53 protein-coding genes, 1 pseudogene and 1 riboswitch (1 of these 55 only partly in view) are annotated in these 55194 nt (G+C 66.7%); of the genes and pseudogenes, 39 read left to right on the top strand and 15 right to left on the bottom strand.

Features of this window, described 5'->3' with window-relative positions; genetic code table 11:
• From ccoP to AC07PT_RS25940, 4 genes are all read left to right on the top strand, one after another.
• Positions 1-311, top strand: partial view of a cytochrome-c oxidase, cbb3-type subunit III gene (gene ccoP, locus AC07PT_RS25955; protein ID WP_492346185.1) — the 3' portion only. It extends 610 nt beyond the left edge of the window; only the last 311 of its 921 coding nucleotides appear in the window; its start codon lies off the left edge, out of view; the stop codon is at positions 309-311.
• A gap of 76 nt (positions 312-387) precedes the next feature.
• A complete protein-coding gene (gene ccoG / locus AC07PT_RS25950; RefSeq protein WP_492346186.1) occupies positions 388-1851 on the top strand; it encodes a cytochrome c oxidase accessory protein CcoG in 1464 nt (487 codons plus the stop codon).
• A 12-nt stretch (positions 1852-1863) separates the two neighbouring features.
• Positions 1864-2163, top strand: coding sequence for a FixH family protein (locus tag AC07PT_RS25945; protein WP_492346187.1), 300 nt, complete (start codon positions 1864-1866; stop codon positions 2161-2163).
• 57 nt (positions 2164-2220) lie between these two features.
• Positions 2221-2517 carry a hypothetical protein gene (locus AC07PT_RS25940; protein ID WP_492346188.1) on the top strand — a complete coding sequence of 99 codons (297 nt, stop codon included), beginning with the start codon at positions 2221-2223 and terminating at the stop codon, positions 2515-2517.
• A gap of 233 nt (positions 2518-2750) precedes the next feature.
• Here the strand turns inward: AC07PT_RS25940 and fnr are convergent, their stop codons facing one another.
• Positions 2751-3542, bottom strand: coding sequence for a fumarate/nitrate reduction transcriptional regulator Fnr (gene fnr, locus AC07PT_RS25935; RefSeq protein ID WP_492346189.1), 792 nt, complete (start codon positions 3540-3542; stop codon positions 2751-2753).
• Between the two features lie 117 nt (positions 3543-3659).
• On the opposite strand from fnr, the gene hemN reads away from it, so the two are divergent.
• The 4 genes from hemN (at position 3660) to AC07PT_RS25915 (ending at position 9734) form a co-directional block, all read left to right on the top strand.
• On the top strand, positions 3660-5045 hold the full coding sequence (gene hemN / locus AC07PT_RS25930) for an oxygen-independent coproporphyrinogen III oxidase (RefSeq protein ID WP_492346190.1): 1386 nt from the start codon (positions 3660-3662) through the stop codon (positions 5043-5045).
• A 57-nt stretch (positions 5046-5102) separates the two neighbouring features.
• The gene (locus AC07PT_RS25925; protein ID WP_494658632.1) at positions 5103-5849 is read left to right on the top strand and encodes a sulfite exporter TauE/SafE family protein; all 747 of its coding nucleotides are present in this window, start codon (positions 5103-5105) and stop codon (positions 5847-5849) included.
• 136 nt (positions 5850-5985) lie between these two features.
• Positions 5986-7305: a cyclic di-GMP phosphodiesterase gene (locus tag AC07PT_RS25920; protein WP_494658631.1), complete on the top strand. Its 1320-nt coding sequence runs from the start codon at positions 5986-5988 to the stop codon at positions 7303-7305.
• Entirely contained in the window at positions 7302-9734 is a 2433-nt protein-coding gene (locus AC07PT_RS25915) for a putative bifunctional diguanylate cyclase/phosphodiesterase (RefSeq protein ID WP_494658630.1), read from the top strand. The genes AC07PT_RS25920 and AC07PT_RS25915 overlap by 4 nt, the downstream gene beginning before the upstream one ends.
• Before the next feature lie 38 nt (positions 9735-9772).
• On the opposite strand, the gene AC07PT_RS25910 is transcribed toward AC07PT_RS25915, so the two are convergent.
• The 3 genes from AC07PT_RS25910 to AC07PT_RS25900 form a co-directional block, all read right to left on the bottom strand.
• Complete coding sequence (locus tag AC07PT_RS25910; protein WP_492346194.1) at positions 9773-10588, bottom strand: sulfite exporter TauE/SafE family protein; 816 nt, start codon at positions 10586-10588, stop codon at positions 9773-9775.
• Between the two features lie 362 nt (positions 10589-10950).
• Positions 10951-11319, bottom strand: a complete 369-nt coding sequence (locus AC07PT_RS25905; protein WP_492346195.1) for a cell division protein ZapA — start codon at positions 11317-11319, stop codon at positions 10951-10953.
• Complete coding sequence (locus tag AC07PT_RS25900; RefSeq protein WP_019573080.1) at positions 11316-11552, bottom strand: cell division protein ZapB; 237 nt, start codon at positions 11550-11552, stop codon at positions 11316-11318. Before AC07PT_RS25900 ends, AC07PT_RS25905 begins: the two co-directional genes overlap by 4 nt.
• 37 nt (positions 11553-11589) lie before the next feature.
• Positions 11590-11835, top strand: a riboswitch (cobalamin riboswitch).
• Between the two features lie 90 nt (positions 11836-11925).
• Here AC07PT_RS25900 and AC07PT_RS25895 point away from each other — a divergent pair.
• From AC07PT_RS25895 to AC07PT_RS25830, 14 genes are all read left to right on the top strand, one after another.
• Positions 11926-13803: a TonB-dependent receptor domain-containing protein gene (locus AC07PT_RS25895; RefSeq protein ID WP_494658629.1), complete on the top strand. Its 1878-nt coding sequence runs from the start codon at positions 11926-11928 to the stop codon at positions 13801-13803.
• Positions 13803-15140: a cobyrinic acid a,c-diamide synthase CobB gene (locus AC07PT_RS25890; protein WP_494658628.1), complete on the top strand. Its 1338-nt coding sequence runs from the start codon at positions 13803-13805 to the stop codon at positions 15138-15140. Before AC07PT_RS25895 ends, AC07PT_RS25890 begins: the two co-directional genes overlap by 1 nt.
• Positions 15137-15706: a bifunctional adenosylcobinamide kinase/adenosylcobinamide-phosphate guanylyltransferase gene (locus AC07PT_RS25885; RefSeq protein WP_494658627.1), complete on the top strand. Its 570-nt coding sequence runs from the start codon at positions 15137-15139 to the stop codon at positions 15704-15706. The genes AC07PT_RS25890 and AC07PT_RS25885 overlap by 4 nt, the downstream gene beginning before the upstream one ends.
• Positions 15707-15753: 47 nt before the next feature.
• The gene (locus tag AC07PT_RS25880) at positions 15754-16593 is read left to right on the top strand and encodes an ABC transporter substrate-binding protein (protein WP_494658641.1); all 840 of its coding nucleotides are present in this window, start codon (positions 15754-15756) and stop codon (positions 16591-16593) included.
• Positions 16590-17609: a FecCD family ABC transporter permease gene (locus tag AC07PT_RS25875; protein WP_492346199.1), complete on the top strand. Its 1020-nt coding sequence runs from the start codon at positions 16590-16592 to the stop codon at positions 17607-17609. The genes AC07PT_RS25880 and AC07PT_RS25875 overlap by 4 nt, the downstream gene beginning before the upstream one ends.
• Positions 17606-18436: an ABC transporter ATP-binding protein gene (locus AC07PT_RS25870; protein WP_494658626.1), complete on the top strand. Its 831-nt coding sequence runs from the start codon at positions 17606-17608 to the stop codon at positions 18434-18436. The genes AC07PT_RS25875 and AC07PT_RS25870 overlap by 4 nt, the downstream gene beginning before the upstream one ends.
• A 9-nt stretch (positions 18437-18445) precedes the next feature.
• Complete coding sequence (cobO, locus tag AC07PT_RS25865) at positions 18446-19015, top strand: cob(I)yrinic acid a,c-diamide adenosyltransferase (RefSeq protein ID WP_492346201.1); 570 nt, start codon at positions 18446-18448, stop codon at positions 19013-19015.
• Positions 19016-19017: 2 nt separating this feature from the next.
• Entirely contained in the window at positions 19018-19770 is a 753-nt protein-coding gene (gene bluB / locus AC07PT_RS25860; RefSeq protein WP_494658625.1) for a 5,6-dimethylbenzimidazole synthase, read from the top strand.
• On the top strand, positions 19766-20779 hold the full coding sequence (cbiB, locus tag AC07PT_RS25855; protein ID WP_494658640.1) for an adenosylcobinamide-phosphate synthase CbiB: 1014 nt from the start codon (positions 19766-19768) through the stop codon (positions 20777-20779). The genes bluB and cbiB overlap by 5 nt, the downstream gene beginning before the upstream one ends.
• On the top strand, positions 20776-21774 hold the full coding sequence (locus tag AC07PT_RS25850; RefSeq protein WP_494658624.1) for an aminotransferase class I/II-fold pyridoxal phosphate-dependent enzyme: 999 nt from the start codon (positions 20776-20778) through the stop codon (positions 21772-21774). The genes cbiB and AC07PT_RS25850 overlap by 4 nt, the downstream gene beginning before the upstream one ends.
• 55 nt (positions 21775-21829) lie before the next feature.
• The gene (locus AC07PT_RS25845; RefSeq protein ID WP_494658639.1) at positions 21830-23293 is read left to right on the top strand and encodes a cobyric acid synthase; all 1464 of its coding nucleotides are present in this window, start codon (positions 21830-21832) and stop codon (positions 23291-23293) included.
• Positions 23294-23544: 251 nt separating this feature from the next.
• A complete protein-coding gene (locus AC07PT_RS25840) occupies positions 23545-24924 on the top strand; it encodes a homoserine dehydrogenase (protein WP_494658623.1) in 1380 nt (459 codons plus the stop codon).
• A 94-nt stretch (positions 24925-25018) separates the two neighbouring features.
• Positions 25019-25624 carry a hypothetical protein gene (locus AC07PT_RS25835; protein WP_492346205.1) on the top strand — a complete coding sequence of 202 codons (606 nt, stop codon included), beginning with the start codon at positions 25019-25021 and terminating at the stop codon, positions 25622-25624.
• Between the two features lie 66 nt (positions 25625-25690).
• Entirely contained in the window at positions 25691-26395 is a 705-nt protein-coding gene (locus AC07PT_RS25830; protein WP_494658622.1) for a phosphatase PAP2 family protein, read from the top strand.
• A gap of 135 nt (positions 26396-26530) precedes the next feature.
• Here AC07PT_RS25830 and AC07PT_RS25825 read toward each other — a convergent pair whose 3' ends face one another.
• Positions 26531-26824, bottom strand: coding sequence for a hypothetical protein (locus AC07PT_RS25825; RefSeq protein WP_492346207.1), 294 nt, complete (start codon positions 26822-26824; stop codon positions 26531-26533).
• Between the two features lie 251 nt (positions 26825-27075).
• On the opposite strand from AC07PT_RS25825, the gene AC07PT_RS25820 reads away from it, so the two are divergent.
• Positions 27076-28272 (top strand): MFS transporter, encoded by a 1197-nt coding sequence (locus AC07PT_RS25820; protein WP_492346208.1) that lies wholly within the window; start codon positions 27076-27078, stop codon positions 28270-28272.
• Between the two features lie 90 nt (positions 28273-28362).
• Here AC07PT_RS25820 and AC07PT_RS25815 read toward each other — a convergent pair whose 3' ends face one another.
• Together AC07PT_RS25815 and AC07PT_RS25810 are read right to left on the bottom strand one after the other, a co-directional pair.
• Positions 28363-28659, bottom strand: coding sequence for a hypothetical protein (locus AC07PT_RS25815; RefSeq protein ID WP_492346209.1), 297 nt, complete (start codon positions 28657-28659; stop codon positions 28363-28365).
• Positions 28660-28730: 71 nt separating this feature from the next.
• A complete protein-coding gene (locus tag AC07PT_RS25810; protein ID WP_492346210.1) occupies positions 28731-29033 on the bottom strand; it encodes a hypothetical protein in 303 nt (100 codons plus the stop codon).
• Between the two features lie 307 nt (positions 29034-29340).
• Here AC07PT_RS25810 and AC07PT_RS25805 point away from each other — a divergent pair, with 307 nt between their 5' ends.
• The gene (locus AC07PT_RS25805) at positions 29341-30906 is read left to right on the top strand and encodes a class I adenylate-forming enzyme family protein (RefSeq protein WP_494658621.1); all 1566 of its coding nucleotides are present in this window, start codon (positions 29341-29343) and stop codon (positions 30904-30906) included.
• A 24-nt stretch (positions 30907-30930) separates the two neighbouring features.
• Here AC07PT_RS25805 and AC07PT_RS25800 read toward each other — a convergent pair whose 3' ends face one another.
• The 6 genes from AC07PT_RS25800 to AC07PT_RS25775 all read right to left on the bottom strand — a co-directional run bounded on the left by AC07PT_RS25800 (position 30931) and on the right by AC07PT_RS25775 (position 37167).
• The gene (locus tag AC07PT_RS25800; protein ID WP_494658620.1) at positions 30931-31494 is read right to left on the bottom strand and encodes a lipid-binding SYLF domain-containing protein; all 564 of its coding nucleotides are present in this window, start codon (positions 31492-31494) and stop codon (positions 30931-30933) included.
• 207 nt (positions 31495-31701) lie between these two features.
• On the bottom strand, positions 31702-32826 hold the full coding sequence (locus AC07PT_RS25795; protein WP_494658619.1) for a CaiB/BaiF CoA transferase family protein: 1125 nt from the start codon (positions 32824-32826) through the stop codon (positions 31702-31704).
• On the bottom strand, positions 32823-33308 hold the full coding sequence (locus AC07PT_RS25790; RefSeq protein WP_494658618.1) for a PaaI family thioesterase: 486 nt from the start codon (positions 33306-33308) through the stop codon (positions 32823-32825). The genes AC07PT_RS25795 and AC07PT_RS25790 overlap by 4 nt, the downstream gene beginning before the upstream one ends.
• A gap of 6 nt (positions 33309-33314) precedes the next feature.
• Entirely contained in the window at positions 33315-34325 is a 1011-nt protein-coding gene (locus AC07PT_RS25785) for a tripartite tricarboxylate transporter substrate binding protein (protein ID WP_494658617.1), read from the bottom strand.
• Between the two features lie 38 nt (positions 34326-34363).
• Entirely contained in the window at positions 34364-35371 is a 1008-nt protein-coding gene (locus AC07PT_RS25780; RefSeq protein ID WP_494658616.1) for a Bug family tripartite tricarboxylate transporter substrate binding protein, read from the bottom strand.
• 32 nt (positions 35372-35403) lie between these two features.
• Entirely contained in the window at positions 35404-37167 is a 1764-nt protein-coding gene (locus AC07PT_RS25775; RefSeq protein WP_494658638.1) for an acyl-CoA dehydrogenase family protein, read from the bottom strand.
• A gap of 125 nt (positions 37168-37292) precedes the next feature.
• On the opposite strand from AC07PT_RS25775, the gene AC07PT_RS25770 reads away from it, so the two are divergent.
• The 3 genes from AC07PT_RS25770 to AC07PT_RS25760 are packed head-to-tail and all read left to right on the top strand — an operon-like array spanning position 37293 to position 39077.
• Positions 37293-38192 carry a LysR family transcriptional regulator gene (locus AC07PT_RS25770; RefSeq protein ID WP_492346217.1) on the top strand — a complete coding sequence of 300 codons (900 nt, stop codon included), beginning with the start codon at positions 37293-37295 and terminating at the stop codon, positions 38190-38192.
• A gap of 58 nt (positions 38193-38250) precedes the next feature.
• Positions 38251-38655: a DUF6172 family protein gene (locus AC07PT_RS25765; RefSeq protein ID WP_494658615.1), complete on the top strand. Its 405-nt coding sequence runs from the start codon at positions 38251-38253 to the stop codon at positions 38653-38655.
• Complete coding sequence (locus AC07PT_RS25760) at positions 38652-39077, top strand: hypothetical protein (RefSeq protein WP_492346219.1); 426 nt, start codon at positions 38652-38654, stop codon at positions 39075-39077. The genes AC07PT_RS25765 and AC07PT_RS25760 overlap by 4 nt, the downstream gene beginning before the upstream one ends.
• Before the next feature lie 30 nt (positions 39078-39107).
• Here the strand turns inward: AC07PT_RS25760 and AC07PT_RS25755 are convergent, their stop codons facing one another.
• Positions 39108-40325 carry a patatin-like phospholipase family protein gene (locus tag AC07PT_RS25755; RefSeq protein WP_494658614.1) on the bottom strand — a complete coding sequence of 406 codons (1218 nt, stop codon included), beginning with the start codon at positions 40323-40325 and terminating at the stop codon, positions 39108-39110.
• Positions 40326-40530: 205 nt separating this feature from the next.
• Between AC07PT_RS25755 and AC07PT_RS25750 the strand changes: the two genes are divergently transcribed.
• A complete protein-coding gene (locus tag AC07PT_RS25750) occupies positions 40531-40905 on the top strand; it encodes a response regulator (RefSeq protein WP_492346221.1) in 375 nt (124 codons plus the stop codon).
• 3 nt (positions 40906-40908) lie between these two features.
• On the opposite strand, the gene AC07PT_RS25745 is transcribed toward AC07PT_RS25750, so the two are convergent.
• Positions 40909-41829: a LysR family transcriptional regulator gene (locus AC07PT_RS25745; RefSeq protein ID WP_492346657.1), complete on the bottom strand. Its 921-nt coding sequence runs from the start codon at positions 41827-41829 to the stop codon at positions 40909-40911.
• 168 nt (positions 41830-41997) lie between these two features.
• On the opposite strand from AC07PT_RS25745, the gene AC07PT_RS25740 reads away from it, so the two are divergent.
• From AC07PT_RS25740 to AC07PT_RS25690, 11 genes and pseudogenes are all read left to right on the top strand, one after another.
• Complete coding sequence (locus tag AC07PT_RS25740; RefSeq protein ID WP_492346222.1) at positions 41998-44103, top strand: 3-hydroxyacyl-CoA dehydrogenase NAD-binding domain-containing protein; 2106 nt, start codon at positions 41998-42000, stop codon at positions 44101-44103.
• A gap of 22 nt (positions 44104-44125) precedes the next feature.
• Positions 44126-45307, top strand: a complete 1182-nt coding sequence (locus AC07PT_RS25735) for an acetyl-CoA C-acyltransferase (RefSeq protein WP_492346223.1) — start codon at positions 44126-44128, stop codon at positions 45305-45307.
• A gap of 13 nt (positions 45308-45320) precedes the next feature.
• Positions 45321-46529, top strand: coding sequence for an acyl-CoA dehydrogenase family protein (locus AC07PT_RS25730; protein WP_492346224.1), 1209 nt, complete (start codon positions 45321-45323; stop codon positions 46527-46529).
• A gap of 16 nt (positions 46530-46545) precedes the next feature.
• A complete protein-coding gene (locus tag AC07PT_RS25725) occupies positions 46546-47682 on the top strand; it encodes an acyl-CoA dehydrogenase family protein (protein WP_494658613.1) in 1137 nt (378 codons plus the stop codon).
• A complete protein-coding gene (locus AC07PT_RS25720; RefSeq protein ID WP_494658612.1) occupies positions 47679-48488 on the top strand; it encodes an oxepin-CoA hydrolase, alternative type in 810 nt (269 codons plus the stop codon). The genes AC07PT_RS25725 and AC07PT_RS25720 overlap by 4 nt, the downstream gene beginning before the upstream one ends.
• 28 nt (positions 48489-48516) lie before the next feature.
• A complete protein-coding gene (locus AC07PT_RS25715) occupies positions 48517-49725 on the top strand; it encodes a CaiB/BaiF CoA transferase family protein (RefSeq protein WP_492346227.1) in 1209 nt (402 codons plus the stop codon).
• 80 nt (positions 49726-49805) lie between these two features.
• The gene (locus AC07PT_RS25710; RefSeq protein WP_494658611.1) at positions 49806-50828 is read left to right on the top strand and encodes a Bug family tripartite tricarboxylate transporter substrate binding protein; all 1023 of its coding nucleotides are present in this window, start codon (positions 49806-49808) and stop codon (positions 50826-50828) included.
• Between the two features lie 120 nt (positions 50829-50948).
• A complete protein-coding gene (locus tag AC07PT_RS25705; RefSeq protein WP_494658610.1) occupies positions 50949-52868 on the top strand; it encodes an acyl-CoA synthetase in 1920 nt (639 codons plus the stop codon).
• A gap of 35 nt (positions 52869-52903) precedes the next feature.
• Positions 52904-53908, top strand: coding sequence for a Bug family tripartite tricarboxylate transporter substrate binding protein (locus AC07PT_RS25700; RefSeq protein ID WP_494658609.1), 1005 nt, complete (start codon positions 52904-52906; stop codon positions 53906-53908).
• Positions 53909-53936: 28 nt separating this feature from the next.
• The gene (locus AC07PT_RS25695) at positions 53937-54686 is read left to right on the top strand and encodes an electron transfer flavoprotein subunit beta/FixA family protein (RefSeq protein WP_492346231.1); all 750 of its coding nucleotides are present in this window, start codon (positions 53937-53939) and stop codon (positions 54684-54686) included.
• A 2-nt stretch (positions 54687-54688) separates the two neighbouring features.
• Positions 54689-55194: pseudogene (locus tag AC07PT_RS25690) on the top strand (electron transfer flavoprotein subunit alpha/FixB family protein); the annotation flags it as partial.

Below are 55194 nucleotides of genomic sequence, written 5' to 3'. Positions count from 1 at the left end.
ACTACGTTCTGAGCCTCTCGGGCAGCCCCCATGACTCGCTGCGTGCATCGCTGGGCAAGGCCAAGTTTGGTGCCTGCGCTGCCTGCCACGGCGCTGACGGCAAGGGTAACCAGGCGCTGGGTTCAGCCAACCTGACCGACGACATCTGGCTGCATGGCTACGGTGAAGCCGCGATCATCAGCATGATCAACAACGGCAAGACCAACCAGATGCCGGCCCAGGCCGAGAAGCTCACAGCGGCTCAGATCCATGTGTTGGCGTCCTATGTGTGGGGCATGTCCAACCTGGCTCCCGCCAAGGCTGCCAAGTAAGGCTTGACCCTTGCGCCCGCCCGGACGCTGATTGACGTCCGGGCGGGTTTTCCTTTTCAATCGTGATGAGGCCCTGATGGGCCTGATCGGGGACTGTAGTTTGGAACCCACCTCAGGCGATCGTCGCAAAATCATTCCCATCGTTGCTGCCCCCGACGACAGCGCCGAGTTGGTGTCTCTGTACGCTGCCCAGCAGAAGATCCATCCCCGCTCTGTCAGCGGCTTTTTCAGTCAGTGGCGTTGGGCGCTGGTGATCTTCACGCAACTGGTTTTCTATGGGCTGCCCTGGCTGGAGTGGGGGCAACGCCAAGCCGTGCTCTTTGACTTGGGTGCGCGCCGCTTTTTCATTTTTGGCCTGGTTCTTTACCCCCAGGACTTCATCTATCTGACAGGCTTGCTGGTCATCTCGGCCTTGGCACTGTTCCTGTTCACGGCCGTCGCCGGCCGACTCTGGTGTGGCTATGCCTGCCCGCAAACTGTCTACACCGAGATCTTTCTGTGGATCGAGCACCACATTGAAGGGGATCGCCAGGCCCGCATCCGCCTCGATGACGCGCCGCTGAGCCTCGAAAAGATCGTCAAGCGCAGCTTCAAGCACATCGTCTGGCTGACCTTGTCGGTCTGGACGGGTTACACCTTTGTAGGCTATTTTTCGCCGATCCGGGATCTGGGCATGGCCTTTCTGACCACTCAGATGGGGGGCTGGGAGATCTTCTGGGTGCTGTTCTATGGCTTTGCCACCTATGGCAATGCCGGCTTCATGCGCGAGCAGGTGTGCAAATACATGTGCCCCTATGCCCGCTTCCAGAGCGCCATGTTCGACAAGGACACCCTGATCGTCACTTACGACGAGGCCCGCGGTGACCCTCGTGGCTCGCGTTCACGCAAGGCCGATCCTGCGGCGCTGGGCCTGGGGTCCTGTGTGGATTGCAGTCTGTGTGTGCAGGTCTGTCCGACGGGCATCGATATCCGCAAGGGGCTGCAATACGAATGCATTGGTTGCGGTGCCTGCGTGGACGTGTGCGACACCGTGATGGACAAGATGAACTACCCGCGTGGGCTCATCCGTTACTCCACTCAGAACGCGGTCTCCAACCAATGGGGGCGGCCCGAGATCATGCAGCGGGTGTTCCGGCCGCGGACCATTCTGTATGGCGTGGTGTTGCTGGCCCTTACCGTGGGGTTGCTGGCCAGTCTGGTGCTCAGAACCCCGCTCAAGGTCGACATCGTGCGTGACCGGGCAGCGCTTTCGCGCATTGTGTCCGGTGGGAAGCTTGAGAACGTCTACCGCCTGCAGATCATGAATGCGACCGAGAAAGAGCAGACCTATGTGATCAAGGCAACGGGCCTGGATGGCCTGGAGGTGGCCTCCGAGCAACAGGTGGTCATCGAGCCGGCCCAGTCGCGTTGGGTGCCGGTGCGCCTGCAGATACCTTATGGTGCGGTTCCTCCAGGGTCTCACACGGTCTACTTCGCTGTCGGCGAAGCAGCCGGTGGTGCCCATGTGTCTGAAAAATCTGTTTTCCTGGTGCCTCGCTGAGGTCAATGCCCTATGAACTCTTCCATCCCCTCCAAGTCTTCTGCCGCTGAGCCGACACCGCGTCCCTGGTGGACCCATGGCCATGTCTGGATGATCATTTCCGGTCCTGCCATTGTGGTGGTGGCGGGCTTTGTCACTTTGTGGCTCGCCATTCGCACGCCCGACCCGGTCATTGAGGCCGATTACTACAAGCGCGGTATCGAGATCAACCGGACCTTGCCCGATGTGGATCCCAAAGCCATGATGCCGGCCCTGCAGGGCCGCAACCACGCGGTCACGCCGACTCAGGATATTCCCGAGCCCAAGCGTTAAGCCTCTTACCGATTGGGCAGATGAGGGCTAGGATGGTTCAAACAACCGGAGAGCCTCATGCTGAATCAGCGCTTGATGTGGATCGCCTGGCCGGCCTTTTTGGTGGCAGGCGTGCTTGAAATACTGGTTTTTGCCGTCGTCGACCCCAATGATCTGTCATGGTTCGGCCAACCTGTGGAGTTGTCTCGCCAGGGGGTTTACACCATCGCCTTCTTTGCGTTCTGGGTGTGTGCGATCGTATCCAGCGGCTTGACCACGTTGCTGGCTCAGTCGCCGTTCGAGGTCAATCGCTGTCCGCTGCCGGGTTCCGACCGACCCGATGGCTGTCCCAAGCAAGAGGCTTCCTGCGTCTGACGCCTTGTGGGTCTGTTGCTTGGTGCGGCCAGACACGAGCCTATTTGTGCCTGCTTTCGTGCCTGCTTTCGTGCCCGCTTCCGCGGCCTGCTTCCAACAGGGTTGGCTCTCAACTTCAGATGTGAAAACACCCGGGTGACCGGGTGCTTTTGTTTGTTTTTCTGTTTGTATGCCCAGCAGCAAAGCCTGTCGGTGATGTATCACCGGCCAGTGGGGCAGCAGGCCCCCGAATCTTATTGGCAGGTCTGGGAATTCACGATGCGCTTGAGGGCATCGGTATCCAGAATGCGCACATGGCGCTGCTTGACCTCGACGATGTTCTCTTCCACAAATTTGGAGAACGTGCGGCTCACGGTTTCAAGCTTCAGGCCCAGATAGCTGCCGATTTCTTCACGCGTCATGCGCAGCACCAGCTCAGACTGGGAGAAGCCCCGCGCGTGCAGGCGCTGGACCAGGTTCAGCAAGAAGGCGGCCAGGCGTTCTTCGGCACGCATGCTGCCCAACAACAGCATCACGCCATGCTCGCGAACGATCTCGCGGCTCATGATCTTGTGCACATGGTGCTGCAGTGCCGTCACTTCGCGCGACAGCTCTTCGATGCGGTCAAACGGCATCACGCACACCTCAGCATCTTCGAGTGCCACGGCGTCGCAGGTATGGTGGTCTTGAACAATGCCATCCAGACCAATGATTTCACCTGCCATCTGGAAGCCTGTGACCTGATCGCGCCCATCTTCGGTCGCCACGCAGGTTTTGAAGAAACCCGTGCGGATCGCATACAGCGAAGTGAATTTTTCGCCATTGCGAAACAGTGTCGTGCCGCGCTTGACCTTGCGCCGGATCGCCACCACCTCATCAATGCGTTCAAGTTCTTCGGGCTTCAGGCCCATGGGCATGCACAACTCGCGCAGATTGCAGTTGGAGCAGGCAACTTTGATGGTTTGTGGGTTCATTCGCCTAGTAGAAGAGTCAGCGCTTGAGCTTAACGGTTTTGTAAGCTCGTTGGTTACAGGTGTGTCAAACATGGCTCCTCCTGATATGCCTCAAATTGTGACTTTGGGTGCGCGTTGCTCGCTTGATCCACATCAAGGCCTCATTCCTTGGCTGATGCACATTATGGTGTCCAGAAGGAAAAATGCCAGATGAATGTCGTTTCGCCAGAGCTGTTGCGTCGGTTTGATGTGCCGGGGCCCAGGTACACCTCCTATCCTACGGCCGACCGCTTTGTTGAGGCTTACACCGAAGCAGATTACCGGCAAGCTCTGGATCAGCGTCGCGGTGGAGGGGCTGCAACGTTGGCTCTGCCTCTTTCCCTGTACATCCACATTCCCTTTTGCGAGTCGCTTTGCTACTACTGCGCCTGCAACAAGATCATCACCAAGCACCCTGAGCGGGCCGATGAGTACTTGCGCTACCTGGGGCGCGAGGTCGATCTGCATGTGCAGCAGATCGGTACGGGTCAGGCGGTCAGTCAGCTGCATCTGGGCGGGGGCAGCCCCACCTTTCTCAGCGATGAGCGCTTGAGCGAACTCATGGCCATGTTGCGGCGCAATTTTTCGCTGGCACCCGGTGGCGAGTATTCCATCGAGGTCGATCCACGCACCGTTACCCGGGATCGCCTGGCTCACCTGGCTCGCCTGGGCTTCAACCGGCTGAGCTTCGGGGTGCAGGATTTCGATCCCGCCGTTCAAAAGGCGGTGCACCGCATTCAACCCGCAGAACAGGTGTTCGATCTGGTGGCGGAAGCCCGTCGCCTTGGTTTCGAGTCGATCAACGTCGATCTGATCTATGGCCTGCCGCGGCAGACCCCCGAATCGTTTGATCGCACCCTGGCCCAGGTGACCGAATTGCGGCCTGACCGCATTGCCCTGTATGCCTATGCGCACCTGCCTGAGCGTTTCAAGCCGCAGCGCCGCATTGTTTCAGCTGAGTTGCCGGGGGGGCCGGCCAAGGTGTCGATGTTGTCACGTTCGCTGTCGGCCTTCATCGAGGCCGGTTATGTCTATGTGGGCATGGATCACTTTGCCTTGCCCAATGACGCACTGGCCGTGGCCAAGCGCCAAGGGCGTCTGCATCGCAACTTCCAGGGTTACAGCACCCAACCCGATTGCGATCTGATCGGTCTGGGGGTATCGGCCATCGGGCGAGTCGGGGCGACTTACAGCCAGAACGCCAAGACCCTGGAAGACTATTACGACTACCTCAACCAGGGGCGCCTGCCCGTCGTTCGGGGTTTGGCCTTGTCGCGCGACGATCTGGTCCGGCGCGCCGTCATCATGGCGTTGATGTGCCAAGGGCGACTGGTGTACGAGTCGATCGATCTGGCTTGGTTGATCGACTGCCGCAGCTATTTCGCGACCGAAATGGGTCTGTTGCAGGATCTGGCCAAGGATGGCCTGCTCACCATGGATGACTCTGGCATCGAGGTCACGCCGAACGGTTGGTTCTTCATCCGTGCCATCGCCATGGTCTTTGACCGCTATTTGCAGGCCGACCGCAACCGTGCCCGTTTCTCACGCATCATCTGAGCCTCGCTGTCACTCGGTCCGGTGGATCCGGGTTGGCGCTTGTCTGCAAGGAGGCGGATGGTGTTGAGCTCTCTGGCATGGACGGCCTTGTTGATGGGGTTGGCAGGTGGTCCCCATTGCGTTGCCATGTGCGGTGCCGCCTGCACGGCCCTGGGGCGTTCCTCGGGTGGGACTGAGCAGCCGATTCAATGGTTGCCTGCGGATCCGGCGGGCGCCGTTGCCCGTTCGCGCTTGAACAGTTTGCCCACCGGGCGCGAATGCCTGTTTCAGGTTGGGCGGCTGATCGGTTATGCCGGCGCCGGCGCCCTGGCCGCGGTGGCCGTGGGGGCGTTGGCGTGGCTCAGTGGCAAGACGGCTGTCTTGCGACCTGTGTGGAGCCTGTTTCATGTCGCAGTTCTTGCCTGGGGGCTTTGGCTGGTGATCCAGGCCGAGCAGCCGGCCTGGGTGCAGGGCGCCGCCCGCTCGGTCTGGCAGCGGGTACAACCCTTGACGGCGCGTGGGAGTGGCGTTTTTGCGACAGGTGTGGCCTGGGCCTTCATGCCTTGTGGCCTGCTTTATTCGGCCCTGCTGGTGGCCGGTTTGGCGGGCGGGCCGGCCGAAGGTGCTCTGGTCATGGCCTTGTTCGCCCTTGGCGGCAGTGTGTCTTTGTTGGCGGGACCTTGGCTCTGGCGCTCGCTCCAGCAGCGGGTCAACGGTTGGCGGCAGGATTGGGGCACGCGGATGGCGGGCTTGTTTCTTTGCGCTTTGGCCGGTTGGTCCCTGTGGTTGGACGTCGCCCATCGCGTGGCTGAGTGGTGCCAGTAACAGGTCTGGGACGCGTTCACTGAGTCTCATAGGAATCAGGTTTGTCGCGCGTCACTTGCTAGAGGTAAAAGTTGTCTCAAAATCCCGCCATAATGGTTTCGTAAGACTGACTCTCTGGTCAGCTATTTTCGAATCCATGGAAGACAGCAAGAGCAAGCTCATCGACATTCAGCGGTTGCGCAAAGGCATGTTTGTGCAGCTTGAGCTCGGCTGGATGGATCATCCCTTTCCGATGGGCAGTTTCAAGATCTCCTCCGACGAGCAGATCCAGACCCTGCGCTCGCTGGGGCTCAGCCAGATCCGGTACGTGCCCGCGCGAAGCGACGTGCAAGTCGATGAGTCCCCCTCTCAAGCGGTGCCGGCCGTGGGCGATGCGTCTTCGCCGGAACCCCAAGAACCTGACCAGGCACCGGCGTTGCCGCAGGGCTCGGGCGCAGACCGGGCACGCCAGGCGCGTCTGGCTGCACGCCTGGCGCAAGAGCGTTGCCTGGAGGTCTGCGAGCGTCGCTTCTTTGATGCCACCCGCCAGTACAAGAAGGTGGGTGAGCAACTGCGGCTGAGCCCTCAGGACGCCAAGCGTCAGAGCGAGGAACTGGTGGGCTCTTGTGTGTCCGAGCTGCTGGCCAATGGCGAATCGGTCATCCGCCTGCTGACCGAGGTGTCGGGCGATCGAAGCGCCACCCATCCCATCAATGTGATGGTGATCTCGCTGCTGTTGGGCAAGGCCCTGGGCCTGGAAGAGGCTGCCCTGAAGGATTTGGGCTTGGTGGCCATGTTGCACGACATCGGCAAGCTTGAGTTGCCTGACCGCGTGCGTTCATTCGATGACCAGTTCACTACCGCCGAGTACCGCATGTACCAGGAGCACGTCGAACAGGGCGTGATTCTGGCGCAGCGCATGGGGCTTGCGCCGGGTGTGATCAAGGGCATTTCGCAGCACCACGAGATGGCCGATGGCAGTGGCTTTCCGATGCGGCACAAGGTTGATCGCCTGGAGACACTGGGCAAGATCGTGGCGTTGGTCAATCGCTATGACAACCTCTGCAACCCCTCGCGTCTGGCCATCGCGCTGACCCCGCACGAAGCGCTGTCGGTGATTTTTGCGCAGATGAAAGCCCGCTTCGACACTACGGTGCTGGGTGCCTTCATCCGCATGATGGGCGTGTACCCACCGGGTTCGGTGGTCCAGTTGGTGAACGACCGGTTTGCCCTGGTGGTGTCGGTCAATTCGTCCCGCCCGTTGCGGCCCCGGGTGCTGGTGCATGATCCGATGGTGCCTCGCTCCGAGGCGCTGATCCTGGACCTGGAGCAGGTCCCTGAGCTGGGCATCAAGCGCAGCCTCAAGGCCTCGCAACTGCCCAAGGCGGCACTGGACTATCTGTCGCCACGCCAACGCATCTGCTACTTCTTTGAACGGGCCGTGGAGGCGCCTTCTCCGGCTGGAGCCGAACAGTGACCGACGCCCAGGCCGGGCCCAGCCTGGAGGGTCTGCTGGAATCGGTCTGGTTGGTGGAGACGGCGGGGCTCACTGTGTGCTGGGTCAACCGGGCGGCCTGTGCGCTCTTGGGACATGTCGCGCCTGAGGCCGTGTTGGGGCGGCCGGTGACCGATCTGGCGGTCTCGCCCGAAGACATGGTCTTCTGGGCCACGGTCCAGCCGGATGGGGATCCGGGGCTGTGGTCAGAAACCGTGCTGCGCCGCTTGGATGGTTCCGTGCTTCCCGTCGAGCGGCGCGTCACCCTCACACGACTTCCCGATGGTGCACCCGCATACCAGGTGGTGATGCTGGACCGGAGTCGGGAGCAGCACGCAACGAATGAATTCGAGCAGTTGGTGGCTGAGTTGCGCGCCACCCTGGATTCGACGGCCGATGGCATGCTGGTGTGCAGCCTGCGTGGCGAGGTGAGGGCGTTCAACCGCCGCTTCAGTCAAATCTGGTCGATCCCCGAAGCGCTGCACACCCAGCGTGATGATGGCGCGCTCCACGCCCATCTGATGGCTTCCGTGCTGGACCCTGCGCTTTACCAGCAGCGGCTTGCCGAATTGGCCGCCAGCCCCGACCTGCAGGTGAGCGACACCTTGTTGTTGAAGGATGGCCGGGTGCTTGAACGCGCCTGCGTGACGCAGATCAGCCGGGGGCGAGCGGTGGGCCGGGTCTACTCGTTTCGCGACATCACGGACCAGGTGGCTGCTCAGGCCGAGCTTCGGCGCGCCGCCAAGGTGTTTGAATGCAGCCTCGACGCCGTTTTCATCGCCACCGCCGAGGAGGTCCTGATGGCGGTCAATCCCGCGTTTTTGCGTCTGGCTCAGGCCGATGCCGACACGTTTGTCGGCACTGCGCCCTGGCTGGGGCGTGCGGCGGGGGCTTTGTTTGCCGACCCGGCTGACCCTGCGTTGATGGATCACATCCGGCAGCGGCGTGAGCAGCAGGGTTTCTGGGAGGGCGAGGTCTGGTTGTGCCGTGATGACGGCAGTCGTTGCCCGGTGCAATTGTCCTGGGTCCAACTCCATGATGAGCGGGCCGGCCTGGGTCAGAGCATCGGCTTCTTCCGAGACCTGACCGCGCAGCAGGCAGCTCAACGCCGCATTGAGCAACTCGCCTACAGCGATGCCCTCACCGGCCTGCCCAACCGCCTTCTGCTGTCGCAACGAGTGGATTTCGCGCTGAACATGGCGCGGCGCCATGCCGTCAGCTTTGCCGTGTTGTTCCTGGACCTCGATCGATTCAAGAACATCAACGACTCACTGGGCCATCAGTTCGGCGACCGGGTGCTGATCCAGGTGGCCGAACGCATCCGATTGTGTCTGCGCGACGTGGACACCCTGTGCCGCCTCGGAGGGGATGAATTTGTCCTGTACCTGCATGACGTGGAGGTGGCCGGGGCAGAGCGCGTTGCCTCGCGTGTGCTGGAGGCGCTGTCCCGTCCCTTTTTGCAGGACGACATGAACTTCAGCATCGGCTGCAGCATCGGCGTGGCCATGTACCCGGGCGACGGCGACACCCTTGACGAGCTGATCAAGCACGCCGACACCGCCATGTACGAGGTCAAGGGGGCAGGGCGGGGGCATATTCGCTTCTATCGCCCGCAGATGAATGTGGACATGCTCTCCCGCATGAAGCTGGAGACGGCGCTGCGCCAGGCCATCGAGCGGCAGGCCTTTCACTTGCACTACCAGCCTCAGCTTCATCTGGCCTCGGGCCGTCTCATCGGCGCCGAAGCCTTGATCCGATGGTCGGATCCCGAGCGGGGCGCGGTCTCACCCGGACAGTTCATCCCGCTGGCAGAAGAGTCGGGACTGATCGTGCAGATCGGTGCCTGGGTGCTGGCCGAGGCCGTCGGCCAGGCCACCGCCTGGTGGCGTGCCGGCACCCCGCTTCAGGTGTCGATCAACGTGTCGGCGCTGCAGTTCAGGCAGCCGGACTTCGTGGAGCGCGTGGCGCAAGTGCTGGGTCAGCTTGGCTTGCCGCCCGCGTTGCTGGAGCTAGAACTCACAGAATCCATCCTGGTGCAGGATGCGGATGAGGTCTTGCAGCGGCTGCGCGCACTGGCGGCCCTGGGCGTGCATCTGGCGATTGATGATTTCGGGACCGGCTACTCCAGCCTGGCCTACCTGAAGAAGTTCCCCATCAGCAAACTGAAAATCGACCAGTCCTTTGTGCGCGGCCTGCCGGGGGATGACAGTGACGTGGCCATCGTCGCTGCCATGATTGGCCTGGCACGGGCCATGGGCTTGTCCGTCATTGCCGAGGGGGTTGAAACGGAAGATCAGCGCGCAGCGCTGCTGCGGCTGGGCTGCGATGAATACCAGGGCTTTTTGTTTTCACCCGGCGTGTCTGCGGCGAAATTTGCCGGTTTTCTGCAGGGGCCTGCTCGGGTCGCCTGAGGTTCCTGATGTGCCTCGGCGTTGCAGCAGAGGCCGGTTCAGCCGCTCAGGCCCTTCCACGCCATGTAGGCAGCCAGCAGGTACAGCAGGCTGGCAAACACCCGTTTGAGCTTTTTCACCGGCAATTGGTGGGCCGCCTTGGCGCCCAGTGGGGCGGTCAACACACTGCAGGCTGCGATCACGCCCAGCGCAGGCAGCCAGATGTAGCCAAACGAGGCAGGGGGCAGTTGGGTCAGTGACTGCCCGGCAATCACATAGCCCACCACATTGGCCACCGCAATCGGAAACCCCAGGGCCGCCGAGGTGGCCACGGCATTGTGGATGGGCACATTGCACCAGGTCATGAAGGGCACGCTCACAAAGCCGCCACCCGCACCCACCAGGCCCGACAGAAAACCGATCACGCCGCCGCCGGCCAGCTGGCCGGCCATGCCGGGCATCTGGCGCGCTGGGGCGGGCTTCTTGTCGAGGAACATCTGGGTGGCCGAAAAGCCCACGAACAGCGCAAAGAAAATCGCCAGGGCACTGCCCTTGAGCAAGGCAAAAACACCCATGCTGGCCACCGCACCGCCGAGCACGATGCCGGGGGCCAGCCCACGCACCAGATCCCATCGCACGGCACCGCGTTTGTGGTGTGCTCGCACGCTGGAGATGGACGTGAACATGATGGTGGCCATGGACGTGGCAATCGCCATTTTCACGGCCAGATCGGCTGCCACACCCTGGCGGCCCAGGATGGCTGTGATGAAGGGCACCATCAGCATGCCGCCACCAATGCCCAGCAGCCCCGCCAGGAAGCCCGAGAAAATGCCCAGCAGGGCCAGTTCAAGAATCAGGATCGGCTCAAGCAGCATGGTGGTGGCACCTGGATGCGACGGCAGACAAAAACAAGCCGGCGCGAGGCCGGCTTGTTCGGGAAGAAGGTGTCTGCGAGTGCCACCGGACCGGCATCCTGAACCGGGGGTTCAGGTGGGCAAGGGCAGACTGGCGTTGGGTTCATCTGACGCGAGACGATCACGCTCACCAGCCGATGTACCAAGCCCGGGCTCAGAGAGCATTGGTTCAAGGAAATATAAAGCCCGGCATGCACTGCAGACGGTTGCCATTGTAGGCCCGCCGAAGGGGGGCTGGCGGCAATCTGGCCCAGATCTGCACCTGTGAGGGGGCTTTGCTTGACAGCGCCCGGTCGATGGGGGCTGGAGCCTGTTAACAGGCCCTAGATCAGGTGCCCGTCGCCGCCCAGAGCGTTGTCGAGTTGGCGAATCAATTGGTTCAGACGCTCGGCATCGTGTGCGCTGAGCGCACCGGCCGGCAGGCTGGCCGCGGGCGAGGGGTGTGGGGTGGGGGCCTGCCGGGCCTGGGCCTGGGCTTGCAGATCGGCGTTTTCGCGATCGGCCAGCTCAAAAGCAAAGTTCAGGGCGGCCAGCACGGCAATGCGGTCGCGTGCACGCACCTTGCCCGCGTCGCGGATCTTGCACATCGCCGTGTCCAGGCGCTCCACGGCGTCCAGCAGGCGCGACTCTCGGCCATCAGGGCAGGCCAGCAGATAGCTCTGCTGCATGATCTGGACTTCGACTTGCTTCATGCGGCCTTGTCCTCGGAGGGTTCGGTGGGCAGCGGTGGCAGGCGCTCCAGCAGGGCCTCGACACGGGAGCGCGCGGCATTCAGCCGCGACTTCAGGCTGTCACGTTCGCGCCCCAGGGCCGCCACCTGCTCGGTGAGCAAGGCGTTGGTGCGTTGCAGCTCTTCGTGGCGCACCAGAAGCCGCTCAACGCGATCGGCGATCTGGTCAATGGGGTGCAGGTCGGAGGGTGCCATACAGCCGGCTATTGTAGGACGGGCGTCAGTGAATGGTTCTAAAATCCGGATTGTTGGTGCTCGCGGTGTGGTTCACACACCGCAGTTCAACGGGAAGCAGGAACGGGCAGGCGTCACGCGCCCCGCCTCCAACCTGCGCTGCCCCCGCAACGGTCAAGCAGACGAGCCTTTTTCAGGCTCCGCCTTTCTCCAACAAGCCACTGGATGTTCTGAACACGCATCTGGGAAGGCGAGGAGGGTTGTCTCTGCCAGCCCGGATACCGGCCAACAAGGTGAATGCCAAGGCTTGCCCGTTCAGGCCCTGGTGTTCGTGACGTCCAAGTGTCGGCGGGGAAGCCGGCGCGGATCTATTTTGCTGACCTGTCCCCGTCCCATGAAGAACCCTTCCGTTCAATCCTCCGTCCGTGTGTCCGTCCGTGCGCGCGCTCGCCATGGCCTGAGCCCTCTCGCCCTGGCCGCCGGCCTGTGTGTCCTGCAGGTGGCCGCGCAGGCCGCCGAGCTGCCTGTCCTGGTCGCAGGCTTGAACCCGCTCAAGGAAACCGTGGTCACTGCCACGCGCACCGAGCAGCCCCTGGCCGACCTGGTGGCTGATGTCACCTTGATCGATCGTGAAACCATCGAAAACAGTGGTGCCACCGCGCTGGCCGACGTGCTGGCCCGTGTGCCCGGCATTGAAATTTCCCGCAATGGTGGCCCCGGCACGACCACCAGCTTGTTCATGCGTGGGGCCGAGACCCGTTTCACCGCCGTGTTCATCGACGGCATCCGGGTGGATTCACAGTCCACCGGCGGCGCCGCCTGGGAGGCCATCCCCCTGGGCCTGATCGACCGCATCGAAGTGCTGCGTGGCCCGGCGGGGGCCGTCTACGGCTCGGACGCCATCGGCGGCGTGGTGCAGATCTTCACCAAGAAGGGCGAGGGCGCGCCCAAGCCTTATGTCGGCATGGGCATCGGCAGCCTTCGCAGCACCCACCTGGAAGCCGCCCTCAGCGGTGCCGACGGGGCCATCGACTACGCGCTGGGGGTGCAGAACGAGACCAGCCTGGGCTTCAATGCCCGCCCCATCGCCACGGCCAACCCCGACCGTGACGGCTACCGCAGCAACTCGGGCTATGCCCGCCTCGGCGCCCAGCTCAACCGCGACCAGCGCCTGGAAGCCACCCTGCTCGGCAGCAACATGAACTCGGGCTACGACGCCAACCTAACCCGGGACGATCGCAACCTGCACCGTCTTTACGCCGCCGGCCTGAACTGGTCGGCGCGCTGGAACGAGGGCTACAGCACCCGCGTCAGCGTCACCGAATCGTCCGACCACTACACCACCCAGCCCAACCCCTACCAGACCAACACGCGGGTGCGCGGCTACCTGTTCCAGAACGAATGGAAGCGTGGCGCGGCCAACTGGACCGTGGCGCTCGAACGCCGGGAAGACCAGTTGCAGAACGCCCCCATCGACCGCAGCCGCTCGCAGGATGCGCTGGCCCTGGGCTATGGCCTGCGTTGGCAGGCCCACACCGTGCAGCTCAACCTGCGCCATGATCGCGACAGCGAATTCGGCAGCCACAACACGGGCAGTGCGGCCTATGGCTACGCCATCACGCCCGCCTGGCGTGCCACGGTGTCGGCCGGCACCGCCTTCCGTGCCCCCACGCTGTACCAGCGCTTCAGCGAGTACGGCCTGGCCTCGTTGCAACCCGAGACCAGCCGCAACCTCGAGGCCGGCCTGCGTTACCAGCAGGGCAGCAGCCTGTTCAGTGTGGTGGCCTACCGCAACACGGTGGACAACCTGATCAACTTCGGTGGCGCTGGTGCCTGCTCGTCGCCTTACGGCTGCTATGCCAACACCGGTCACGCCCGCTATGAAGGCCTGACCTTCACGGGCGAGCAGCGTGTCGAGACCGTGCTGCTGCGCGGCTCGCTCGATGTGCAAGACCCGAAGGATCTGGTCACCGGCAAGCAATTGGCCCGCCGCTCGCGCGAGCACGGTACCTTCAGTGCCGAGACCCGCCTGGCGCAATGGAACCTGGCTGCCGAGGCGCAATGGTCGGGTCGCCGTTTCGACAACGCCGCCAACACCGTGACACTGGGGGGCTACACCCTGTTCAACCTGCGTGCCAGCACCGACATCGCGCCGGATTGGAAGCTTCTGGCCCGCCTCAACAACCTGGCCGACAAGTCCTACCAACTGGCCAACACCTACGCCACCCCGGGCCGCAGCGTGTACTTGGGCCTGATCTGGGCCCCGCGCTGATGGCCGCGCTGGCGCCAGTGGTGCTGGTGGCCGCACCCGCTTCTGGCCAGGGCAAGACCACGGTCGCTTCGGCCCTGGCCCGCTTGCACAGCCGGGCCGGGCGGCGGGTGCAGGCCTTCAAGTGCGGGCCCGATTTTCTCGATCCCTGCTGGCTGGCCTTGGCCAGCGGCGGCCCCGTGCATTCGCTGGACCTGTGGATGAACGGCGAGGCCGACTGTGCGGCCCGCCTGCAACAGGCTGCCGCCGACAGCGATCTGGTGATCGTCGAAGGCGTGATGGGCCTGTTCGATGGCCAGCCCAGCGCAGGCGATCTGGCGCGCCGCTTCGGCTTGCCGGTGTTGGCCGTGATCGACGGCTCGGCCATGGCCGGTACCTTCGGCGCCTTGGCCTATGGCCTGCAGCATTACCAGCCGGGGCTGCCCTGGCTGGGCGTGCTGGCCAACCGGGTGGGCAGCGAGCGCCACGCCCACATGCTGCGTGACGGCCTGCGCGACCCCGCCACCTGGCTGGGGGTCTTGCCCCGCAGTGCCGATTGGGCCCTGCCCGAGCGGCACCTGGGCCTGGTGCAGGCGGGAGAATTGCCCGATGCCCTGGCCCGCCTCGATGCGGCGGCCGACGCCTTGGCCAACACCCCCATCGGCCAGCGTGCGCTGGCCGACTGGCCGGCCTGGCAGCCTCCGGTCGACCTGCCCGCGGCCCCGGCGCCGGTGTCGACTTTGCTGGCCGGCCGGCGGGTGGCCGTGGCCCGTGATGCCGCCTTCTGTTTCATCTACCCGGCCAACCTGGACTGCCTGCGCGCCCTGGGCGCCGAGGTGGTGTTTTTCTCGCCCTTGACCGATGGGGCCTTGCCCGACTGTGACGCCTTGTGGCTGCCCGGTGGCTACCCCGAGCTGCACGGCCCGGCCCTGGCCGGCAACCCCACGATGCGCCTGAGCCTGCAGGCCCATGTGGCTGCAGGCCGCCGGGTCTGGGCCGAGTGCGGCGGCATGATGGCCTTGTTCGACAGCCTGGTCACCCGCGAGGGCGAGCGGCACGCCGGCTTCGGCCTGCTGCCGGGTCAGGTGCTGATGCAAAAGCGCCTGGTGGCCCTGGGGCCGCAGCAATGGACGCCCGAGCCCGGCGGCGGCACTTTGCGTGGCCACACCTTTCACCATTCGCTTTGCGAGACCGCATTGCAGCCCGTGGGCCGCAGCGTGCGTCCGGGCGTGTCGCCCCATGGCAGCGAAGGCGAGGCCGTGTATGGCCTGGGTCCGGTGCGTGCCAGCTACTTCCATGCCTGGTTCCCCTCGGCCCCCGAGGCGGTGGCTGCCTTGTTCCTGCCGGAGGCGCGACCATGAGCCACGCCTACCGTGAACTGATCCTGGGCGGCCAGAAGAGTGGCAAATCGGCGCGGGCCGAGCACCAGGCGGCCCAATGGTTGGCCCAGCCGCAGCGACAGGGGGTGTTGATCGCCACGGCCCAACCCTGGGACCCTGAGATGGCTGCACGCATCGAGCGCCACCAGAGCGACCGTGCCCAGCGTGTGCCGGGCCTGAAGACCGTCGAGTCGCCACTGGACTGGCCTGCTGAACTGCAGCGCCTGAGCCGGCACGACACCCTGGTGGTGGTCGATTGCCTGACCCTGTGGCTGACCAATCTGATCATGCCCATCGACCCGTCAGCCGCGGTGGGCGTTGATGGACTGGCCCGGCGCATCAGCGAGGCGGCCGAGGCCCTGGCCCGGGCTTCGGGTCCGGTGCTGCTGGTCAGTAACGAGATCGGCCTGGGGGTCATCCCGATGGGGCGCGAGGTCCGGGCCTTTGTCGATGCGCTGGGCCAGCTCAACCAGCGCCTGGCCCAGGTCTGCGACCGCGTCACCTTGATGGCCGCTGGCCTGCCCCTGACTCTGAAGGCCCCCGCTTGAAATCCTGCACCTTCCTCCGATTCCCGCTGGCGTGGCTGTTGCTCGCGATGCTGAGCAGCCTGTGCCAGGCCGCGGCCCCCATCGAACTGCAGGATGACCGCGGCGTCAGCGTGCAACTGGCCCAGCCGCCGCAGCGCATCATCAGCCTGCTGCCCTCGCTGACGGAGTCCATCTGCGCCATGGGTGGCTGTGCCCGCCTCGTGGGGGTGGACCGTTACTCCACCTGGCCTGCGTCGGTGCAGGCCCTGCCGCACCTGGGGGGGCTGGACGACGCCAACATCGAGGGCATCGTGGCCTTGCGGCCCGATGTGGTCTTGCTGGCCAAGTCGGCCCGTGCCACGCCCCGGCTGGAGCAGCTCGGCCTCAAGGTGGTGGCCCTGGAGCCGCGCAGTTACGCCGATGTGCAGCGCGTGCTGGGCAAGATCGGCGTGGTCCTGCAGGTGCCCGATGCGCAGGGCGCGACGCGCATCTGGCGCCAGATCGATGCCGAGGTCTCGGCCGCCGCCCAGTCGCTGCCGCCGAAGGTGCGCAACACCCGGGTGTATTACGAAGTCAACCGAGCGCCCTATGCGGCCAGCGAATCGTCCTTCATCGGCGAGACCCTGAGCCGGCTGGGCGCGCGCAATGTGGTGCCCGCCTCGCTGGGCCCCTTTCCCAAGCTCAACCCCGAGTATGTGGTGCGCGCCAACCCTGACCTGATCATGATTGGGGACCGCAACTTCGAAGGCCTGATGCAGCGCCCGGGTTGGGATCGCATCCGCGCCGTGCGCGAGGACCGCATCTGCCGCTTCAGCGCTGCCGAATCCGATGTGATGGTGCGCCCCGGCCCCCGCATGGGCGAGGCCGCACGCCTGATGGCGCGTTGCCTGCAGGAGCGCTCGCCATGAGCCCACGCGCCTGGCGGCCGGCCGCCGTGCTCTTCGTGCTGGTGCTGCTGGTGGCCGGTCTGCTGGCGCTCAGCCTGGGCGTGGGCAGCACCGGCTTTCAGCGGGTGACCCAGTTGTTCGACGACCCCCTGGCCGCCCAGATCGTGCTCGACATCCGCCTGCCCCGCTCGCTCGGGGCCCTGGCCGCCGGGGCTTTGCTTGGGCTGGCCGGCTCCGTGGCGCAGGGCTTGTTCCGCAACCCGCTGGCCGACCCCTACCTGCTGGGCAGTGCCTCAGGGGCTTCACTGGGCGTGGCTTTTGCCCTGGTGTGGCTGGGGCAAAGGCCCTTGAACCTGCTCTTGTCATCCGACTGGCTGATGCGCCTGGGCCTCACCGGCGCCGCCTTTGTCGGTGCGGTGGGCGCCGTGTTGCTCACCCTGGCGCTGGCGCGAGGCGTGCAGCAGACCCTGCGCCTGTTGCTGGCCGGGGTCATCGTGGGCGTGGTGTTGGGCGCCATCACCTCTTTGCTGCTGCTGCGCGTGCCCGAGATCATGCAACCCATGCAAGCCTTCATGCTGGGCAACACCGGTTTTGTCGGCTGGACCTCGGCCCTGCTGATGGGCGCGGTGTGGTGCCTGTGCGCCCTGGTGGCGCTGGGGGCGGCCCGGGGCCTGGACGGGCTGTCGCTCGGTGAATCGACGGCCCTCAGCCTCGGCCTGCCACTCGGCGTTTTACGCGCGGTGCTGGTGGCCGTGCTGGCGTTGGCCACCGGCACGGCCGTGGCCCAGACCGGCTTGATTGCCTTTGTCGGCCTGGCGGCGCCGCACCTGGTACGCGGGCTGGTCAAGACGGGCCATGCCTGGCAGCAGCTGCTGGCCAGCCTGACCGGCGGCTGCCTGCTGATGCTGGCCGACGTGTTGGCGCGTGGCCTCACGGCACCACAGGAGTTGCCCGTGGGTGCCTTGACGGCGGTCCTGGGCGGCAGCTACCTGCTGTGGCTCATGCACCGACGCGACAGCCTGGGGGGCGGCGCATGAGCGCCGTGGTCGCCTCCTCCACGCTGGCCCTGCAGGCCCGGGGCGTGAGCGCCCGGCTCGGTGAGCGACCGGTGCTGCACGCCATCGACCTGGGCTTGCGCCAGGGGGCCTGGACCAGCATCGTGGGCCCCAACGGGGCCGGCAAATCGACCTTGCTGCGGGCGCTGGCGGGCCTGCTGCCCTGTGTTGGCGAGATCACCCTGCTGCAGCGCCCCTTGCGCCAATGGCCCGCTCGCGAGCGAGGGCGCACCGTGGCCTGGTTGGGGCAGGGCGAACAGGCGGCCCACGACCTGCGGGTGCTTGACGTGGTGATGCTGGGGCGCCTGCCCCACCGCGGCTGGCTGGCCGCGCCCGGCGCCGCCGACCATGCGGCCGTGGAGCAGGCCTTGCGCAGCACCCAGGCCTGGGAATGGCGCGAGCGCAGTCTGGGCCAGCTGTCGGGCGGCGAGCGCCAGCGCGTGTTGCTGGCCCGTGCCTTGGCCGTGCAGGCCCCGGTGCTGTTGATGGACGAGCCCCTGGCCAACCTGGATCCACCGCACCAGTCCGACTGGCTGGACACCGTGCGCCAACTGGTGGGGCAGGGCCGGACCGTGGTCAGCGTGCTGCATGAACTCGGCATGGCTTTGCAGGCCGATGAGCTGGTGGTGATGGCGCAAGGCCGCATCTGCCACCACGGCAGCACCGAGGCCCCGGCCACGCACCGCGCGCTGGAGCAGGTGTTTGACCAGCGCCTGAAGATCCACCCGGTCCAGGGGCAATGGGTGCCCCTGCCCGTGGCCCGGGCCGAACCCACGTCAGAACCCACATCCCACCCCCACACTTCCTGAAAACCTCCCATGCAGATCGAAACCCCCCCCACCGAAAAGCCTTATGACAAAGCCGAGGGCGAGCGCCGTGGCCTGATCATCGTCAACACCGGCGACGGCAAGGGCAAGAGCACCGCGGCCTTCGGCCTGGCCCTGCGGGCGCATGGCCGCGGCAAGGCCGTGAAGATCTACCAGTTCATGAAGGTGCCCAGTGCCCGCTTTGGCGAACACCGCATGTTCGAGCAACTGGGCATCCCGGTGGAAGGCCTGGGCGACGGCTTCAGCTGGAAGAGCAAGGACCTCGATCACTCTGCCCAACTGGCCCGCGATGGTTGGGCCCGGGCGCGGGACGTGATCCTGGCCGGCGAGCATTTTCTGGTGGTGCTCGACGAGATCACTTACCCCCTGATCTATGGCTGGCTGCCCCTGGGCGAGGTGCTGACCACCCTGCGCGACCGCCCGCGCCAGGTGCACGTGGTGCTCACCGGGCGCCGCTGCCCCGAAGAGATCGTGACGATGGCTGACACCGTGACCGAGATGAAGCTGATCAAGCACGCCTTCCAGGCCGGCATCCCGGCCCAACGGGGCATCGAGGATTGAGCATGGCCAGCGACCTTCCGCCCCGGCAGGGCGATCCCCAATCAGCCCGTCCAGGCGCCGACACCTCGCCTGCCGCCCAGGCCTTTGCGCCTGCCGAGCGCGAGGCCGTGTACCGGGCCATCCATCAGCGCCGCGACATGCGCCACTTCAGCGGCGGGCAGGTGGCCCCTGAGCTGCTGCGCCGCTTGCTCGATGCCGCCCACCACGCCCCCAGCGTGGGCTTCATGCAACCCTGGCGCTTCATCCGCATCAGCCAGCCCGACACCCGGGCCCGCCTGCACGCCCTGGTCGAGGTCGAGCGCGTGCGGACCGCCCAGGCCCTGGGGGTGAGGCAGGAGGAATTCTTGCGCCTCAAGGTGCAGGGCGTGCTTGAATGCGCCGAACTGCTGGCCGTGGCGTTGAGCGACGGGCGTGAGCGCCACGTCTTCGGGCGTCGCACGCTGCCCCAGATGGACCTGGCCTCCGCCAGTTGCGCCATCCAGAACCTGTGGCTGGCGGCCCGTGCCGAGGGCCTGGGCATGGGCTGGGTTTCGATCTTCGATCCGCTGGAGGTTGCCCGCGTGCTGGGCTTGCCCGAAGGGGCCGAGGTGATCGCGCTGCTGTGCCTGGGGCCGGTCACGGCCTTCTACGAACAGCCCATGCTGGAGCAAGAGCGTTGGGCGCGCCGCGCCGCTTTGGGTGAACTGGTGTTCGACGAGCAATGGGGACGGCCCAGTGCCTTGTTTGCGGAGGGGCCTGGCCTTGAGTCTGATTGAACCCTGGGTCGGCCTGGCGCTGGCCGCGGCGGTGCCCCTGGCCCTGGGGGTGGATCGCCTGTGGGGCGAGCCGCCCACCGCCGTGCACCCGGTGGTCTGGATGGGGCGTTACCTGGGCTGGGTCGGGCATCGGCTGGCACCCCGTGAGGGTGTGGGCCCCGACCCCGAGGGCCGGCGGGACCTGCCGCGCCTGCTCGGCGGTGCCTTGCTGTGGTGCCTGGGCGCGTGGGCGTGTGTGGCTCTGGCCGGTGGCCTGCAAGCCTGGGCCCTGCAGCAGTCGGCCTGGTTGACGGCCGGGGTGCTGGGGCTGGCACTCAAGCCGCTGCTGGCCTGGCGTCTGCTGGGTGAAGAGGTGCAGGCCGTGGAGGATGCCCTGGCCGTGTCGCTGCCCGCCGGTCGTGCCCGACTGGCCTGGCTGGTGAGCCGGGATGTCAGCCAGCTGGGGCCGCATCAGGTGCGTGAGAGCGCGATCGAGTCCCTGGCCGAGAACCTCAACGACTCGGTGGTGGCGCCCTTGTTCTGGTTTGCCGTGGCCGGTTTGCCGGGGGCCGCGCTGTACCGCTTTGCCAACACCGCGGATGCGATGTGGGGCTATCCGGGCTGGCGCGGCGGCAGCGCTGGGCGCCACTATTGGGCCTGGGCCGGCAAATGGGCCGCCCGCGCGGACGATGTTCTGTCCTGGTGCCCGGCGCGGCTCACGGCACTGTTGCTGGCCTGGCCCGGGCGCTTGCGTTGGCATGGCGTGCGCAGTGAGGCGGCCAAGACCCCTTCGCCCAACAGCGGTTGGCCCATGGCGGCCATGGCCTTGCGCCTGGGCGTGCGCCTGGGCAAGCCGGGAGCCTATGTGCTGAATCCGCTCGCGCCGACACCTTTGCCGGTCCACACGCAGCGGGCCTTGTCCTGGGCCGGTACGGCGGTGGTGTGGGCGGTGGCCTGGGCGGGGGCGCTCAGTGGGGGCAGCCTGGCCCTGGCCTCGGCCTGGTCCCGCTGCCTGGGTGGGGTTGCATGAGTGCGCTGCCGCGCGTGCATGGCGGCCCCGATGCGCAGGGGGTGCCGCAGCACGACTTTTCCACCAACAGCAATGCGTGTGGCCCGTGCCCGACTGCCTGGCAGCAGGTGAAGTCGGCTGATGCCGCCCATTACCCCGACGCGGCGTATCAAGCACTGCGCGAGCGGCTGGCCATGCACCATGGGGTGGCCATCGATCGGGTGCTGCTGGCGGCCAGTGCCAGTGAGTTCATCTTCCGCTTCACCGCCTGGGCCTGGCGCGAAGGCCTGCGACACGTGCGTCTGCCTCGGCATGCCTATGGTGACTATGCCCAGGCGGCCCGGGCCTGGGGTCTGGCGCTGACGACGCATGAAGACGTTGCCGGCCCCGTGGCAGACGCTTCTCCGCGGCCCTGTCTGGCCTGGGCCTGTGAACCCGCCAGCCCTCTGGGCGCTGACCTGCCCGGGGACGCGGTGTTCGACGGCGCTGCCCTGGCGGTGCTGGACCGCGCCTACGAGCCCCTGCGCCTCAGCGGTGCCAGCGGGCTCTCGGCCGCCGGCCTGGCTCAGGCTTGGCAGCTCTACAGCCCCAACAAGGCCCTGGGCCTGACGGGGGTGCGCGGGGCCTATGCACTGGCCCCTGTCGGAGCCGAGGCGGCGGTGCCCGCCCTGCAGGCCTTGTGTCCGTCGTGGCCGCTGGGCGCCCATGGCGTGGCCCTGCTGCAGGCCTGGTGCGAGCCGGTCGTGCAGGATTGGCTGGCCGAATGCAGGCCTCGATTGCGCGCCTGGAAAGACCAGCAGCAGGCACTGTGTCACCATCTGGGCTGGCAGGTCCGGCCCAGTCAGGCCAACTTCTTTTGTGTGCAGCCCACGCCCGCCCACGCGGCCCGCCTGCCGGCCTTGCGCCAGCAGGGCATCAAGCTGCGCGATGCCACCTCCTTCGAGCTGCCGGGGTGGTGGCGCATGGGCGTGTTGCCCCCCGCATCCCAGCAGGCGCTGGCCCAGGCCCTGTCTTGACATCGGAACCGACATGACCCTTCAGAAAACAACCCCCGGCCCGGCGCATTGCGTCATGGTGCTGGGCACCACCAGCGGTGCCGGCAAAAGCTGGCTGACCACGGCCCTGTGCCGTTGGTATGCGCGCCAGGGCTTCAAGGTGGCGCCCTTCAAGGCGCAGAACATGAGCAACAACGCCCGTGTGGTGGCGGGGCCGGGCGGCCAGTCCGGTGAGATCGGCAGCGCCCAGTACTTTCAGGCCCTGGCCGCCGGGGCTGAGCCCGAGGTGCGCATGAACCCCTTGCTGCTCAAGCCCGAGGCTGACACGCGCAGCCAGGTGGTGCTGCTGGGCCAGGTCGACACCGCCTTGACCGAGATGCCCTGGCGTGGCCGCAGCGAGAAGGTGTGGCCCGCCATCGCCCGGACCCTGGACGACCTGCGCGCCGACCACGATGTGGTGGTGATCGAAGGCGCTGGTTCGCCGGCAGAGATCAATCTGCATGCCAGTGACATCGTCAACCTGCGTGTGGCGCGCCATGCCCAGGCCGAATGCCTGTTGGTGACCGACATCGATCGCGGCGGTGCTTTTGCCCACCTCTACGGCACCTGGGCCCTGCTGCCCGAGGACGAACGCCCCTTCATCCAGGGTTTCGTGCTGAACAAGTTTCGCGGCGATGCCAGCCTGCTGGCCCCCGGGCCCGAGATGCTGGAGCAGCTCACCGGCGTGCCCACCGTGGCCGTGGTGCCGATGAAGTGGCAGCACGGTCTGCCCGAGGAGGACGGCGTGTTCGACGACCGCAGCGCCGGTGTGAGCGGCGCGGTGCATACCCGCATCGCGGTGGTGGCTTACCCCCGCATCAGCAACCTCGATGAGTTTCAGCCGCTCAAGAATGTGCCCGGTGTGCGCCTGAACTGGGCGCGCAGCCCGGCCGATCTGGACGGTGCCGACTGGGTGATCCTGCCCGGCAGCAAGGCCACGGCAGCCGATCTGGCCTGGCTGCGCTCACAAGGCCTGGACCAGGCCGTGGCCCGCCATGCCGAACGCGGTGGCCGGGTGCTGGGCGTGTGCGGCGGCCTGCAGATGCTGGGCGAGGCCCTGATCGACACCCAGGGCATCGATGGCAACGCCCCCGGACTGGGCCTGCTGCCCCTGGTGACCACATTCGAAGCCGAAAAAACCGTGCGCCACACCGAGGCACGCTTTGCCGACGTGGCCGCGCCCTGGGCCGCCCTGTCACAGGTGGCCCTGCAAGGCTATGAGATTCACCACGGCCAGACGGCTCAGCACCCGGCCATGGCCGCGGCCGGTGATGTGGCGCGTGAGCTGATCCCCGGTTTGGCCTGGCAGAGTGCCAACGGGCGTGTGTTGGGCCTGTACCTGCATGGCCTGTTCGAGGATGCCGCGGTGCTGCAAGCCCTGTTCGGGGCCGATGCACCCACGCTGACGCAGGTGTTTGAGCGCCTGGCGGACCAGGTCGAGCAGTGCTTCGACCCGGCCTGGCTGCAGCGCAGCTGCGAACGGGCCCGGGCAGGGCATTGAATTTTGCCGTTACACTGTGGCGCATGTCTTTTGAACGCAGCCTCAACGCCTTCTTCACCGCCTGTGCGGTGTCGGCAGGCGCGTCCGTGATCGCACGGACCGGGGCATCGTGCATGGGCATGATGATTAGCACCATTACCACCGCGGCCCCCTAGCAGCGTTGGGGTGGCCGTACCGGCTGCCCCTGGTGTGAGTCTCCGAACCAACCCAGCCCGGCAGCTGGGTTTTTCATTTCTGGTCCGGAGAAACACATGTACCACGATCCCGAATCCCATTTTCCCGAGGGTGCCCTGGCGGCGGCCTCGTTGCCGGCCCTGCGCGTGGGCCTGATCGGCCTGGGCACGGTGGGCGCAGGCACTTTGCAGGTGCTGCAGCGCAACCGCCATGAGATTGCGCTGCGGTCCGGCCGGCCGATCCGTGTCACCGTGGCCACGGCGCGCAATCTGCAGCGCGCGGCCAGCCTGGTCGGGCCGGGCGTGCGACTCGTGAGCAATGCCCAGGCCCTGATCGCCGACCCGGAGGTCGATGTGGTGGTCGAGGCCGTGGGAGGGACCGAACTGCCCCGCCAGTGGTTGTTGCAGGCACTGGCGCTGGGCAAGCCCGTGGTCACCGCCAACAAGGCCTTGCTGGCGCACCATGGCAGTGAGATCTTTGCGGCCGCCTCGGCCGCCGGCACCTGTGTGGCCTTTGAGGGCGCGGTGGCCGTCAGCATCCCGATCATCAAGGCCTTGCGCGAGGGCCTGGGGGCCAACCGCATCGAGTGGGTGGCTGGCATCATCAATGGCACCAGCAATTTCATCCTGAGCGCCATGCGCGAGCGCGGCCTGGGCTTCGAGGCGGCGCTGGCCGAGGCCCAGCGCCTGGGCTATGCCGAGGCCGATCCGGCATTTGATGTGGACGGCGTGGACGCGGCCCACAAGCTCACCTTGCTGTCGGCCATGGCCTTCGGCACACCGGTGCAGTTCGAGCGCGCACATGTGGAGGGCATCCGCCACCTGCAGGCCCAGGACGTGCGACTGGCCGAGCGCCTGGGCTACCGCGTCAAGCTGCTGGGCGTCACGCGGCGCCGGCCCGAAGGGCTGGAGCTGCGCGTGCACCCGGCCCTGTTGCCGGCCGACCAATTGCTGGCCCAGGTGAACGGAAGCATGAACGGCATCCTGGTCAAGGGCGATGCCTCGGGGGTCACGATGTATTACGGGGCGGGGGCGGGTTCCGAGCCCACGGCGTCGGCCGTGATCGCCGACCTGATCGACCTGGCGCGCCTGCACGGCGGGCCGCAACAGCACCGTGTGCCGCACCTGGCCTTCCAGCCCGCGGCCTTGCGGCCTTTGCCGGTGTTGCCCATGGCGGCACTGCGTGGCGCCCATTACCTGCGCTGGAGCGTCGCGGACGAGGTGGGGCTGAACCCCTTGATGGCCCGCCTGGCGGCCGCACTGGAAGCCCATCGCATTCCGGTTCGCCGGCTGGAGCGGGTGCCTGGCGAGGCTGGGCAGGCGCCGGCCGTGGTGGTGTTGACCGGGCCGGCCCTGGAGGGCGACGTCGTGGCGCTGCGGGAGTCGATGGCCTTGTCTTTGGCCTCGGCCGACACGGTGGGGGGCGCGGCCTGGCTGCGCATCGAATCGCTGGCCTGATGCCACCTGGACGCAGGCGGGTGGCGTCGGATCGGGTCCGGGCTGGCTACACTCAGCGGCTCTCCAACCCAATCAACGCTGACCGCTGCCCCCGATGGACTTCTTTTTATTGGCCCTGTTCGCGGGCTTCGCCTTTCACATCGTCAAGACCCATGACCAACGCCGCCGCATCGGCTTGCTGGGCAGCGTGCTGGGTCAGTACCAGATCGAAAAACTGATGGAGACGGTGACCGAGGGTTACTTGCGTGCACTGGGGGAAAAGGATTTGGCACGGCGTGACCAGATCTGGCAACTGCTGGCCAGCGCCGAAACCAGCCTGAGTGACCAGTTCAGCCGCTTTGCCCAGGAGTTTGCCCGGCTCGATGCTTCGCTCACCCGGGTCAGCCGGTTCCCCGTCGCCTTGCCCTGGGTGGACCGACTGCTGCCGGCCTTCACCTTCGATCTGCGCGAACTGTTCAAGATCCACGCGCGCGGATTGGCCCAGGCGGCCCAGGCCCAGGGCGGCTTGTCGCAGCGCGATCGGGCCTATCGGCTGTCGGCTGAGTTGTTCCTCATGCAGCACAGCTGCCACTGGTTCTGCAAGTCGAAAGCCGTGGCATCGGCCCGCTTGCTGAGGCGCCACCAGACCTCGCACGCGCAGGTGCTGGCGGCCGTGTCGCCCGAAACAAGGCGCGCCTACCTGGCCCTGGTGGCGGGTTGAAACCCTGTTGCCGGGTTTCATCGCTACACTTCGCTAGGTATTAACCATGAGAAAGCCGAGCCTTCCATGATCGATGGGTTGCCTGTCACCCCCCAAACCTGGGAGAGCATCACCTCGCTGGGGTCCGCGGGCCTGATGCTGCCGGTTTGGCTGTTGACCTGGCTGGGGGTGTGGCTGGCCCGCGAGCGACTGGCCGCCGGGGTTTGGCTGGTGACCCTGGGGGCGGCGGTGGCCCTGACGCTGATCAGCAAGACCTTGTTCATTGGCTGGGGCATCGGCATCGCCGCCTGGGATTTCACGGGGTTCAGTGGCCATACGCTGCTGGCGACATCGGTGTTTCCCATTCTGTGCAGCCTGTTGCTCGCTCCCCAGCAGCGGCAATGGCGTTGGCTGACGGCTGCGCTGGGTCTGAGCCTGGCCGCGCTGGTGGCTGTCTCACGGGTGGTGTTGGGGGCGCACAGTGTCAGCGAGGTGGTGCTGGCCTGGTTGCTGGGGGCGGCGGTTTGCGTGTGCACGCTGCTGGCGCTGGGGCGCGTCAAACCTTTTCCGTTGCTGGCGGGCCTGATTCCTCTGGCGCTGCTTTTGCTGGCGGGGCGCGCGGCACCCCACCTGCCCACGCACGAATGGGAGGTGCGCATCGCCCTCAAACTGTCGGGGGCGGAGCGGCCCTACACCCGCGAACAACTGCAGCAGCAATCCGGCGCCTCTCGCGAGCGGGCCTGGCACAGGCCTGACCAGACCGATCAGCCGACACGACTGGCCATCCGCTGACACCGCGACGGAACCTGATCACGCCGCAGTGCTGCCCGCTGTACGAACAACAAAAAACAAAAACCGCTGGGCCCAGGGCTGCAGCGGTTTTTTTCTGGCCAGGCCTCACCGCGCGGGGTGAGGTCTTCTGAGGGCTCAGTAGCTCAGTTCACCGTGCGGCAGCATGCCGGCACGGTTGGCTTGAGCGGCAGCCTGGCGCACTTCGACGCGGGTCAGGGCCGACTTGACCTGGGGCAGCACCTTCGACTTGCTGTCCACGTCGGCTGCGTGCTGTGCGGCGACCAGGGCTTCGGCGTTCACTTCGGCGCGGGTGCGCTGGGCCACGGCAGCGGGGGTCTGGTTGTACTCGGCCAGGCCTTCAGCAAAGCTGGGGGCGGCGGCGAAGGCCGAAGCAGCGATCAGGGCGGAGGCGATGAGAGTGCGGTTCATAAGGGATTTCCTTTAGGTGTAATGCCGACTTGCTGAAATCACAAAATTGGGGCAGCGAGTCGATGGGTTGAACTTTATTCTGATTAGCACATGAGTAAAACGATGCCTTTGGAAAAATACTATTTCTGTTTTCGCAATAAATTGCACGTCTAGCACTGTTATGGCGCCGTCTGCACCGAATTGGTGACGTGCAGCACCAAAGCGGAATCGGGCCAATCCCGGCAGAATCACAGGCTTTTCAGAAGGCCTGAATGAACTCCTTGTCCCTGACCTTGCGCCTGCTGGGCCTGGCTGCATTCGGCAGCATGGCCTCGATGCGGGTGTGCGACCCAATGCTGGGGGTGCTGGGCCATGACTTTCAGGTCAGCACGGGCGAAGCCTCGCGTGTCATCGCCGCCTTTGCGGTGGCGTATGGCGTGCTGCAGTTGTTCTATGGCCCTTTGGGCGACCGCCTGGGCAAGATCCGGGTGATCAATCTGGCCACGGCGGGCTGTGCGGTGTTCAGCGCCTTGACCGCGCTGGCCCCCAGCCTGGACGTGCTGGTGCTGTCGCGTGCGGCCATGGGCGGTGCGGCGGCCGGCATCATCCCCTTGTCCATGGCCTGGATCGGTGATCAGGTGGGCTATGAGCAGCGGCAGGCCACGTTGGGGCGCTTCATGGGCGCCACGGTCACCGGCATGATGGCGGGGCAGTGGTTCGGGGGGGTGGCTTCCGAGTACCTGGGCTGGCGCGTGGCCTTCGGCCTGTTGTCAGCCCTGTTTGCTGTCGCGGCGTTCACGCTGTACCGCAAGACCGGTGCGCAGCGTGCCGCACACGCGCAGGCCTTGAGCCAGACGGCGCCTGTGCCCTGGCGCCGTTCCTTCCATGCCACCTTGGCCTTGTTGCGCCTGCCCCGGGTGCGCTGGGTGGTCACGGTGACCGCCATCGAAGGGGCGCTGGCCTTTGGCACCCTGGCCTTTGTGCCGAGTCGCCTGGTCAGCACCCTGGGCTTCAGTCCATCGACGGCAGGCGGCGTGATGATGCTGTACGGCGTTGGGGGATTGCTTTACAGCCAGTTTGTCACCCGCTGGTTGCGCCTGCTGGGCGAACGGGGGCTGGCCCTGCTGGGGGGCACCTTGATCGCTGTTTCGTTGTGGGCGCTGGCCTTCGTGCCGCTGGCGGCGGTGGCGGTATCGGCCTGCTTTTTCGCCGGGCTGGGGTTTTACATGCTGCACAACACCTTGCAGACCCAGGCTACGCAGATGGCACCGCATGCCCGAGGCAGCGCCGTCACGCTGTTCGCCTGTCTGCTGTTTCTGGGGCAAAGCCTGGGCGTGCTGGTGGTGGGCAGCACCGTGGACCATGGGGGGCTGGCCGCCGCCATGGCTGTGGCGGGCCTGGGCGTTCTGGTTCTGGCTTGGGCGGTCTCACGGCGGGTGGCGGGGCGGATGGTGGTGTCGGCGGCCTGAATGAAAAAAGCCCCGCCAAGCAGGGCAAGGGGGGCAAGAGGAGTGTTGAGTTGGCTCTGGCGTCTGGGCGTTGCGCGACCAGTTTCAGCGTCAGAAGCTCAGTTCACCGCGCGGCAGTTGCCCGGCACGGTTGGCATCGATGGCGGCCTGGCGCACCTCGGTGCGGGTCAGGGCCGACTTGACTTGCGGATGCACCTTGGACTTGGCGTCCACGGCCACGGCAGCCTGGCGGGCGGTCGCGATGCCTTCCAGGCGCATTTCGGCGCTGCTGCGCTGGGAAACGCTGGCAGGTGTCTGCTGGTATTCAGCCAGGCCTTCGGCAAAGCTGGGGGCGCTGGCGAAGGCGGCGGCGGCGATCAGGGCGGCGGTGAGGATCTGGCGGTTCATGGTGGGCTTTCGGGATGAGTTTGGATGGGAGGTTCGTGCTGGAGCGGCCCGCACGGGCCACTCGCCGGGGATCAATAGGTGCTGAGGTCGGGCACCAGGCCGGCGCGGTTGGCGGCGGCAGCAGCCTGGCGCACTTCGGAGCGGCTCAGGGCTGACTTGACCGGGGCGGCGATGCGCGACAGGGTGTCCGGATCAGCCGCGCGCTGGGCGGCCACCAGGGCCTCGGCATGGACTTCGGCGCGGCTGCGTTGCGACACCACCGGGGTCGGGCCCTGGTAGGAGTCGGCTTCACCGCCGGCAAAAGCCGGGGCGGCGGCGAACGCTGCGGCGGCAGCGGCGGAGACGAGGACATAAGCCATCAAAGAGCGGGACATGGTGAGTTTCCTTTCGTATGCTGAAAAAACGTTCCGGGCAGGTCGGGCCGGGGGCCTGGCTTGTCCAGCCTCGATGAAGCGTTGTTTCTGGCTCGCGGCTCATCGATGGAGTGACTGTAGGTGATCGTCTGTTGCAATAAAACAGCTTTTCTTGCAAATGAAAGTTCCCAAAACGGAAACAATCTCAGTAGAAAGCCGTGCACACACCGCCTTTAAGCCCCCGCTTTGGCGGGTTCAGTCGCTGTTGCGACAGGGGCGATCGGGGGGGCGCTCCTTATCATTTCGCCTCCTTTGCCGCCACACACCCATGAGCTCCAACACTGCCACCTCGCCTGCTGCCGCAGGCTTTCAATCCATTCCCGACATGATCCGTGCCCACGCGCTGGCCGAGCCAGGCCGGCGGGCCTTGCTCGAAGAGCAAGGTGGTGCCACCCAGGCCCTGAGCTACGGCGAGCTGGACCGGCTGATGGACCAGGTGGCGACGGCCTTGCAGCGCGACGGCGTGCAGCCTGGCCAGGCCATTGCCGTGTGTGCCAGCAGCTCCATGGCCTATGCCACGGTGTTCCTGGGGGCCTTGCGCGCCGGGGTGGTGGTGGCCCCGCTGGCGCCCGGCAGCACCCCTGAAGCCCTGGCCAGGATGCTGGACGACGCTGGTGCCCGCCTGCTGTTCACCGACGCAGCGGCCGCCGCCACCGTGGCCGAGGCCGGTCAGGGGCGGGTGGCGCGCATTGCACTTGATGGCTCGGCCGTGGGCATGCCCCTGGCCCACTGGCTCGCTGGCAGCGAAACCGCCCCGGCGCGGGTCGAGATCGAACCGGGCTGGCCCTTCAACATCATCTATTCCTCGGGCACCACCGGCACGCCCAAAGGCATCGTCCAGTCGCATGGCATGCGTTCGGCCCACGTGAGTCGGGGCGCGGTTTACGGCTATGGACCCGAATCGCTGACCTTGCTGTCGACCCCGCTGTACTCGAACACCACCCTGGTGGTGTTCTTTCCGACGCTGGCTTTTGGTGGCAGCGTGTTCCTGATGCCCAAGTTCGACGCCGCCACCTACCTGCGCCTGGCGCAACAGCACCGCATGAGCCACACCATGCTGGTGCCGGTGCAGTACCAGCGCCTGATGGCACGGCCCGACTTCGATGCCCATGACCTGGGTTCGACCCACATGAAGTTCTGCACCAGCGCGCCCTTCCATGCCGAGCTCAAGGCCGACGTGCTGGCCCGCTGGCCCGGTGGGCTGGTCGAGTTCTACGGCATGACCGAAGGCGGTGGCACCTGCATCCTCAACGCGCACGTGTCTCCCGACAAATTGCACACCGTGGGGCAACCGGCCGAAGGGCACGATATCCGCCTGATCGACGAAGCCGGGCAAGAGGTGCCTCCGGGCGAGGCCGGTGAGGTGGTGGGCCACTCGGCCGGCATGATGACCGGCTACCACGGTCAGCCCGAGAAGACGCGCGAGGCCGAATGGTTTGCACCCGATGGCAAGCGCTTCATCCGCACCGGTGATGTGGGCCGCTTCGATGCCGATGGCTTTCTGAGCCTGTTCGACCGCAAGAAGGACATGATCATCTCCGGCGGCTTCAACATCTACCCCAGCGACCTCGAGGCCTTGCTGCGCAGCCACCCGGCCGTGGCCGAGGCTGCCGTGGTGGGCATGCCCTCGGTCGAATGGGGCGAGACCCCGGTGGCCTTTGTGGTGTCGCAGGCCGGTGTCGATCCGGATACTGAGGCGCTGCGCCAGTGGCTCAATGAAAGAGTGGGCAAGACCCAGCGGCTGGCGGCCCTGCACCTGATCGACGAACTGCCCCGCAGCGCCATCGGCAAGGTGCTCAAGCGCGAGTTGCGCGACGCGTACGCTGCGCGTTGAGCGCCGCGGGCACAGGGTCTGAGTTCAGGGCTTGATCTTCGAGATCTTGGTGCCTTCCAGGCTCAGGCTGGCCATCAGGCCTTCCTGGTCGAACACGTAGGCGTAGGCGTCATTCTTCAGGGTGGTGGTGCTCAGGTTGCGCGCCACGCCCTCATCCACCAGCACCACGGTGGGGCCGACACCGAACTCCCAGCCTTGGGACTGGTGCAGGTATTTGACGGCCTTGTCGTTCATCAGAAACACCACATAGCCATACGACTGGGCGCCGGCCTGCCAGCCGAATGAGCCGGTGACCGAGTTGTAGAAGCCCTTGGGCAGACCGTTCTCGTACAGAACGCCTTCGCCATAGGCGCCGCCAAAAATCAGGCCGGCCTTGATGATCTTGGGGAACACCAGAATGGCCTTGGCGCTCTTGGCCAGCGCTTCCGAGCCGGGGCGGGTCTTGTACAACTGTTGCAGGCTGATCTGGGCCTGCTGGCTCAGCGCGCTGCCGTCTGCGGCCAGCGCGGCGGGGGCGCTGAATCCGGTGGCCAGCAAGGCCGCGCCGGTGAGGGCCAGGGTATGGAACATGCGACGGGTGGTGGTCATGGGTGTCTTCCTTGCTTCGTTCGACGGGGCTGGAAATCAGCGCCCTGGAGTCACCATAGTCAGTCCAATGTTCCAGAAGTGAACAAATGCGGCGGATGGCCGTTTTGGTTACAAATTAACTCCTCAATCTTGCTTTTTGGAACATTTGACGGGGTTTGGGCCACTGGGTGGTGGGCCTCATCGCCTGGCAGCGCCCGGCGCAAGCGCTCAGATCTCGGCGGGCGGTGGCATCCGGTAGGTGGCTGGCGTGCGGCTCAGCTTGATGGGGGAGCCCAGGCCGCGGTAGCCGCCGGGCAGGTTCACCGTCATGCCCCGGTGGGCCGTGTGAGGGTGGCTCAGGGCCTGGGGCACATCGAGAATCGGCGCGCTGGGCACGCCTTGCGCCATCAAGCGCTCGACCAGGCCCTCGCCAGCGTGCTGGGCCAGCAGGGGCAGCAAGGCCGCGCGCAGTTCGGCGCGGTGCACCGAGCGCTGGCCCGCTGTGGCGTATCGCGGGTCTTGCCCCAGCTCCGGCTGGCCCAGCACCTGGCACAGCTGCTGAAACTGCCTGTCGTTGCCCACGGCCAGGAACACCGGTGTGCTGGCGGTAGGAAAGGCGTCATAGGGGTAGATGTTGGGGTGGGCGTTGCCCGTGCGCGTGGGCACACGCCCATCACCGAACCAGTTGGCCGCGTGCGGGTGCAGCAGCGACAGGCCACAGTCGTAGAGGGCGGCCTCCACGAACTGGCCTTGGCCGCTGCGCTGGCGCTCTTGCAGGGCCAGCAGGATGCCGATCACCGCGTTCAGCCCGGTCACCATGTCGACCACGGGCAGCCCCACGCGCAGGGGCTCGGCGCCCACCTCCCCGTTCACGCTCATCAGGCCGCTCATGGCCTGGATGGCCGCGTCGTAGCCGGGCAGGCCGCCCAGGGGGCCGTCGGCGCCAAAGCCGCTGACACGGGCATGGACCAGACGCGGAAAGCGCTGGGCCAGCACTTCGTGGCCCAAGCCCCATTTCTCGAGCGTGCCGGTCTTGAAGTTTTCCAGCAGCACATCGGCATCGGCCAGCAGTGTCAGCAACTGGTCCCGCCCTTCGGGCAGACTCAGGTCCAGGCGCATGCCGCGCTTGTTGCGGTTCAGGCCCATGTAGTACGACGCCACGCCGTTTTCGAAGGGCGGACCCCAGGCGCGGGTCTCGTCACCCTGGGGCGGCTCGATCTTGAGCACGTCGGCCCCATGGTCGGCCAGGATCTGGCCGCAGTAAGGGCCGCCCAGCACACGTGAGACGTCGATGACGCGCACGCCGGCCAGCGCGCCAGGGGCCGGATGGGCTGAAGGATTGGGGGTGTTCATGGGCAAGGCCTGTCGGGGGTGGGTGGGGTGGATGGGGGGGTGGTCGGGTCGGGCTGGCGCTCGACCAGCTTGAAGGTGCCGGTGGCGGTGGCCAGCAGGCGGCCGCTGTCGTCATAGGCTTCGCCACGGGCAAAGCACAGGCTGCGGCCCCGCCGGTCGCAGCGGGCTTCGGCCACCACGTCGCCACGGCCACTGGCCAGGTAGTGCACGCTCAGGTCGATCGTGACCACGCCCCAGCGCAGCGGTTCGTGGGCGCGCACGGCGCAGGCCAGCACCGAATCAAACAGGGCACTGAGGGCTCCGCCATGCACGTCGCCGCGGCTGTTGCTGAAATCGGGCCGGTGCGGCAACCGCACCCGGGCCCGGTCGTCACCGATCTGTTCGCCGCGCAGCCCGAACAGGCGGGCCAGGGCAATCGGGTGGCCGAACAGGGTGCCGTCCTCGAAGGTGGCTGGCGCTTGGGGGGGCGTGGGGCCTGGCATGCGCGTTCAGTCCAGTTGCCCGCGTTCGCGCAGCCGGGCCACCCGGGTCTTCTCGCGGGTCAGGGTCTGGATGGCGTAGGCCCGGTACTCGATGGGGCCCAGGTAGTTGGCCCGCTGGTTGAGTTGCGCCATCACCTTCTGGCTGGGGGCGGAGTCGAGCGCTTTCTTGAAGGCGTCATGCAGCCGCTGGGCCCGCTCGGGGGGCAGGCCGCGTGGGGCGGCCAGACCATAGGGGGAGTCGATCCAAAGAGGGATGCCGCTGTCGACCAGGGTGGGCGTCCTGGCCTCGGTGGCCAGGGGCTTTTCGGTCAGCATGACCAGGTAGCGCAGTTTGCCGGACTCGATGTGCGGCATGGCCACGCCCGACAGCGGGGCCGCATCCAGGTGGCCGCCCAGCAGGGCTGCGGTGATGTCGGCATCGCCCTTGTAGGGCACCATGTTGAGCTCGATGCCGGCGGCGGCCGCGATCTCGTCCATCACGATGCGCGGCGTGCCAATGGCGCCGGCTGCGCCCACATTGATCTTGCCAGGTCGGCGTTTCGCGTCAGCCACGAAGTCAGCCCAGGTTTTCCAGGGCGCGCCAGCGGGCACGGCCAGGCCAAAGGTGTAGTCGGACAGCAGCAACAGGTAGCTGAAGGTGGTGGCCGGGTCGTAGGGCACCTTGTTGATGAAGGGCTCGCGGTACACCGAGGCCGGCAGGATGGCCAGGGTGTAGCCGTCGGCTGCGGCGCGCACCAGGGCCGCGGCGGCATTGGTGCCGTTGGCGCCGGGGCGGTTGTCCAGCACCACCGGCTGGCCCAGGTGCTGGCCTGCCACTTCGGCCAGCGCGCGCAGGTGCTGGTCGGTGGGGCCGCCGGCGCCGTAGGGCACCAGCAGGGTGACGGGCTTGGTCGGGAAGGCGGCGGTCTGCGCCAGCGCCGGGCCGGCCGTGGCGGCGGCCAGGGTCAGGCCCAGCCACTGGCGGCGGTTGGGGGTGCCTCTTGAGGTGTGAGAGGTGTGAGAGGGGGGTGAGGTCATGGTGTTGTCTCCCTGAAATCAATGGCCAGGTGGGGCACTCAATCGAGCTGCGCCCCTGAGGCTTTCACCACCTCACGCCACAGCGCCACCTCGCTGCGGATGAACTGGCCCAATTGCTCGGGGCTGGTCTGGGTGGCGATCTCCAGGCCCTGGGCCTCCAGGGTCTGGCGCACCTCGGCCTGGTTCAGCGCCTGCACCAGGGCTGTGTTCAGGCGCTTGATGGTGTCGGGCGGGGTGCCGGCCGGCACCACGATGCCGAAGAACACGCTGACGTCGAACGGGTTCAGGCCCTGTTCCTGCAGCGTGGGCACCTCGGGCAGGCTTTTGGAGCGGGTGGCCGAGGTGACGCCGAGGATGCGCAGCTTGCCGGCCTTGATGTGGGGCAGAGCAGTCAGCACATCGGTGAAGGCCATCGAGACCTGGCCCCCCAGCAGATCGTTCAGTGCCGGGCCGGTGCCCTTGTAGGGCACGTGCTGGATGTCGGTGCCGGCACGCATGTTGAACAGCACCCCCGCCAGGTGCGAGCTGGCGCCATTGCCCGACGAGGCATAGCTCAGCTTGCCCGGGTTGGCCTTGGCGTGGGCGATCAGTTCGCTGACGTTCTTGGCCGGCAGGCCGGGGTGCACCACCAGCACATTGGGCAGGTGGCCAATGCGGATCACGGGCGCGAAGCTCTTCACCGGGTCGTAGCCCATCTTGCTGTACAGGCTCACATTGATGGCCAGCGGGCCCGAAGTACCGAACAGCAGGGTGTTGCCATTGGGCGCGGCGCGGGCCACCACCTCGGCGCCGATGTTGCCGCCTGCGCCGGGCCGGTTGTCCACCAGCACGCTTTGGCCCAGCAGGGGTTTGAGCGCGTTGGCCAGGGTGCGGGCCATGGCATCGGTGGGGCCGCCGGGCGAGAAGGGCACCACCAGGGTGACAGGCTGGTTGGCGGACGGGTTGGTGCCCTGGGCGTGGGCGGGCAGGCCGCTCAGCAGCAGGGGGGCACTGGCCAGCAGGCTCAGGCGGTGCAGGCCTTGGCGGCGATTGAGGTGTCGGGTCATGGGGCTTGTCTCCTGTTGTTTTTGAAGCGGGCTCAGGTGTCAGGCCACAGGTTGACTCGGGCCACGCCGCCGTTTGCGGGCGTAGCCTCGAACAAGGGGCTGAGGTCAAGGTCGGCCGTGGTGGCTGTCGGGCCTTGCAGCGGGTTGTGCGGCAGCAAGCGGTGCTGCAGCACCAGTTGGGCCATCAGCATGCGGCGGGCCGAGCCGCTGCGGCTGGCCTCCCAGCCCATGGCGGCGGCGGCTGTCAGGTGGTAAAGCGCCGAGGCGGCCTGACGGGTCAGGGCTTCGTGCTCGCGCTCGGTGGCGGCCAGGGCCAGGGCGCTGGCCTGGTCCACCAGGCCCAGCAGCTTGGCCTGGGCCGCGGGGTGCCATTGGCTGTCGGCCACCAGTTGCCGCACATGGGCCTGCCACACCGGCAGCGAGCCCTCGCGGCGGATGGCGCGCATCACATCCAAGGCCACGATGTTGCTGGTGCCCTCCCAGATCGAGCCCAGGTGGGCGTCGCGCACGATGCGGGGGTCGCCCCATTCTTCGATGTAGCCGCAGCCGCCGCGCACCTCCATGGCATCACCCGCGACACGGCGTGCATCGCGGCAGGCGCGGAACTTGATCAACGGGGTCAGCAGCCGGGTCAGGGCGTAGGCGCCGGGTTCGCCTGCGTCGGCGCGGCGCAGCGCGTCGGCGGTCTGGAACACCATGCTGCGGGCCTCTTCGGCGGGCAGCAGGATCTTGGCCAGCTGGCGCTGCATCAGCGGCATGTCGATCAGGTGGCGACCAAAGGCCTGGCGGTGGCGCGCGATGTGCAGGGCCTCGGCCACGGCGCGGCGCATCAGACCGGCGGCCCGCATGCCGTTGGACAGGCGCGAGTTGTTCACCATGTCGGCCATCTGTGCAAAGCCGCGGCCCAGCTCGCCCACCAGCCAGGCCTTGGCGCCCTCCAGGCGGATCTCGCCACTCGCCATCGATCGGGTGCCCAACTTGTCCTTGAGGCGGATGATGCGGTAGGCATTGGCGCTGGCGTCCGGCAGCTCGCGCGGCAGCAGGAACAGCGACACGCCCTTCATGCCGGCCGGGCCGCCCTGGTGGCGTGCCAGCACCATGGCCAGGCCCGCGTCCGGGTTGGAGCAAAACCACTTGTCACCGTGCAGCCGCCAGGCTTGCGGGTCTTCGGGGTCGGGGCGCGCTTCGGTGCTGGTGGCCGCCACGTCCGAGCCCGCGCCTTGCTCGGTCATGAACATGGCGCCCTGGGTCAGGGCGTCGAGGTCTTGCGTCACCAGGCGGTCCAGGTAGCGCTGCACCAGGGCAGGGTCACCGTACTTGCGCAGGGTGCGGGTCAGCGAGTCGGTCATCGACAGTGGGCAGCAAAGGCCGAACTCGGCTTGCACGAACAGGTAGCTCAAGGCGTATTTGGCCGCCGCCGGCATGGGCTGAGGCCAGCCCAGAACGCCCGCGCGGTGAGACATGGCGGCCAGGCCGAATTCGCTGAAGGCCAGCCGCTCCATCTCGATGTAGTCGGGGTGCTTGAGGATGCGTTCGTGATCCAGCCCGGTGCGGGTGCGCAGTTGCAGGGTGGGTGGGTTCTGGTCGGCGCTGTGGGCCAACTCGTCGAGCCGGCCACCAGCCAGGGCGCCCAGGCGCTCCAGATGCGGCTGCAGGTGGGCCACCAGATCCGGGGGCAGGTACAGGGGCAGCAACTGCTGCAGTTCGGTGTCTTCGAGGTAGGCGTTGGTGCCGGCGCGGTCTGGCACCGGGTGCTCGCCGGGCGCGGCGTGGGGGGCTTGAGAGGCCGTGCTCATCGGGGTCACGGCTTGGGGCAGGCGGGCGTTCATGGGGCGGGCTCCAGGGCAGGGGATGCGGCATTGTTCAAACCCCGGACTATTGTGTCTAATATTGAATTTCACTGATCCGATCTAAAATTTGTATGGCCATTGAAATGCGCCACCTGCGCTACTTCCTGGTGCTGGCCGATGAACTGCACTTTGGCCGTGCGGCCCGGCGTCTGCACATCGCCCAACCCCCTTTGAGCTTCAACATCAAGCAGTTGGAGCAGAGCCTGGGGGTTCAACTGCTCGAGCGCAACAGCCACGGCGTCAAGCTGACCCCGGCCGGTGAAGTGTTCCGGCAGTCGGCCGCCCGGGTGCTGGCCGAGACCGAGACCGCCGCACAGCGGGCGCGCGACGTGGCCCAGGGGGTCACGGCCCGGGTGCGCATCGGCTTTGTCGGCTCGATGCTGTTTCGCGGTCTGCCCGAGCGGCTGCACGCCTTCCAGGCCGAGCATCCCCAGGTCCAGACCGAGCTGATCGAGCTGAACTCAGCCCAGCAACTGGAGGCCATGTCCCGTGGCAGCATCGATCTGGGCTTTGTGCACACGGCCCGCGTGCCACCTGACCTGAGCCGCTCGCTGTACATGTCCGAGCCCTTTGTGGCCTGCCTGCCTGAGGCCCACCCGGCCGGTGGCCCTCAGGGCCTGGATCTGGCCGCCCTGGCCAGCGAGCCGCTGGTGCTGTTCTCGCGCGGGGCTTCGCCTGACTACTACGAGCGCGTGCTCACCCTGTCGGGGCAACTGGGCCTGCAGCCGCGCGTGCGCCACGAGGTTCGGCATTGGCTCAGCGTGGTGGCCTTGGTCGGCAAGGGCATGGGCTGGGCCCTGGTACCCCAGGCGCTGGCCGGCAGCGGTGTGGCCGGGGTGGCCTATCACCTGCTGCCGCCCTCGGACATCCGGTCGGAGGTGCATCTGGTGTGGAACGAGCGCAGCATGCCAGCGGTGCTGCCGCTGCTTTTGGGGGCCCTGCAATCCTCTGAGAACCCGCAGGTCGCATAATCGCGCCCTTGGCCAGCGCTACCCACAGGGGGCAGGCGCTGGCATCTGAAGGGCTCTTGTGAGAAAAACATACAGTTTCCAGGCTGAAGGCCGCCACCCCGACCGGGTGCTCGAATCGGTCAAGCACGACATCCGCAAATACCTCAAGCGCGAGCGTCGCCGCGACCTGCCCGAGGGGGCTGATTTCTGGGATTTCGACTGCCGCATCGGCGCCGACAAGGACAGCGCCGAAGGGGTGTTGCTGTCGGGCCTGATCGCCCAGGTCGATGCCATCGCCAAGGGCGGTGCTGCCCAGGCCTATGTCGAGGTGCTGGCCCGCGCGGCACAGCGCCCGCCCCGCCCTGAGGGCTGGGTGTCCAAGCACGAAGCGGCCTTGGCAGAAGGTTTGGCGGCTGGGCTGGACGAGCACGGCGATGATGGCGAAGATGACGCCGACGACACCGAGCAGGAGCAACAGCCATGATCCTCACCGACATTGCCATCGAACACGTCTACAAGGGCCGCAAGGTCACCGAGCCGGCCACTTTCACGGTGCACCCCTTTGCCGAGCCGGACGGTGAACATGCCGGCCTGTTCGAGGTGATGCTGAGCCTGCGCGGCTCGGGTGAAGACAAGGTGCGTTCGGGCTGGGTCACGCTGGATCAGCTGGCCGAGCTGTACGCCCGCGAGCTCATGGTCAAGCGCGGGCTGCGACTGCGCGTGCGCCCGCTGGCCGATGGCGTCTACCCCGACAGCTTTCCGGGCAAGAAGGTGCCACGCAGCTGCATTGCTGCGGGTTCGGATTTCGAGCGCCGCGTCAAGGCGGTGGATCGGGCGCACCCCGTGTCGGCCGGCCTGCGCGCCCAGATCGCGTTGTGGGACGCCCCCCCCGAAGAAGAGGCCTGATCTCTCACGCGGCCCATTCAGGCTGTGCGCTCAGACAATCGGCTGGGCCAGCCGCGCTTGGGGCCAGCCGAAAAACCGGGCCACCTCCTCGCGCCGCGCCAGCGTGTCGGCCTCGCCCAGTGCCATCAGGGCGTGGGTGTAGGGCGCCTCGAACAGCAGGTAGCTGGCCAGGGCCGAGCCCTGGGCCTGCGGGCCGGCCTTGCTGACCCCCGCTCCATGCAGCAAGGTGCGCACCGGCCCCGGCAGGGCGTCCAGGTGGCGGGCGGCGATGTCGTCCAGGCGCTGGCTGGGCGCGATCACCAGGCATTCCACCGGGCGCAGCGGCGTGCTCTCCAGGGCCTGCGCCGGCAGCAGCGACAGGGTGCGGTTGATGCGCGCCAGGCGCTCGATGTCCACCGCCATGGCGTCCAGGAAGATGCTCGACATGGCGTGCCCGGCGATCTGGGCCAAGCTGGGGTAGCGCCGGTCGGGCAGGCGCTGGGCTGCGGGTTCGTGCATGCGGCCGGCGCCGATGACCAGCATGCGCTGCGCCCCCAGGTGGATGGCCGGTGACAGCGGTGCGGTCTGGCGCATGGTGCCATCGCCATACCAGGCCGAGCGGCCTTCGCTGAACAGGCGCTGGGCCGGAAACACGAACGGAATCGCCGCCGAGGCCAGCAGGTGTTCGTGCGACAGCGCCGTGGGCACGGCCAGGCGCTGCGAGCGCACCCAGGGCTCAATGGGCTGGGTCGAGTTATAGAACGTGACGTGCTCGCCCGTGCTGTAGCTGGACGCGGTCACGGCCAGGGCCTGCACATGGCGGCGGGCCAGCATGGCGGGCAGGCGGTTCATGGGCACCACGCGCTGCAGCAGGCCGACCAGAGGGCTGTTGTCGAGCAGCGAGCGCGGCCGAAAGCGCCGCCAGCGCGCCAGTGCCCAGCCGATCGACAGCATGGTCAGCCATTGGGCCCCGTTGCGGGCCACGCCGAGCATGTCGGCGCGGTACACGTCTTCGGCATGAAAGTGCTCCCACACCTCGGTGATGCGGGCCACGGCACCGTTGAAGTCGTCGGCGTGGCAGGCCAGGGCGGCGCTGTTGATGGCACCGGCCGAGGTGCCGACGATGATGCCGAAGGGGTTGACCCGGCTGTCCGCCTCGCCCACGGCCTCGCGGCGCAGGGCGGCCAGGGTCTTGAGCACGCCCACCTGGTAGGCAGCACGCGCGCCACCTCCGCTGAGCACAAGGGCCGTTCGGCTGGGGTCGATCATTCGGTGTGTTTTTCGGGGGCAGGCACCCCATTGGCACCTCTCGACCTGCAGAATAGCCCAGTTATCTGGCTGTGAGGAGGGTGGCAGCCCTGCCTCGGGACTTGCCCTGTATTGCGGGTCGCGCGCGGGAGCTGGCGGCCAAGCGGCCTTAAAATCCCGCAGCCCGATTCAGTTCGGTCCCAGACATTCAACCGGAAGCCCGAGCATGAGCCTCAGCAAAGTGGTGCTGATCATTGATGACAACGAAGACATCCGACGCCTGCTGCGCATGACGCTCGAGTTCGAGGATTTCGACGTGGTCGAAGCCAGCCATGGAGCCGAGGGTCTGGAGATGGCCCACCTGCGTCGCCCCGACATGATCATCTGCGACGTGATGATGCCCGGCATGTCAGGGCACGAGGTCTGCCAGGCCGTGACCATGGACCCGGAGCTCACCGGCATCCCGGTGCTGATGCTGTCGGCCCTCGACAAAAAGGTGGATGTGGACCAGGCCCGTGATGCCGGGGCCCGCGGCTACCTGACCAAGCCCTTCTCTCCGACTGAACTGATGCACGCCGTGCGCCACCTGGTCGGTGCCTGAGCTTCAGAGCCCGCCCACCGCTTCTTGCGGGCTGTGGCCCGGCATGGCCTTGCCCAGGATGAAATCGATGCAGGTGCGCACTGCCCGCGTCTGGTGCCGGTTGGGCATGTACAGCAGGTACATGCCGGTGCCGAAGATGCTCAGTCGGTATTCGTCGAACAGGGTCTGCACCTCGCCACTGTCCACCGCGTCCTGCACCACGTAATCGGGCACCAGGCCCACCCCCAGCCCGGCCAGGATGGCGTCGCGCAGGAATGGAAAATGCTCGGAAATCAGCGTTGGCTCCAGCGTGACCTCTTCGCGTACCCCCTCCAGATAGGCCCGCAGGCGCAATTGCCGGCCGACCACCCCTGAGGTGATCAATGGGGCGGTGCGCAACTGCTCCAGCGAAAGCGGCCGGTCGTGTGCCTGCAGCCAACTGCGGGAAGCGCAGGCCAGGTAGCGCACCGGGCCCAGGTCGCGGGCCACCAACTGAGGGGGGGGCTCGGGCATGACGCGGATGGCGATGTCCACGCCGTCGCGCACCAGGTCGTCCACCCGGTTCTCAAACATCACGTCCAGCACGATGCCGGGGTACAGGCGCTTGAATTCGATCAGCCAGGGCGACATCACCATCTGCCCGTAGCCGCTGGGCACGCTCAGGCCCACGCGGCCCTGCAGACCCTGACCCAGGGTGTTGATGGTTTCGCGAGCGGCCAGCAATTCGTTGACGATGCTGCGACCATGCTCGTACAGCCGCATGCCCACTTCGGTGGGCTCCACCCGGCGCGTGGTGCGCCGAACCAGTTGCACCCCCACCGATTTTTCCAGCTGACTCAGGTGGTAGCTCACATTGGCGCGGCTCATCTTGAGCTTGCGCGCCGCCTGGCTGAGGTTGCCTGAGTCAATGATCTCGACCAGCAGGGTGAGGGAGCCAAGGTCCAGGCTGTGCATCGGATGAGTGGTTGTCAAAAATGGTTTGACAGTCTGTCAATGGTTCATGGGATTGTCAAGAATGACTGTCGCCACAACAATCGCTGGCTGTGGCGAATTCAACTGCTTGAGTTCTGCCAGCCGTCTGCTTGCCATTCATTGCCTCCGGAGACAAAAACCATGACCGAAGCCGTCAAGACCACCCGCAGCGGCGCTGTGCTGGTGGCCACTGTGGACAACCCCCCCGTCAACGCCCTGGGCGTGGCGGTGCGTGCCGGCCTCAAGGCCGCCATCGAGGCCGCCGAAGCCGATCCCGCCGTGCAGGCCGTGCTGATCGTGGGGGCGGGCCGTGCCTTCATCGCCGGCGCCGACATCCGCGAGTTCGGCAAGCCGCCGCAGGCGCCTTCGCTGCCCGAGGTGTGCCGCACCATCGAGCTGTGCAGCAAGCCGGTGGTGGCCGCCATCCACGGCCCGGCCCTGGGGGGCGGGCTCGAAATCGCCCTGTCCGCGCACTACCGCGTGGCCATGCCCGGCAGCAAGCTCGGCCTGCCCGAGGTTCAGTTGGGCCTGATCCCCGGTTCGGGGGGCACCCAGCGTGCGCCGCGCCTGGCCGGTGTCCAGGCCTCGGTCGAGCTGATGCTCAGCGGGCGCCACATCGGCGCCGATGAGGCCGTCAAGCTGGGCCTGGTCGACCGCGTGGGCACGGCGGCCGATGCCCTGGCCGAAGGCATGGCCTACGCCAGCGAACTGCTGGCCCGCCAGGCCCCCGTGCGCCGCAGCTGCGACGCACCGGCCCTGGCCGACAAGGCCACCGCCCAGGCCCAGCTCGACGCCTTGAAAGCCGACACCGCCAAAAAGAGCAAGGGCCTGTTCTCCCCCCTCAAGATCATCGAAGCCGTGCAGGGCGCCCTCGACCTGCCCTTTGACGAAGGCATGAAGCACGAGCGAGAGCTGTTCCTGCAGTGCATTGACAGCCCGCAACGTGCGGGCCTGATCCATGCCTTTTTCGCCGAGCGCGAAGTGGTCAAAGTGCCCGAGGCCAAGGCCGCCCAGCCGCGCCCCTTCAACACCATCGGGGTGGTGGGGGGCGGCACCATGGGTGCGGGCATTGCGGTGTCGGTGCTCGATGCCGGCCTGCCGGTCACCATGGTCGAACGCGATGCCGAATCGATTGCGCGTGGCCGTGCCAATGTCGAGAAGGTGTACGACGGCCTGATCGCCAAGGGCCGCATGAGCCCTGACGCCAAGGCCGCGGTGATGGCGCGCTTCACAGGCAGCACCACCTACGACGCGCTGGCCCAGGTCGACCTGGTGATCGAGGCCGTGTTCGAGGAGATGGGTGTCAAGAAGGCTGTGTTTGCCGAGTTGGATCGTGTCTGCAAACCTGGCGCCGTGCTGGCCACCAACACCTCCTACCTCGACATCGACGAGATCGCCGGCAGCGTCAGCCGCCCGCAGGACGTGGTGGGTCTGCACTTCTTCTCGCCGGCCAACATCATGAAGCTGCTTGAGATCGTGGTGCCGGCCCGGGTCAGTGCCGATGTGGTGTCCACCGCCTTCGCGCTGGCGCAAAAACTCAAGAAGGTGCCGGTGCGCGCCGGCGTGTGCGACGGCTTCATCGGGAACCGCATCCTGGCGGTGTACCGCACGGCGGCCGATCACATGATGGAAGACGGGGCATCGCCCTACCAGATCGACCAGGCCGTGCGCGATTTCGGCTACCCGATGGGTCCGTTCCAGGTGTCTGATCTGGCCGGTGGCGACATCGGCTGGGCCACGCGCAAACGCCGCGCCGCCACCCGCGACCCGAAGGCCCGCTACGTGCAGATTGCCGACCGCATCTGCGAGCGTGGCTGGTTCGGCCAGAAGACTGCGCGGGGCTACTACCTGTACCCCAATGGGGCCCGCGTGGGCAGCCCCGACCCCGAGGTGCTGGCCATTGTGGACGCCGAGCGCGCGCGCGCCGGCATCACGCCGCGCGCCTTCAATAACGAAGAAATCATGCGCCGCTACATGGCCGCCATGGTCAACGAAGGGGCCAACGTGGTGCATCAGGGCATCGCGCTGCGCCCGCTCGATGTGGACGTGACCTTTGTCTACGGCTACGGCTTTCCGCGCTTCCGCGGCGGCCCCATGAAGTACGCCGACATGGTGGGCCTGCCGCAGATCCTGGCGGACATCGAATCGTTCGCCAAGGAAGACCCGCTGTTCTGGAAACCCTCGCCCCTGCTGGTGGAGCTGGTTGCCAAGGGCGCCAACTTCGACTCGCTCAACAAGTCCGAATAAACCTTTTCAAAAGAGACACACCATGCGCCAAGCCGTCATTGTTTCCACCGCCCGCACCCCGCTCACCAAGTCGCACCGCGGCGAGTTCAACATCACCCCCGGCCCCACGCTGGCCGCCTTCGCCGTCAAGGCCGCCGTGGAGCGCTCGGGCATCGACCCAGCCCTGATCGAAGACGCCATCCTGGGCTGCGGCTACCCTGAGGGCATCACCGGTCGCAACATCGGCCGGCAGGCCGTCATTCGCGCGGGCCTGCCCTTGTCCATCGGCGGCACCACCGTCAACCGTTTCTGTGCTTCGGGCCTGCAAGCCATCGCCATGGCGGCGGGTCGCATCGTGACCGAAGGCGTGCCGGCGATGATCGCGGGTGGCGTGGAAAGCATCTCGGGCATCAAGAGCCGCGACGATGCCCAGCTCACACTCGACCCCTGGATCGTCGAGCACAAGCCCGAGCTCTACCTGTCGATGATCGAGACCGCCGACATCGTGGCCCAGCGCTACGGCATCAGCCGCGAGGCGCAGGACCGCTTCTCGGCCGAAAGCCAGCGCAAGACCGAAGAGGCCCAACTGGCCGGCCGCTACGCTGAAGAGATCGTGCCTTGCACCACCACCATGGCCGTGGTCAACAAAGAGACCAAGGAAGTCACGAAGCAAGAGGTGACCGCCACCGCTGACAACTGCAACCGCCGTGGCACCACCTACGAGGCCCTGGCCAAGCTGGCGCCGGTCAATGGCCCCGACAAGTTCGTCACCGCGGGCAACGCCTCGCAGCTGTCCGATGGCGCTTCGGCCTGCGTGCTGATGGAAGCCGCCGAGGCCGAGCGCCTGGGCCTGCAGCCCCTGGGGGCTTTCCGAGGCCTGGCCATTGCCGGCTGTGAGCCCGACGAGATGGGCATCGGCCCCGTGTTTGCCGTGCCCAAGCTGCTGGCCCGCCATGGCCTCAAGGTCGAAGACATCGACCTGTGGGAGCTCAACGAAGCCTTTGCCTCGCAATCCATCTACTGCCAGCAGAAGCTCGGCATCCCGGACGAGCGACTCAACGTCAACGGTGGCGCCATTTCCATCGGCCACCCCTTCGGCATGACCGGTGCCCGCCTGACCGGCCACGTGCTGCTGGAAGGTCGTCGCCGCAAGGCCAAGTGGGCCGTGGTCACCATGTGCATCGCCGGTGGCATGGGTGCCGCCGGCCTGTTCGAAATCTTCTGATCCCGGAGCCCCCATGGACCTGAATTTCACCCCTGAAGAAGAAGCCTTCCGTGCCGAGGTGCAGGGCTTTCTGAACGACAAGCTGCCGGCGCGCCTGCGCGACAAGGTCAAGGCCGGCCTGCGCCTGACCCGGGCTGACTCGGTGGAGTGGCACACCCTGCTCAATGAGCGTGGCTGGCTGGCCAATCACTGGCCCACGCAGTATGGCGGCCCAGGCTGGAGCGCCGTTCAGAAGTTCATCTTCGAGCACGAATGTGCCGTGGGCGGTGCGCCGCGCATCGTGCCCTTCGGCGTCAACATGCTGGGCCCGGTGCTGATCAAGTACGGCAGCGAGGCCCAGAAGCAGTACTGGCTGCCGCGCATCCTGAACGGTGACGATTGGTGGTGCCAGGGCTATTCGGAGCCCGGCTCGGGTTCGGATCTGGCCTCGGTCAAGACCACGGCGGTGCGAGCCAAGGACGAAACGGGCGATCACTACATCGTCAACGGCCAGAAGACCTGGACCACGCTCGGCCACCACGCCAACATGATCTTCTGCCTGGTGCGCACCGACCGCGACGCCAAGCAGCAGTCGGGCATCAGCTTCCTGCTGGTCGACATGAACAGCCCCGGTGTGGAGGTGCGCCCCATCATCACGCTGGACGGCGAGCACGAGGTCAATGAAGTCTTCTTCACCGACGTCAAGGTGCCGGTCGCCAACCTGGTGGGCGAGGAGAACAAGGGCTGGACCTACGCCAAGTACCTGCTGACCTACGAGCGCACCAACATCGCCGGCGTGGGCTTCAGTGTGGCGGCACTCGAGCGCCTCAAGCGCATTGCGGCCAAGGTGCAGCGCCAGGGTCGTCCGCTGATCGAAGACCCGTCCTTTGCCACCCGCCTGGCCAAGGTCGAGATCGATCTCGAGAACATGAAGACCACCAACCTGCGCGTGATCGCTGCCGTGGCTGGTGGCGGTGTGCCAGGGGCCGAGAGCTCGATGTTGAAGATCCGTGGCACCGAGATCCGCCAGGAGCTGACCTCGCTCACCCGCCGGGCCATGGGCCCCTACGCCTTGCCCTTCATCGAAGAGGCCATGTACGAAGGCTATGCCGACGAGCCCGTGGGCCCGGCCGAGGCGGCCCAGGCGGCCGCCATCTACTTCAACAACCGCAAGCTGTCGATCTTCGGCGGCTCCAACGAGATCCAGAAGAACATCATCTCCAAGATGATCCTGGGCCTGTGAAGCGAGGGACACCGCGATGAACTTTGAACACACCGAAGACCGCCGCATGCTGGCGGACACCCTGAACCGCTTCATCACCGAGCAGTACCCCTTCGAGGTGCGCAATCAGGTGGCGGCCAGCGAGCAGGGCCTGAGCACCTCCGTCTGGCAGCAACTGGCCGAGATCGGCGCCCTGGGCGCGCTCTTTCCTGAATCCGTGGGCGGCTTTGGCGGCGCCGGCTTTGACGTCAGCGTGGTGTTCGAGAGCCTGGGCCGCGGCCTGGTGGTCGAACCCTTTCTGGGCACCCTGATCGTGGGCCGCGCCCTGGCTGCGGCCGGCAGCCCGGCCCAGCAGGCGGCGCTGGCCGGCCTGATCGATGGCAGCACCGTGGCTGCGCTGGCCCATGATGAGCCGGGCAACCACTATGAACTGTCGCGCGTCGCCACGCGTGCCACGGCCACGGACACCGGTTGGCAGTTGGACGGCGCCAAGGCGGTCGTGCTGCAGGCTCAGGCGGCGCAGTTGCTGCTGATCAGCGCCCGGGTGTCGGGCGATATCGAGTCCGAAGACGGTATCTCGCTGTTCCTGGTGCCGGCCGACGCGGCTGGCGTGCAGCTGCGCGGCTATGGCCGCATTGATGGCGGGCGGGCCGCCGAGCTGACCTTGCAAGGGGTGCAAGTGGGCGCCGACGCCTTGCTGGGTGCCGCAGGGCAGGGCTTTGCCACGCTCGAGCTGGCCATCGGCTGGGGCCTGCTGGCCTTGTGCGCCGAGGCCGTGGGGGCTATGGACGTGGCCAAGCAGTACACGCTGGAGTACCTGCAGACGCGTAAGCAGTTCGGCGTGCCGATCGGCAGCTTTCAGGCGCTGCAACACCGCATGGCCGATGTGCTGCTGGAGATCGAGCAGGCCCGCTCGGCCGTGATCAACGCTGCCGCAGCCATGGAGGCAGATCGCGTGACGCGCGAGCGCGCGCTGTCGGCGGCCAAGTTCAGCATCGGGCGCATTGGTGCCCGGGTGGCCGAAGAGGCTGTGCAAATGCACGGCGGCATCGGCATGACCTGGGAACTGCCCCTGGCCCACTATGCCAAGCGCCTGGTCATGATCGACCATCAATTGGGCGACGAGGACCACCACCTGCAGCGCTACATCGCGCTGGGCCGGAGCGTGGCATGAGCGCCGCCACCGGTCCCATCCTGCTGCAGCAGCGCGAGGGCGCTGTGCTGGTGCTCACGCACAACAACCTGGCGGTGCGCAACGCGCTGTCGCCCGAGTTCTATGCCGCCCTCACCGCGGCGCTCCAGCAGGCGGCCGCCGATGATTCGGTGGGCGCCGTGGTGCTGACGGGCGCTGGCGGCATGTTCTGCTCGGGCGGCGATCTGCGCCAACTGATCAAGCGCCGCGAGTTGCCCGAGGCCGAGCGCCGGCAGCGCCTGGAGGGGCTGCATGACCTGATCCGCACCCTGCGCGACTGCCCCAAGCCCGTGGTCGCCGCGGTCGAAGGCGCAGCCGCCGGCGCGGGCCTGTCCATCGCCCTGGCCTGCGATCTGCTGGTCAGCGCGCGCGACGCCATCTACTCGGTGGCCTATGTCAAGGTGGGTCTCACGCCGGATGGCGGCGCCACCGCCTTCCTGGCCGAGTTCGTGTCGCGCCAGGTGCTGACCGAGCTGTGCCTGACCGGCGAGCGCATCACGGGTGAGCGCCTGCACGCCCTGGGTGCGGTCAACCGCCTGACCGACGCGGGTGATGCGCTGGCCCAGGCCGTGCACCTGGCCCGTCAGGTGGCAGACGGCCCCCTGCAGGCCAATGCCGCGATCAAGGCGCTTTGCCGCTCCGCCCCCCAGGCCACGCTGGAGCAGCAGCTCGATTTGGAGGCCCAGCACATGGTGCGGGCCCAGGGTGGCGCAGAATCGCTGGAGGGCATCGGTGCCTTTCTCGACAAGCGCAAACCCGACTTCGTGAAACTGCGCCAGCCCGGCTGACCTCAACGATTTGACGGAGACAAGACCCATGACCGCTTCCCCCTCTGGACTGCCGCTGGCCGGCGTCCGTGTGCTCGATCTTTCCCGCGTGCTGGCCGGCCCCTGGTGCGGCATGGTGCTGGGTGATTTCGGCGCCGAGGTGATCAAGGTCGAGCACCCCAAGCGGGGCGATGACACCCGCGACTGGGGCCTGCGCATTGGCGAGACCGAGACAGCCTATTTCAACAGCGTGAACCGCAACAAGCGCTCGGTCACGGTCGACCTCAAGACCCCCGAAGGCCAGCAGATCGTGCGCGATCTGGCCTTGCAATGCGATGTGGTGATCCAGAACTTCAAGTACGGCGATGTTGAGACCATGGGCCTGGGCTATGAGCAGCTCAAGGCCCTCAAGCCCGATCTCATCTACTGCTCGGTATCAGGCTATGACCGCACCGGCCCCGAGGCGGCCCGTCCCGGCTACGACCTGCTCGTGCAGGGCGAGGCCGGCCTGATGGCCCTGAACGGCGAGGCCACCCAGCCGCCGCTGAAGTTCGGCGTGGCCGTGGTTGACATGTTCACGGGCATGTACTCGGCCCAGGCCGTGCTGGCGGCCCTGTTCGAGCGCCAGCGCACGGGGCAGGGCCGGCACATCGAGATGGCCTTGTTCGACAGCGGCCTGATGATCACCGCCTACTACGGGCTGGAGGCCCTGCTGCAGCAGAAAGACCCGCCGCGCTTTGGCAATGCCCATCCCTCGATCGTGCCCTATGGTGTGTTCGACGCAGCCGACGGCCCGCTGGTGATCGCCGTCGGCAACAACGCGCAGTTTGAGCGCTTTGCCCGCGACGTGATTGACCGCCCCGACATCGCCAGCGACGAGCGCTTCAAGACCAACCTGGGCCGTGGTTCCAACCGCGACGAGTTGGTACCCCAGCTCCTGGCCGAGCTGAAGGCCCGTCCGCGCAAGCTGCTGCTGGAGCGCCTGGCTGCGGTGGGCATTCCCTGCGGCGAGGTGCTGGGCCTGCACGAGGCCCTGACCTCCGAGCGCGCGGTGCGTGGCGGCCTGGTGACCGAGCAGCCCCACCCCGTGGTGGGCAGCATGGCGGTGCTGGCGCCCCCGTACCGGCTGGATGGTGAACGCCTGCCGGTGCGTCGCCCCCCGCCCGTGCTGGGCGAGGGCACGCAGGACGTGCTGAGCGAGCTGCTGGGGCTGGATGCAGCCCGCGTGGCCGATCTCAAGGCCCGCGGCGTGCTTTGAGCCCTGCGCCGGTCCATTTCTGATTGCAACAAAGGCGGGCGGGGCCCATGGGGCCCCAGCCTGTCGACGGAGACTGTTTGATGAGCAAAATTTCTGCTGGCGCTTCGGGCGCGGGCCTGACCCTGGGCCGTCGTTGGGCACTGGGCCTGTTGAGCGGGCTGCTAGCCGCCCATACCCTGGGGGCTGTGGCCCTGGCGCAAAGCTTTCCGAGCCGCCCGATCAAGCTGATCGTGCCCTTCCCCCCCGGCGGGCCCACCGACACCGCTTCGCGCATCGTCGGTCAGCGCCTGGCCGAGCGCCTGAAGCAGCCTGTGGTGGTCGAGAACCGCGCCGGCGCGTCGGGCTCGATTGCCGCTGCGGCCGTGGCCAAGAGCCCCGCGGACGGCTACACCCTGATGATGCTGGCCACCCCCACGTTGCTGGCGCCGCACCTCTACAAGAAGGCCGGCTACGACATCGTGAAGGATTTCAGCCCCGTGGCCACCGTGTACGACCTGCCCATCGTGATGGTGGTCAACCCCACGGTGCTGCCCGATGTGAGCACCTTGGCGCAACTGATCGCCAAGGCCAAGGCCCAACCGGGTCAGATCAACTACACCAGCTCGGGCGCCGGCAGCTTCGGCCACCTGAGCATGGAACTGCTCAAGCAGCTTGGCGGTTTCGACATGCAGCATGTGCCTTACAAGGGCGGCGTGCCGGCCATCACCGACTTGCTGGGCGGCCAGGTGCCGATGATGTATGCCGACTTGGTGGCGGCCTTGCCGCACATCCGATCGGGCAAGCTGCGCGCCATCGCGGTGGGGTCGCCTCAGCGTGTGAGCATGCTGCCCGATGTGAAGACCGTGGCCGAGCAGGGCATCAGCGGCTTTGACGCGGTGTCCTGGGGTGGGCTGATGGCCCCGGGCGGCACCCCCAAAGAGGTGGTGAACCGCCTGGCCGACGAGGTCAAGGCCATCCTGGCCGAGAAGGACACCCAGGACAAGCTGCTGCAGGCTGGCACGTTTGCCCGCTTCCAGGCTCCGGACCAGATGGCGCAGCGGGTCCAGCAGGACGACACCAAATGGGGCAAGGTGATTCGGGACAAAGGCATCGCCCTCGAATGAGCCTGGCAGCACCCCGTTGTGAACGGGGTCTCGCAGACGACTGACGGTTGACGCGTCCGGCCGTAACTTGCCGGGTGCGGTCTTGCTGCTCCCCCTGTCACCCTCTTTTCGCCCGTTCCCATGCCCCTGATCCATCCGCCTTTCTCCCAAGCCCATCCGGTCCAAAGCCGGGCCGACATCCTGCGCATCGAGCAGGCCCGTCCGCTGGCCGAGGCGCTGCCCGTGCGCAGCACCTACGAGATTTTCTGCAACTCGGCGGCGGCCTTTGGCGACAAGACCGCCCTGACCTTTCTGCGCACCGCTGACCCAGCGGACCCCAGCCAGCCCCCGATCCGCTGGAGCTACCGCCAATTGCTGGCCGGCATCCACCAGACAGCCAACGCCCTGCACAGCCTGGGCCTGCAGCCCGCCGATGCGGTGGCCGTGCTGCTGCCCGGTTGCCTGGAGTACCACCTGGCCCTGTGGGGCGGTGGTGCGGCAGGCATCGTCCAGCCCCTGAACCCGCTGCTCAGCGACGACAAGCTGGTCTCTCTGCTGCAGGCCTCCCAGGCCCGCGTGCTGATCGCCTATGGGGTCGATGGCGACTCGGGCTACTGGACCAAGGCCCAGCACCTGCTGGCCCGATTGCCTGGCCTGCAGACCGTGCTGCGGGTGCCACCGCATGACGAATCGCAGACCCCTGATCTGCCGGCCGGTGTGCAGTGCTTCCGGCGCTGCATCGAGGCGCAGCCCGAGGACCGCCTGGTGAGCGGACGCGAGATCGAGCCTGGCGACATCGCCGCCTACTTTCACACCGGGGGCACCACCGGTGCCCCCAAGCTCGCCCGTCACAGCCATGGCGCCCAGGTGTTCTCGGCCTGGGCCAGCATCCAGGTCCAGGGCATGGGGCCCTCCGACGTGACGATCAACGGCTATCCGCTGTTCCATGTCGCCGGCGTGTTGGCCGGTGCGCTCACCGCCTGCTCGGCCGGCGCTGAAACCATCATTCCCACCACCACCCTGATGCGCAACAAGGCGGTGATCCAGAACTACTGGAAGCTGGTCGAGGCCTACCGCACCACGGTGCTGTCGGCCGTGCCGACCGTGCTGGCCGCCTTGGCCAACGTGCCGCTCGCGGGGGCCGACATCTCCTCGCTGCGCTACGGTCGCACCGGGGCGGCACCCCTGCCGCCCGAGCTGGCCGCGCGATTCGTGCAGCTGTTCGGCATCCAGATCCATGAGTCGCTGGGCATGACTGAAATGGCGGGCATTTCCACCATCACCCCGCCCGGGGTGGTGGGGCCTGCCGGCTGTGTCGGCTTCGCGCTGCCCTTTGTTCAGATGCGCATCGTGCGCCTGGATGCCCAGGGCAATGCCAGCGACGAAGAGATGCCGGTCGGGCAAGCGGGCATGATCCTGTTCAAGTCGCCCAACCTGTTCTCGGGCTTTCTGGACCCGTCCGACACCGCCAAGGCCTTCACCCCCGATGGCTGGCTGGCCACCGGCGATGTCGGTTTTGTGGACGAGCTGGGGCGTCTGCACATCTCGGGGCGCTCCAAAGACCTGATCATCCGCGGCGGCCACAACATCGATCCCAAGGTGATCGAGGATGCGGTCGCAGCCCACCCAGCCGTGCAGCTCAGTGCCGCCGTGGGGGCCCCCGATGCCTATGCCGGCGAATTGCCGGTGGTGTACGTCACGCTGGTGCCCGGCCAGAGCGTCACCGAGCAGGAGCTGCTGGCCTTTGCCGCAGGCCGCGTGGACGAAGCCCCGGCCCGGCCCCGCCACATCACGGTGCTGGAGCACATGCCCATGACCAATGTGGGCAAGATCTTCAAGCCCGACCTGCGGGCGCTGGCGACCCGCAGCGTGATCGAGGACCTGGCGCGCCAATGCGCGACCGAGGCCGGCCTGGCCCAGGCGCCCGCGCTGCGCATCGAGCCCTCGGCCGATGGCTGGCGGGTGGCCTCTGCGGATGGCGCGGCCCCGGAGGCCTGGGCCCTGGCCCTGGCCGCCTCGCTGGAGCGCCTGCCCGTCAAAGTGCGCTGGCACGCCGCCTGAAGCCTTCGCCGCAAGAATTCAAAAAAGGAGACACCATGAAAGACGTGAACCACACCACCCGCCGCCACTGGCTGGCGCAGGCCGGCGCCGCCGGATGGCTGTTGGCCGGGGCCATGCCCGTGCGCGCCGCCGAACCCTGGCCGACCAAGCCGGTCAAGATCATTGTTCCCTTCAACGCCGGCGGGGCCACCGACACGGTGGCCCGCGTGATTGGTGAGAAGCTGTCGCAACGCCTGGGCCAACCTGTGCTGATCGACAACCGCGGCGGTGCCGCGGGCATCCTGGGCACCGATGCGGTGGCCAAGGCGGCGCCGGATGGCTACACCCTGGTGCTGTCGCTGAGCACCTCGCTGCTGATCAATCAGTTCCTGTACACCAAGATGCCCTACAACGCCCAGCGGGACCTGGCCCTGGTGTCCCTGATCGCCAATGCGCCCACGGTGCTGGTGGTCAATGCGGGCCTGCCGGTGGGCAACGGTGCCGAGCTGATGGCCTACATGGCCAAGAACAAGGGCAAGCTGTCCTACGGTTCCTGGGGGGTGGGGTCTCAGGCCCACCTGGCCGGGGCCTACATGAGCCAGACCCAGGACGCCGACATGTCGCATGTGGCCTACAAGGGTGAGGCCCCGATGCTGCAGGATTTGATTGGCGGGCAGATTCAATTGGCTTTTGCCAGTGCCCTGGGCGCCAAACCCCACATTGAAACGGGTAAGCTCAAGGCCATCGGCGTCACAGGAGAGCAGCGCATGACCGTGCTGCCCAACGTGCCCACACTCCCGGAACAGGGACTCAAGGACGAGGTGTACCGCACCTCGGGCTGGGTGGGCATGGCAGCACCGGCCAAAACCCCGGTGGACATCGTGCAAAAGATTTCGGCCGAGGTGCGCGCAGTCTGCGCGCTACCCGACGTGAAGGAGCGCATAGCGTCCATGGGTTTCATGGCGGTAGGCAACACCCCTGAACAATTCGGTACATTCTACAAACGCGAATTTCCCGTCTGGGAGCGTCTGGTCAAGCAGTCTGGCGCCCAGCTCGACTGAACACAGCATTCATTGAAGAGGAAGCAACATGAAGATTCTCGTCCCCGTCAAACGCGTGGTGGACTACAACGTGAAGGTCCGGGTGAAGTCGGACAACACGGGTGTGGACATTGCCAACGTGAAGATGAGCATGAACCCCTTTGACGAGATTGCCGTCGAAGAAGCGGTGCGCCTGAAGGAAAAAGGCGTGGCCACCGAGGTGATCGCGGTGAGCTGCGGCGTGGCCCAGTGCCAGGAGACCCTGCGCACGGCCATGGCCATCGGTGCCGACCGGGCCATCCTGGTCGAGACCGATGCAGAACTGCAGCCCCTGGCCGTGGCCAAGCTCTTGAACGCCCTGGTGGCCAAAGAGCAGCCTGGCCTGATCATCCTGGGCAAGCAGGCCATTGACGACGACGCCAACCAGACCGGCCAGATGCTGGCGGCTTTGGCCGACCTGCCCCAGGCCACCTTCGCCAGCAAGGTCGAAGTGGCGGGCGACAAGGTCAACGTCACGCGTGAAATCGACGGCGGCCTGGAAACCCTGAGCCTGTCGATCCCGGCCGTGATCACCACCGACCTGCGCCTGAACGAGCCGCGCTATGTGACGCTGCCCAACATCATGAAGGCCAAGAAGAAGCCGCTGGAGACCGTCAAGCCCGAAGACCTGGGTGTGGACGTGAGCCCGCGCCTGAAGACCCTGAAGGTCAGCGAGCCGCCCAAGCGAGGTGCGGGCGTGAAGGTGGCCGACGTGGCCGCCCTGGTGAACAAACTGAAAACTGAAGCCAAGGTGATCTGAACATGACCGCACTCGTAATTGCAGAACACGACAACGCGACCATCAAAGGCGCCACCCTGAACACCGTGACCGCAGCCATCCAGGCTGGTGGCGACGTGCACGTGCTGGTGGCGGGCCACAACGCAGGCGCTGCCGCTGCAGCTGCTGCCCAGATCGCCGGTGTCAGCAAAGTCATCCACGCCGACAGCGAAGCCCTGGCCCACGGCCTGGCCGAGAACGTGGCCGCCCAAGTGCTGGCCATGGCAGCCAACTACAGCCACATCCTGTTCCCTGCCACCGCCGGTGGCAAGAACGCGGCCCCGCGCGTGGCGGCCAAGCTCGACGTGGCGCAGATCAGCGAAATCAGCAAGGTCATCAGCGCCGACACCTTCGAGCGCCCGATCTACGCGGGCAACGCGATTGCCACCGTGCAAAGCGCGGACGCCACCAAGGTCATCACCGTGCGCACCACGGGCTTTGACGCGGCGGCGGCCACGGGCGGCAGCGCCGCGGTGGAAACCATCGCAGC

It is taken from the genome of Curvibacter sp. GW821-FHT09D12, assembly GCF_059416245.1.
This window is presented reverse-complemented; position numbering and strand designations above follow the sequence as displayed.

Coding starts and splice junctions, on each gene's coding strand:
- AC07PT_RS25905 (WP_492346195.1), bottom strand. CDS start 11,319: ATGAAGCAAGTCGAAGTCCAGATCATGCAGCAGAGCTATCTGCTGGCC.
- AC07PT_RS25720 (WP_494658612.1), top strand. CDS start 47,679: ATGAGCGCCGCCACCGGTCCCATCCTGCTGCAGCAGCGCGAGGGCGCT.
- fnr (WP_492346189.1), bottom strand. CDS start 3,542: ATGTTTGACACACCTGTAACCAACGAGCTTACAAAACCGTTAAGCTCA.
- AC07PT_RS25780 (WP_494658616.1), bottom strand. CDS start 35,371: ATGACCCGACACCTCAATCGCCGCCAAGGCCTGCACCGCCTGAGCCTG.
- AC07PT_RS25710 (WP_494658611.1), top strand. CDS start 49,806: ATGAGCAAAATTTCTGCTGGCGCTTCGGGCGCGGGCCTGACCCTGGGC.
- AC07PT_RS25845 (WP_494658639.1), top strand. CDS start 21,830: ATGGTGCTGGGCACCACCAGCGGTGCCGGCAAAAGCTGGCTGACCACG.
- AC07PT_RS25815 (WP_492346209.1), bottom strand. CDS start 28,659: ATGAACCGCCAGATCCTCACCGCCGCCCTGATCGCCGCCGCCGCCTTC.
- AC07PT_RS25755 (WP_494658614.1), bottom strand. CDS start 40,325: ATGATCGACCCCAGCCGAACGGCCCTTGTGCTCAGCGGAGGTGGCGCG.
- AC07PT_RS25820 (WP_492346208.1), top strand. CDS start 27,076: ATGAACTCCTTGTCCCTGACCTTGCGCCTGCTGGGCCTGGCTGCATTC.
- AC07PT_RS25795 (WP_494658619.1), bottom strand. CDS start 32,826: ATGAACACCCCCAATCCTTCAGCCCATCCGGCCCCTGGCGCGCTGGCC.
- AC07PT_RS25750 (WP_492346221.1), top strand. CDS start 40,531: ATGAGCCTCAGCAAAGTGGTGCTGATCATTGATGACAACGAAGACATC.
- AC07PT_RS25775 (WP_494658638.1), bottom strand. CDS start 37,167: ATGAGCACGGCCTCTCAAGCCCCCCACGCCGCGCCCGGCGAGCACCCG.
- AC07PT_RS25695 (WP_492346231.1), top strand. CDS start 53,937: ATGAAGATTCTCGTCCCCGTCAAACGCGTGGTGGACTACAACGTGAAG.
- AC07PT_RS25890 (WP_494658628.1), top strand. CDS start 13,803: ATGGCCGCGCTGGCGCCAGTGGTGCTGGTGGCCGCACCCGCTTCTGGC.
- AC07PT_RS25835 (WP_492346205.1), top strand. CDS start 25,019: ATGGACTTCTTTTTATTGGCCCTGTTCGCGGGCTTCGCCTTTCACATC.
- AC07PT_RS25870 (WP_494658626.1), top strand. CDS start 17,606: ATGAGCGCCGTGGTCGCCTCCTCCACGCTGGCCCTGCAGGCCCGGGGC.
- hemN (WP_492346190.1), top strand. CDS start 3,660: ATGAATGTCGTTTCGCCAGAGCTGTTGCGTCGGTTTGATGTGCCGGGG.
- AC07PT_RS25825 (WP_492346207.1), bottom strand. CDS start 26,824: ATGAACCGCACTCTCATCGCCTCCGCCCTGATCGCTGCTTCGGCCTTC.
- ccoG (WP_492346186.1), top strand. CDS start 388: ATGGGCCTGATCGGGGACTGTAGTTTGGAACCCACCTCAGGCGATCGT.
- AC07PT_RS25850 (WP_494658624.1), top strand. CDS start 20,776: ATGAGTGCGCTGCCGCGCGTGCATGGCGGCCCCGATGCGCAGGGGGTG.
- AC07PT_RS25880 (WP_494658641.1), top strand. CDS start 15,754: ATGCTGAGCAGCCTGTGCCAGGCCGCGGCCCCCATCGAACTGCAGGAT.
- AC07PT_RS25785 (WP_494658617.1), bottom strand. CDS start 34,325: ATGACCTCACCCCCCTCTCACACCTCTCACACCTCAAGAGGCACCCCC.
- AC07PT_RS25725 (WP_494658613.1), top strand. CDS start 46,546: ATGAACTTTGAACACACCGAAGACCGCCGCATGCTGGCGGACACCCTG.
- AC07PT_RS25805 (WP_494658621.1), top strand. CDS start 29,341: ATGAGCTCCAACACTGCCACCTCGCCTGCTGCCGCAGGCTTTCAATCC.
- AC07PT_RS25735 (WP_492346223.1), top strand. CDS start 44,126: ATGCGCCAAGCCGTCATTGTTTCCACCGCCCGCACCCCGCTCACCAAG.
- AC07PT_RS25830 (WP_494658622.1), top strand. CDS start 25,691: ATGATCGATGGGTTGCCTGTCACCCCCCAAACCTGGGAGAGCATCACC.
- AC07PT_RS25790 (WP_494658618.1), bottom strand. CDS start 33,308: ATGCCAGGCCCCACGCCCCCCCAAGCGCCAGCCACCTTCGAGGACGGC.
- AC07PT_RS25840 (WP_494658623.1), top strand. CDS start 23,545: ATGTACCACGATCCCGAATCCCATTTTCCCGAGGGTGCCCTGGCGGCG.
- AC07PT_RS25920 (WP_494658631.1), top strand. CDS start 5,986: ATGGAAGACAGCAAGAGCAAGCTCATCGACATTCAGCGGTTGCGCAAA.
- AC07PT_RS25700 (WP_494658609.1), top strand. CDS start 52,904: ATGAAAGACGTGAACCACACCACCCGCCGCCACTGGCTGGCGCAGGCC.
- AC07PT_RS25760 (WP_492346219.1), top strand. CDS start 38,652: ATGATCCTCACCGACATTGCCATCGAACACGTCTACAAGGGCCGCAAG.
- AC07PT_RS25895 (WP_494658629.1), top strand. CDS start 11,926: ATGAAGAACCCTTCCGTTCAATCCTCCGTCCGTGTGTCCGTCCGTGCG.
- bluB (WP_494658625.1), top strand. CDS start 19,018: ATGGCCAGCGACCTTCCGCCCCGGCAGGGCGATCCCCAATCAGCCCGT.
- AC07PT_RS25715 (WP_492346227.1), top strand. CDS start 48,517: ATGACCGCTTCCCCCTCTGGACTGCCGCTGGCCGGCGTCCGTGTGCTC.
- AC07PT_RS25800 (WP_494658620.1), bottom strand. CDS start 31,494: ATGACCACCACCCGTCGCATGTTCCATACCCTGGCCCTCACCGGCGCG.
- AC07PT_RS25875 (WP_492346199.1), top strand. CDS start 16,590: ATGAGCCCACGCGCCTGGCGGCCGGCCGCCGTGCTCTTCGTGCTGGTG.
- AC07PT_RS25770 (WP_492346217.1), top strand. CDS start 37,293: ATGGCCATTGAAATGCGCCACCTGCGCTACTTCCTGGTGCTGGCCGAT.
- cobO (WP_492346201.1), top strand. CDS start 18,446: ATGCAGATCGAAACCCCCCCCACCGAAAAGCCTTATGACAAAGCCGAG.
- AC07PT_RS25885 (WP_494658627.1), top strand. CDS start 15,137: ATGAGCCACGCCTACCGTGAACTGATCCTGGGCGGCCAGAAGAGTGGC.
- AC07PT_RS25730 (WP_492346224.1), top strand. CDS start 45,321: ATGGACCTGAATTTCACCCCTGAAGAAGAAGCCTTCCGTGCCGAGGTG.
- AC07PT_RS25910 (WP_492346194.1), bottom strand. CDS start 10,588: ATGCTGCTTGAGCCGATCCTGATTCTTGAACTGGCCCTGCTGGGCATT.
- AC07PT_RS25740 (WP_492346222.1), top strand. CDS start 41,998: ATGACCGAAGCCGTCAAGACCACCCGCAGCGGCGCTGTGCTGGTGGCC.
- AC07PT_RS25810 (WP_492346210.1), bottom strand. CDS start 29,033: ATGTCCCGCTCTTTGATGGCTTATGTCCTCGTCTCCGCCGCTGCCGCC.
- AC07PT_RS25925 (WP_494658632.1), top strand. CDS start 5,103: ATGGTGTTGAGCTCTCTGGCATGGACGGCCTTGTTGATGGGGTTGGCA.
- AC07PT_RS25900 (WP_019573080.1), bottom strand. CDS start 11,552: ATGGCACCCTCCGACCTGCACCCCATTGACCAGATCGCCGATCGCGTT.
- AC07PT_RS25940 (WP_492346188.1), top strand. CDS start 2,221: ATGCTGAATCAGCGCTTGATGTGGATCGCCTGGCCGGCCTTTTTGGTG.
- AC07PT_RS25945 (WP_492346187.1), top strand. CDS start 1,864: ATGAACTCTTCCATCCCCTCCAAGTCTTCTGCCGCTGAGCCGACACCG.
- AC07PT_RS25705 (WP_494658610.1), top strand. CDS start 50,949: ATGCCCCTGATCCATCCGCCTTTCTCCCAAGCCCATCCGGTCCAAAGC.